General features: G+C 43.8%; 45 protein-coding genes. 15 read left to right on the forward strand and 30 right to left on the reverse strand.

What is annotated here, in order from left to right; all coding sequences use genetic code 11:
* Together AB5903_RS10440 and AB5903_RS10445 are read right to left on the reverse strand one after the other, a co-directional pair.
* Positions 1 to 617: DUF4373 domain-containing protein (locus AB5903_RS10440; protein WP_368117833.1), on the reverse strand; the 617-nt coding region annotated here is incomplete at its 3' end.
* A 37-nt stretch (positions 618 to 654) separates the two neighbouring features.
* Positions 655 to 1095: a DUF4373 domain-containing protein gene (locus AB5903_RS10445; protein ID WP_368117834.1), complete on the reverse strand. Its 441-nt coding sequence runs from the start codon at positions 1093 to 1095 to the stop codon at positions 655 to 657.
* A 187-nt stretch (positions 1096 to 1282) separates the two neighbouring features.
* Here AB5903_RS10445 and AB5903_RS10450 point away from each other — a divergent pair, with 187 nt between their 5' ends.
* The 3 genes from AB5903_RS10450 (at position 1283) to AB5903_RS10460 (ending at position 4215) form a co-directional block, all read left to right on the forward strand.
* Positions 1283 to 1507, forward strand: a complete 225-nt coding sequence (locus tag AB5903_RS10450; protein ID WP_368117835.1) for a hypothetical protein — start codon at positions 1283 to 1285, stop codon at positions 1505 to 1507.
* 892 nt (positions 1508 to 2399) lie between these two features.
* A complete protein-coding gene (hemW, locus tag AB5903_RS10455; RefSeq protein WP_217733161.1) occupies positions 2400 to 3536 on the forward strand; it encodes a radical SAM family heme chaperone HemW in 1137 nt (378 codons plus the stop codon).
* A 325-nt stretch (positions 3537 to 3861) separates the two neighbouring features.
* Entirely contained in the window at positions 3862 to 4215 is a 354-nt protein-coding gene (locus AB5903_RS10460; protein WP_005658047.1) for a hypothetical protein, read from the forward strand.
* A gap of 141 nt (positions 4216 to 4356) precedes the next feature.
* Here the strand turns inward: AB5903_RS10460 and AB5903_RS10465 are convergent, their stop codons facing one another.
* The 3 genes from AB5903_RS10465 to AB5903_RS10475 form a co-directional block, all read right to left on the reverse strand.
* Complete coding sequence (locus AB5903_RS10465; RefSeq protein WP_005658049.1) at positions 4357 to 5112, reverse strand: LytTR family DNA-binding domain-containing protein; 756 nt, start codon at positions 5110 to 5112, stop codon at positions 4357 to 4359.
* A 128-nt stretch (positions 5113 to 5240) separates the two neighbouring features.
* Positions 5241 to 7271 carry a histidine kinase gene (locus AB5903_RS10470; RefSeq protein WP_368117836.1) on the reverse strand — a complete coding sequence of 677 codons (2031 nt, stop codon included), beginning with the start codon at positions 7269 to 7271 and terminating at the stop codon, positions 5241 to 5243.
* A gap of 10 nt (positions 7272 to 7281) precedes the next feature.
* Positions 7282 to 8406, reverse strand: a complete 1125-nt coding sequence (locus AB5903_RS10475) for a DUF2027 domain-containing protein (protein ID WP_040316366.1) — start codon at positions 8404 to 8406, stop codon at positions 7282 to 7284.
* Positions 8407 to 8672: 266 nt separating this feature from the next.
* Here AB5903_RS10475 and AB5903_RS10480 point away from each other — a divergent pair, with 266 nt between their 5' ends.
* On the forward strand, positions 8673 to 9902 hold the full coding sequence (locus AB5903_RS10480) for an S-adenosylmethionine:tRNA ribosyltransferase-isomerase (RefSeq protein WP_005658054.1): 1230 nt from the start codon (positions 8673 to 8675) through the stop codon (positions 9900 to 9902).
* A 57-nt stretch (positions 9903 to 9959) separates the two neighbouring features.
* Positions 9960 to 10463 carry an NUDIX domain-containing protein gene (locus AB5903_RS10485; RefSeq protein WP_195657905.1) on the forward strand — a complete coding sequence of 168 codons (504 nt, stop codon included), beginning with the start codon at positions 9960 to 9962 and terminating at the stop codon, positions 10461 to 10463.
* A 90-nt stretch (positions 10464 to 10553) separates the two neighbouring features.
* Here AB5903_RS10485 and glmM read toward each other — a convergent pair whose 3' ends face one another.
* The 8 genes from glmM to AB5903_RS10525 form a co-directional block, all read right to left on the reverse strand.
* Positions 10554 to 11942 carry a phosphoglucosamine mutase gene (gene glmM, locus AB5903_RS10490; protein WP_117665664.1) on the reverse strand — a complete coding sequence of 463 codons (1389 nt, stop codon included), beginning with the start codon at positions 11940 to 11942 and terminating at the stop codon, positions 10554 to 10556.
* Between the two features lie 27 nt (positions 11943 to 11969).
* Positions 11970 to 12575, reverse strand: coding sequence for a DUF4827 domain-containing protein (locus AB5903_RS10495; RefSeq protein ID WP_005658057.1), 606 nt, complete (start codon positions 12573 to 12575; stop codon positions 11970 to 11972).
* A gap of 103 nt (positions 12576 to 12678) precedes the next feature.
* Entirely contained in the window at positions 12679 to 13716 is a 1038-nt protein-coding gene (locus AB5903_RS10500) for a bifunctional oligoribonuclease/PAP phosphatase NrnA (RefSeq protein ID WP_005658058.1), read from the reverse strand.
* Between the two features lie 98 nt (positions 13717 to 13814).
* Positions 13815 to 15869 (reverse strand): ComEC/Rec2 family competence protein, encoded by a 2055-nt coding sequence (locus AB5903_RS10505; protein WP_005658059.1) that lies wholly within the window; start codon positions 15867 to 15869, stop codon positions 13815 to 13817.
* A 51-nt stretch (positions 15870 to 15920) separates the two neighbouring features.
* Positions 15921 to 16571, reverse strand: a complete 651-nt coding sequence (gene rpe, locus AB5903_RS10510) for a ribulose-phosphate 3-epimerase (protein ID WP_005658060.1) — start codon at positions 16569 to 16571, stop codon at positions 15921 to 15923.
* Positions 16572 to 16641: 70 nt separating this feature from the next.
* Complete coding sequence (gene fmt / locus AB5903_RS10515) at positions 16642 to 17613, reverse strand: methionyl-tRNA formyltransferase (RefSeq protein WP_034535938.1); 972 nt, start codon at positions 17611 to 17613, stop codon at positions 16642 to 16644.
* Between the two features lie 8 nt (positions 17614 to 17621).
* On the reverse strand, positions 17622 to 19412 hold the full coding sequence (locus AB5903_RS10520) for a chloride channel protein (protein WP_005658062.1): 1791 nt from the start codon (positions 19410 to 19412) through the stop codon (positions 17622 to 17624).
* A 5-nt stretch (positions 19413 to 19417) separates the two neighbouring features.
* A complete protein-coding gene (locus AB5903_RS10525) occupies positions 19418 to 19981 on the reverse strand; it encodes an L-threonylcarbamoyladenylate synthase (RefSeq protein WP_005658065.1) in 564 nt (187 codons plus the stop codon).
* A gap of 80 nt (positions 19982 to 20061) precedes the next feature.
* On the opposite strand from AB5903_RS10525, the gene AB5903_RS10530 reads away from it, so the two are divergent.
* Both AB5903_RS10530 and AB5903_RS10535 read left to right on the forward strand, forming a co-directional pair.
* Positions 20062 to 20493 (forward strand): thioesterase family protein, encoded by a 432-nt coding sequence (locus AB5903_RS10530; protein ID WP_005658067.1) that lies wholly within the window; start codon positions 20062 to 20064, stop codon positions 20491 to 20493.
* A gap of 80 nt (positions 20494 to 20573) precedes the next feature.
* Entirely contained in the window at positions 20574 to 21788 is a 1215-nt protein-coding gene (locus AB5903_RS10535; protein ID WP_005658069.1) for a DNA-binding transcriptional regulator, read from the forward strand.
* 257 nt (positions 21789 to 22045) lie between these two features.
* Here the strand turns inward: AB5903_RS10535 and AB5903_RS10540 are convergent, their stop codons facing one another.
* The 12 genes from AB5903_RS10540 to yaaA form a co-directional block, all read right to left on the reverse strand.
* Entirely contained in the window at positions 22046 to 23494 is a 1449-nt protein-coding gene (locus AB5903_RS10540) for a metallophosphoesterase (protein WP_005658070.1), read from the reverse strand.
* A 14-nt stretch (positions 23495 to 23508) separates the two neighbouring features.
* Positions 23509 to 25833, reverse strand: a complete 2325-nt coding sequence (locus AB5903_RS10545; RefSeq protein ID WP_368117838.1) for a family 20 glycosylhydrolase — start codon at positions 25831 to 25833, stop codon at positions 23509 to 23511.
* Positions 25830 to 27281 (reverse strand): glycoside hydrolase family 125 protein, encoded by a 1452-nt coding sequence (locus AB5903_RS10550; protein WP_005658074.1) that lies wholly within the window; start codon positions 27279 to 27281, stop codon positions 25830 to 25832. The genes AB5903_RS10545 and AB5903_RS10550 overlap by 4 nt, the downstream gene beginning before the upstream one ends.
* Before the next feature lie 11 nt (positions 27282 to 27292).
* Entirely contained in the window at positions 27293 to 28897 is a 1605-nt protein-coding gene (locus AB5903_RS10555) for a trehalase family glycosidase (protein ID WP_005658076.1), read from the reverse strand.
* Between the two features lie 17 nt (positions 28898 to 28914).
* On the reverse strand, positions 28915 to 30054 hold the full coding sequence (locus AB5903_RS10560) for an alkaline phosphatase (protein ID WP_005658078.1): 1140 nt from the start codon (positions 30052 to 30054) through the stop codon (positions 28915 to 28917).
* Between the two features lie 142 nt (positions 30055 to 30196).
* Positions 30197 to 31060, reverse strand: a complete 864-nt coding sequence (locus AB5903_RS10565) for an endonuclease/exonuclease/phosphatase family protein (protein ID WP_005658080.1) — start codon at positions 31058 to 31060, stop codon at positions 30197 to 30199.
* Between the two features lie 14 nt (positions 31061 to 31074).
* Positions 31075 to 34002 (reverse strand): GH92 family glycosyl hydrolase, encoded by a 2928-nt coding sequence (locus AB5903_RS10570; RefSeq protein ID WP_117740279.1) that lies wholly within the window; start codon positions 34000 to 34002, stop codon positions 31075 to 31077.
* Between the two features lie 161 nt (positions 34003 to 34163).
* A complete protein-coding gene (locus AB5903_RS10575) occupies positions 34164 to 35840 on the reverse strand; it encodes a RagB/SusD family nutrient uptake outer membrane protein (protein ID WP_368117839.1) in 1677 nt (558 codons plus the stop codon).
* Positions 35841 to 35860: 20 nt separating this feature from the next.
* Entirely contained in the window at positions 35861 to 39007 is a 3147-nt protein-coding gene (locus AB5903_RS10580) for a TonB-dependent receptor (RefSeq protein WP_117740278.1), read from the reverse strand.
* A 124-nt stretch (positions 39008 to 39131) separates the two neighbouring features.
* Positions 39132 to 39956: an ROK family protein gene (locus tag AB5903_RS10585; RefSeq protein WP_117740277.1), complete on the reverse strand. Its 825-nt coding sequence runs from the start codon at positions 39954 to 39956 to the stop codon at positions 39132 to 39134.
* Between the two features lie 97 nt (positions 39957 to 40053).
* Positions 40054 to 40956, reverse strand: a complete 903-nt coding sequence (locus AB5903_RS10590; RefSeq protein WP_309573589.1) for a phosphatidylinositol-specific phospholipase C — start codon at positions 40954 to 40956, stop codon at positions 40054 to 40056.
* A gap of 215 nt (positions 40957 to 41171) precedes the next feature.
* Positions 41172 to 41936, reverse strand: a complete 765-nt coding sequence (gene yaaA / locus AB5903_RS10595) for a peroxide stress protein YaaA (protein ID WP_074713661.1) — start codon at positions 41934 to 41936, stop codon at positions 41172 to 41174.
* A gap of 238 nt (positions 41937 to 42174) precedes the next feature.
* On the opposite strand from yaaA, the gene recJ reads away from it, so the two are divergent.
* The 8 genes from recJ (at position 42175) to dnaG (ending at position 53710) form a co-directional block, all read left to right on the forward strand.
* A complete protein-coding gene (gene recJ, locus AB5903_RS10600; RefSeq protein ID WP_022103805.1) occupies positions 42175 to 43890 on the forward strand; it encodes a single-stranded-DNA-specific exonuclease RecJ in 1716 nt (571 codons plus the stop codon).
* Between the two features lie 162 nt (positions 43891 to 44052).
* The gene (locus AB5903_RS10605; RefSeq protein ID WP_272710452.1) at positions 44053 to 45990 is read left to right on the forward strand and encodes an ATP-dependent DNA helicase RecQ; all 1938 of its coding nucleotides are present in this window, start codon (positions 44053 to 44055) and stop codon (positions 45988 to 45990) included.
* Positions 45991 to 46068: 78 nt separating this feature from the next.
* Entirely contained in the window at positions 46069 to 47028 is a 960-nt protein-coding gene (locus AB5903_RS10610) for a lipopolysaccharide assembly protein LapB (protein ID WP_005658101.1), read from the forward strand.
* Positions 47029 to 47331: 303 nt separating this feature from the next.
* Complete coding sequence (locus AB5903_RS10615; protein WP_117857716.1) at positions 47332 to 48180, forward strand: prephenate dehydratase; 849 nt, start codon at positions 47332 to 47334, stop codon at positions 48178 to 48180.
* The gene (locus tag AB5903_RS10620) at positions 48155 to 49336 is read left to right on the forward strand and encodes a pyridoxal phosphate-dependent aminotransferase (protein ID WP_117857715.1); all 1182 of its coding nucleotides are present in this window, start codon (positions 48155 to 48157) and stop codon (positions 49334 to 49336) included. Before AB5903_RS10615 ends, AB5903_RS10620 begins: the two co-directional genes overlap by 26 nt.
* Before the next feature lie 210 nt (positions 49337 to 49546).
* Entirely contained in the window at positions 49547 to 50614 is a 1068-nt protein-coding gene (locus AB5903_RS10625; protein ID WP_016661571.1) for a bifunctional 3-deoxy-7-phosphoheptulonate synthase/chorismate mutase type II, read from the forward strand.
* Positions 50615 to 50699: 85 nt separating this feature from the next.
* Entirely contained in the window at positions 50700 to 51473 is a 774-nt protein-coding gene (locus AB5903_RS10630; RefSeq protein WP_005658111.1) for a prephenate dehydrogenase/arogenate dehydrogenase family protein, read from the forward strand.
* Positions 51474 to 51616: 143 nt separating this feature from the next.
* A complete protein-coding gene (gene dnaG, locus AB5903_RS10635) occupies positions 51617 to 53710 on the forward strand; it encodes a DNA primase (RefSeq protein WP_272710459.1) in 2094 nt (697 codons plus the stop codon).
* A 2-nt stretch (positions 53711 to 53712) separates the two neighbouring features.
* Here the strand turns inward: dnaG and folE are convergent, their stop codons facing one another.
* The 5 genes from folE to AB5903_RS10660 form a co-directional block, all read right to left on the reverse strand.
* On the reverse strand, positions 53713 to 54300 hold the full coding sequence (gene folE, locus AB5903_RS10640) for a GTP cyclohydrolase I FolE (RefSeq protein WP_005658114.1): 588 nt from the start codon (positions 54298 to 54300) through the stop codon (positions 53713 to 53715).
* Between the two features lie 33 nt (positions 54301 to 54333).
* Positions 54334 to 54792: an SPOR domain-containing protein gene (locus AB5903_RS10645; protein WP_016661573.1), complete on the reverse strand. Its 459-nt coding sequence runs from the start codon at positions 54790 to 54792 to the stop codon at positions 54334 to 54336.
* Positions 54793 to 54889: 97 nt separating this feature from the next.
* Positions 54890 to 55645 (reverse strand): triose-phosphate isomerase, encoded by a 756-nt coding sequence (gene tpiA, locus AB5903_RS10650; protein WP_005658117.1) that lies wholly within the window; start codon positions 55643 to 55645, stop codon positions 54890 to 54892.
* A 46-nt stretch (positions 55646 to 55691) separates the two neighbouring features.
* Positions 55692 to 57023 (reverse strand): BT_3928 family protein, encoded by a 1332-nt coding sequence (locus AB5903_RS10655; RefSeq protein ID WP_272710461.1) that lies wholly within the window; start codon positions 57021 to 57023, stop codon positions 55692 to 55694.
* Positions 57013 to 57555: a DUF1599 domain-containing protein gene (locus AB5903_RS10660; RefSeq protein ID WP_005658120.1), complete on the reverse strand. Its 543-nt coding sequence runs from the start codon at positions 57553 to 57555 to the stop codon at positions 57013 to 57015. The genes AB5903_RS10655 and AB5903_RS10660 overlap by 11 nt, the downstream gene beginning before the upstream one ends.
* Between the last annotated feature and the right edge of the window lie 116 nt (positions 57556 to 57671).

The raw sequence follows: 57671 nt of genomic DNA on the forward strand, positions 1-57671 counted from the left end.
GATATGTTTTCTTTGTTTTTATTTTGTGGTTTATTTTCGCGAAGTATTTCAGCTTTTTCGCGAAGAACCTCATGTGACACCCCTGAAGCCGGTAACGGACGGGGATCGGGGGATTCCGGACGGGAAGCTTTCTCTTTTTCGGGTAAGACGGATATGTTGTCTTCTATAGCGGATACCGATTCTTCCCGGACAGGATATGATGCGGGCACTGTTTCCGGCAAATTTTCCGGTGAATAAAGAAGAAGTTCCCCGGGAATGGCAGGCCTGCGGTGAATAGCTTTGCAGATACCGGTATACAGTTCCTGTATGTATTCACTGGTAAGGATTTGTTTCTCCTGCCAGAGCCTTTTGTCGAACAGCCCCAGGTCTGTACAATAATCGATGATGGCGGCAATACGGCACTCATCCATGCGGGAATAGTCCGCTATGTCGAACAGACCGTCGGCATCCATCACCATGTAGCATCCTTCCACACGAAAGATCTCATTCACGATGAAATGAAAAACACCCCAGCCTTCCATTCCGAATTTGTTCTTTAGCCGTTTGACTTTCGGATCATAAAAATGATCGGTTTCAAATCTGAAATAGGTGAAACCTTTTTTTGCTGTTTTTGGCATAAGCTTATTTATTTAAAGTGGATAATAATCTTATGAATCAACTGACCGCAAGCTCCAGTTCTTTGGAAATGTCGGGAAGCCGGGAAAGCATGCAGCAGGTCTTCAAGTAGTTCTGCTGTATGTCCTCCGAAGTAAGTACCCGATGTCTCCTGTACAGTTCGCCGTTGAACAGACCGACTTGTATGCAACCCTTCACGATCCTGATAACATCTTCCAGGGAAGCATTCCAGTAAGAGGCGGTTTCCCGGGCGGTCTCCTCACACCAGGGAAGGAAATAGTCTCCTTTATGGAGAGCCTCGTTTACAAGATACCGGTAGATGCTGTATCCTCCGAAACCGTATTTACGCGTGAGCCGTCTGATTTTCATGTCTGAAAATTGAGAAGTGCTCAGCTCATAATAGGGACGTGCACTGCGTTTCCCTTGCTGCGTCTTGGAAAGGGAATGGTTTGTTCCGTTTGTAAAGCTTTGGGTATTCATATATAATAATGTATAATATTGCTGTGTTAAAGGATAGGTACATGAAAATCCGGATTCCGCCATAAACGGCGGAACCTGCTTATCTTGTCGAAAGAATATGGTACTTCCTTCGAATGAATTGCACGTAATTATGCACAGTCTTTTCGCAGACTTTTGGAAAGACCGGATGATGTTCCTTTAAATAGTCATGGACACGACTGCTGGAAATGGAAGGGAAGCAGGTGAGAAGGGATACGACTTCCTGCTCATAGGCATGAAGTTTACACAGGCGTATGTTCCGGCATTCCTGGAAAAGTTCTTCCGAACTCAAATGCTGAAGATGCCTGACAGTATCACGAGAGATGCCAAGACGTTGCGCCGTCCTTGTTATGTTAAGACCTCGCGAACGGAGATCAAGGACATTATTCCATAATGTGTACTTTTTTGTTAAATTTGCCGCATCCATAATCTATTAGATAGACTTCGTAACTGGGACATTCCAGATTACGAATGTTTGATGCAGCTAAGTTACCGCCCTCAAAATTCTACAATTCGCAAAAAAAATTATTTCTCAGTTGTTTATCTGCAAAAACATAGTACATAATCCTATTATAAACGTACAAAAACAAAGTGAAACATCAGGGAAAACCTCGTTCCGCAATTGGGGGCTGCCGGGTTTCCAACTGGCAACCGCAGAGCCTGCAACTGGCAACCGTAGAGCCCGCAATTGGAAAACGAAGTTATATATGTAGGTTTACTACATTATACATCTATCAAAATCACAAAAACAACAAGGAATAACAACTTAAAGCAAAAAGCTTTTTTCATCATTTGCCGAAGAAAGTCGCTCTAATTTACCTATTGCATAATAGGAAAAGCGTGTACACTATACCATATTTGCGGCTATGATAAAGAAAATGCAATGTTTTAACCGATATTAACGCAATTCATTATACACTACTTTCAATATTGATTATAAGGTAATTAGCATATAAAAACGGAGAATATACCGCAAAAAACAGTGACGACAAATAGATTGTCATCACTGTCGTCACAGTTGTCATCACTCACTCTATCCCCTTTCCACAGAGGGATAGAGAGTAATCCATGCCAAGTGATGACAAAAAAGTTATCAAACAGTATTGAAACAGTAATATTGATAATGTATATATTGCTGACCTAAGCCCAAGAAGAACGGCTTCCATACGGCAGTCCTTCCGCATTTCAATATCCATTTTAATATTAAATACAAGTAAAGATGAAGAACCACTCAATCTACAAACAGAAAATATCGTATATTTGCACCCCAACCAATTTACAGGCTCATGGCAGGCATCTACATCCATATTCCCTTTTGCAAGACACGCTGCATCTATTGCGATTTCTACTCCACCACCCGCAGCGAACTGAAAAGCCGCTATATCCATGCGTTGTGCAAGGAGTTGCAGATGCGGAAAGAATATCTGAGGGGAGAGCCAGTCGAAACGATTTACTTCGGTGGTGGAACCCCCTCACAGCTTGCCGAAGAGGATTTCCGCGAAGTATTTGAAACCATCCGGAAATACTATGGAATGGAACACTGCCGGGAGATTACCCTCGAAGCTAATCCCGACGACTTGACCGAAGCCTATGCCGCCATGCTGCAAAATTTGCCTTTCAACCGCATCAGTATGGGGATACAGACTTTCGACGATTCCACTCTGAAACTGCTAAACCGCCGCCATAATGCAGCACAAGCCGTCAATGCCGTAAAGCACTGCCGCCATGCAGGCTTCAACAACATAAGCATCGACCTTATCTACGGACTGCCCGGCGAAACGGATGAACGCTGGAAACGTGATTTACAACAAGCCGTCAGCCTCAACGTAGAGCACATCTCCGCTTACCACCTGACATACGAAGAAGGCACTCGCATTTACGAGCTGCTGCAAGCGCACCGTATCCGCGAAGTAGACGAAGAAAGCAGCGTCCGATTCTTCTCCACCCTGATAGATACGCTTGGCAGTGCCGGCTACGAGCACTACGAGATATCCAATTTCTGCCGTTCGGACATGTATTCCCGCCACAATACATCTTACTGGAAAGGAATTCCTTACTTGGGCTGTGGCCCTTCGGCACATTCATTCAATACGGATACCCGCGAATGGAATGTGGCTTCCCTGGAAAAATACATACATGCCATCGAAAACAATCAACGCTTGTCCGAACAGGAGCATTTGGACCGGACCACCTGCTATAACGAATGCATCATGACTTCCATTCGTACCCGTTGGGGAGTGCCCCTGAATGATATAGAACAGAAATTCGGCAAAGAACTGTGGCAATACTGCTTCGATATGGCACGTCCGCATCTGGACTGCGGAAATCTGGAAATATACGACAACAACCGTCTCTGTCTTAGCCGTAAAGGGATTTTTGTATCGGATGGCATTATCAGCGATTTAATGTTTGTAGAAGAATGAAAGCGTTCCACTCCATTCTACAAGCATTTCTTTTTGTATACTTATAATGCATATTCTCTATCACATTAACACATAATACCCTTTAATATTACATTTGCATTACAAAACAGAACTGTTTTTGTGCATTTTCACAATCACCAATTGATATAAATCAAGAAATGAAGGTAAAACCTGCACTTTTCTTTATTTTCATTTTTGTGTTATAAAACATAATCATACATTTGCATAGGTAAAAAGAAAAGCTAGACGCTTACGACTGTTTTCAGTAGGTATTAGATTTTTATTAGATTAGTTTTTAGGTATAACAATTAAAAAAGTAGGTATTATGAAACGTTTTGGATTAACATTAGTGGCAGCCGTATGTCTGTCTGCCAGCACATTCGCAGCAGGAAACCAGCCAACAACTGCAAGTTGGGAAGGTAACATCAATGTAAGCAAGCTGAGCAAATATTTGAAATTGTCCGCTAACCAGCAAAAAGAGGTTACCAACATTTGCGAATACTTTAACGAGCAGATGTCACGTGCCACAAACTCAAAGAAAAATCAGGAAAAGTTGCTACGTAACGCTATTTACGGTAATCTGAAATTAATGAAAAGAACTTTGGATGAAAAGCAATATTCCGACTATGCAAAAGTTTTGAACGTTACACTGCAGAACAAAGGCATTGAAGTAAAGTAACATGTATTTCCGGCATAGGTACGGAAAACATATAAAACAGAAAAAGGATACCGGCAAATGTCCCCGGTATCCTTTTTTCTGTTTGTCAACATTGTTAGAGTAATGGACATTCAACTTCACATACCAATCATCAGCCTGCTTTCACAAACAGAAACGTTCTTGCAATTCCTTCTTAAATTTCTTCGAGACAAGTAACTCCGTAATTTTATCAAAAGGCGGGTATAGCACACACCTGTTATCCCGTATGAGCATCAGATAATCTATATTGATAATATACGATTGATGTATCTGCACAAAACACGGAGAGAACGATGTAATCTGTTCGGCAGTCATACCGCGGCGCAAAGCCAGAGGCAACTGGTCATTCAGCACGACCTCCCACTGTTTGCGTTCGGAACAATAACGGAAAAATCCTATCTCGGCAGGGCGCAACGCACGCATATCATTAGTTGGAGTAAAAACGATGAAAGTCTGTCCGGTATGCATGGGATTTCCTACCGGAAACGATACCCGCTGCCCGGTGGTTTCAACCTGTTGGGTAAAGCGTGTCAGAATCTCTTTCAAATCCCGTTCATCGAAAGGTTTCAGCAGATAATCGAATGCCGCTTCCCGAATAGCCTGTATCATATACTTGTCGTACGCCGTATAAAATACGACCCTCATATTCCACGATACATAATCGCGTATCTCCTGCAACAGTTCCAGCCCCGTCATGTCCGGCATCTCTACATCCAAAAACAGCAAATCGGGTTGCACTTTCATAATAAGCTTCTTCCCTTTCCTACCATTCCGTGCAGTACCTTCCAAAGAGAAGCGGGCATCTTTCCACAACTCAAAGCTCAAATTTTCAAGAGCTACGTCATCATCATCTACTATAACGACTTTGTATTTGTCCATATTCCATGTTTTGGTCTGGCGAATATAAATATTTTCTCGTTTCCATACAAAACAGCAAATAGGCATTTACGAACTATTCTTCCGCAGCCGGCTCTATCAATAAAAAAAATGCCACTAAGCGGTTACTCTTAAATTCTATAATCGTACTTGTCCGGTAATAAAAAAGTTACTTCACAGCCGGTTTCACCACTCGGCAAAGTGACATTATGTACAGATATATCAATTGCAGCCTGATTTTTCATATTCAAAATCTGGATTGTTTGCATGATGACTTTCATACCTGTACCAGTGCCTCTGTTCCGGCTCTCCGGATGGTAACCGCCGCCGTTATCCGTAATCCTGATGCAAACACCGCCTTCCCGACGATCTGCGGCAATCCACAGATTCCGCTTTCCTTCCTTGCCACGCAATGCGTGTTTCACGGAATTTTCCACCGGAATCTGTATCATCATGGAAGGTAGCCAGACCTGCTCGGGCAGTACATCTCCGGCTATTTCAATAACCGGATGGAAAGTTGCTCCGAGCGAACGGCGCTCCAAGTCGATATACGTCTTGACAAAGTCCAGTTCTTCGGTTAAGGTGACACACAACTGCTCCGCCAGCTCCAGATTTCGACGCATCAGTTTCACCAACGATACCAACTCCTGCTTTTCCTCTTCCTTGTGGTTTACCACCTCCTGATTGAGAACGTTGAATATAAAATGAGGAGACAGGCGGTTGCGGATGTTCTCAAGACGAAGTGTAGAGACCGTTCTTCGGTTTTGGGCAAGCAGCAGATCCCGCTTTTTCCTATTATAAAGAAATAGGAAAGCTGCAATCAAAAGGGCAATAACGGCAACCGCTAATGTCACGAGACGGGTCTGCCTCAATATCAGCATCTCGTTTTCCTGTTTCTGGAACAGCACTTTATGTGCCATTAAGGTAGAGTCCTGCTGATAGCGCAATGTCAAATCTGCCGTACGCATCCTTATACGCTCATTGCGAATAGAGTCGTCCAGACGTTTATTCTCTTTCAAGTAATCATACGCTTGCCTATAGTTGCCGGTTTCTTCGTAAAACTGCTGCAAATACTTGTTACGGATATGTATCATGTCTGCATCTATTTCCGGCGAAGCCTTACTCATCGCCAACAATCGCCTTGCCTCCGCAAAGTCCTTGCACTGCAACGCCAGTTCTATCTTTTGAGTATCAATATAATAAAGAGCAGTAGTAGAACCGAGTTCTTCAAAGAACGGCTGGCATAACTCCAGGTATTTGACTACCGAATCGGTTTTATTCAGTTGCAGAAAGCAGTCGCTCAGGTTCAGATAGCTCAGATTAAGCGCCCAAGACATATCGGGGTAATCTTTCACAAGCTCCACTACTTTTCTAAAATAACCGATTGCCGTGGAGTAATCTCCCCGGTAATAATAAGAGTTTCCACGATTATTCAGGTAGAAATGCTTCTCATCCGGAAACATATCCGCATAATTCTTGCCCGCAAGTTCCGAATAATAGTCGCATTGCTCGTAATCGCGCAAAGCCAGGTATCCTTGTGACAATCCGTAATAAATAGAGATTTTCTTTCTGTAAGGCATCTTCAGCGAATCGCACATCAGCAGAGCCTTTCTATACCAAAAAGCACCCATATCCGGCCTGCCCAAATGGTTGGTAGCATCAGCAAGATTTATCAGGATATCAGGAATCACCTCGAATTTTGTTCCTTTCAATCTTGCTTCATAGGCCTCCTTGAAGCAGACCGCGGCAGAATCTATATAGCCTTTTCGCGAATAGACATTACCCTTTATATTAAAACATTCGGACTGCAAATCGGCCAACCGATGCGAAAAAGACTGTCTGCCGGCAAACGCCTCAACTTGCCGGAGCAAAAGTTGTGCGGAGTCGAAGTCGGAAGTAGCCAGACAGGTTTTCAAGGCAACAGCAAGATAATTATACCGCACCATACTATCTTTGGTCCTTTCCATTCTCTGTAATGCCTGTGCTTTCATCCAGCGCGGCGCCATCACTACGGAATCGCTGTGAGTGCTGAAAAAAGAATCGAATTCCTGCATTTCAAAAACTCTGCCACTGCTGCCTTTATAAGTACAGGCACCCGGCAATGCCACTGCCAAACATAGAAAGATTAAGATAAGAATCCTGTTTTCCTTACCAACCTGCATCGCATATACCTTATTTTACCGTCACCATAGTAGCTCCAAATCCATACTCCTGAAAGGAAGCATCCTGCGTCTTACAAGTCGGATATTTCCGTTTCAGCTCATCCAGCAACGCTTTACGAAGCACACCGTCACCCTTGCCGTGAATAAAGACTATGCGTTGTTCACGCTTATTCCTATACTGTTCCATCACCTCACGAAATTTATCCAGCTGATAGTTCAATATCTCGCTGTTACTCATGCCGCGCGTATCATCCAACAGTTCACCGATATGCAGGTCTATTTCGATGATTTCATTTTTGCCGCCCCGCTTCACGATAGTCCGGGGTCTGGACGGACCGTCTGTTGCTTTCTTTTGCATCAGAGCATCCTGTAAGTCCTCAGCCGACACATAAACCTGCCTGGCGGGAGCATCATTCCTCACTACATCGTACACCAATGCTGGAGTATCAAAGAAATCGGTAGGCTGAAAAGTATGCAACTTATAGAATTTCACCGTATCGATGCGGATTTCCACATTGGCAGCAGGCTTCATAGCGAAAGAGCGGTTGTCCTTGAACGCCACCAACTGAACAGCTACACGCTCCCGGTCGTTCAATTCCGATTTTTCAAATTCCTCTAACAAGAGTTTCGTATTCGGTTCTATCAAACCATGAGAACGGGCAGTCCACGACTTGCCCTCCGCACTCGAATAGGTATAATACATGCAGTAATTGCTATCATTCACCAAATAAGCCTCAAACGGAGTAGTGCTTACCGCCTTGATATCTTCCGGAACAAAGGCAAGATACACATTCAGCACATCTCCGCCTTTCATTTCCGGCTGACGATAAACAGATACCTGAGGTTTAGCCGTACACTCTATCTGCCGTCCGGAGTCCAAAACGGAAGATACCGGCTTCGAGGCTACCGAAGCCATACGCGCAGCCGATTGCTCCTCCGCCTTCTTCTTGGCTGCTTTGGAAGCAGGAGTAGGAATATTGTAATCATCCGTTTCAATCACCACACATTCACGCACCGGCATCGGAATGTCAAACCCGTCGGCATCTTCCACCAACACTATATCTTTTCCCCGGAATCCCGTTACAACACCGCCACCTACTTCACTGAGGAAGCGCACTTTATCTCCTATTTTCATAATTTCCATTCTGTTTTTTAATCATTATCCGGAAGACACATCGGAACCATTATAAACATACGGTTCAGACATCTTCTTTTATCTCTCGCAAAGTTAGAAATTATTTGATGATTATATACAAACATACCTTTTTTGTATTGGCAAGAAATACATTGTGTATCCATGAACCGGAATGACCTTATGACTGATATGTCATTAATTGGCTGTATATAATCCAAATCTTCCCAAATATCCGTACCTTTGCAGTCCCCTAATAAAATAAAGATATGAAAGAAGATCCCAAACATATTAGAATCAGCGAATTCAATTATCCGTTACCGGATGAGCGCATTGCCAAGTTTCCATTGCCTGTGCGTGACCAATCCAAGTTATTGTTGTATCGCCACGGCGAAGTTACCGAAGACATATTCACTTCCCTGCCCGACTATCTGCCGGCAAACAGCCTGATGATTTTCAATAATACCAAAGTTATTCAGGCGCGTCTGCACTTCCATAAAGAAACGGGAGCGCTTATCGAAGTATTCTGTCTCGAACCGATCCAACCCAACGACTATGCCCTCAACTTCCAGCAAACGGAGCATGCCGCATGGCTCTGCATGATAGGCAATCTGAAGAAATGGAAAGAAGGTGCGCTCAAACGGGAAATAACCGTGAAAGGAAAGCCGCTTACCCTGACCGCCGAACGCGGGGCGTGCCATGGAACCAGCCATTGGGTGGATTTCCGCTGGAACAATCCGGAAATAACATTCGCCGATATTCTCGAAGTGTTCGGCGAACTACCCATCCCTCCTTATCTGAACCGGGAGACGCAGGAGAGTGATAAGGAGACTTACCAGACCGTTTATTCCAAGATAAAAGGTTCGGTAGCCGCACCGACAGCCGGTCTGCACTTCACTCCGAGAGTTCTGGACGCTTTGCGTGAAAAAGGGGTAGCATTGGAAGAACTGACCCTGCACGTAGGAGCCGGCACTTTCAAGCCCGTCAAAAGTGAAGAGATAGAAGGGCACGAAATGCACACGGAATACATATCCGTCAATAGGAGTACGCTGGAGAAGCTGGTAGCACATGAAGGAAAAGCCATTGCAGTAGGGACAACCTCTGTACGTACACTGGAAAGCCTCTATCACATAGGCGTTACTCTGCTGCACAATCCTAACGCTACGGAAGAAGATTTGCATGTAAAACAATGGCAACCTTATGAAACGGCGCTTGAAACAGCAGCAACACCCGCTGTAGATGCTTTGCAGGCAATCATAGCCTACCTCGACCGGCATCACATGGAAACGTTGCATTCCAGCACGCAAATCATCATTGCTCCGGGATACGAATATAGAATCGTAAAAGCCATGGTTACCAACTTCCACCAGCCGCAAAGCACATTGCTGCTGCTTGTCTCAGCGTTTCTGCATGGAGATTGGCGCAAGATTTACGATTATGCGCTTGCCCATGATTTCCGATTTTTGAGTTACGGTGATTCGTCTTTGCTGATACCGTAACTATTCTCGGAGAATGCACCATTTTCATCGATAAAACCAACAAAAAGCTCAGAATTAATGAATAGCGACAATAACCAGGAAATGTTTCCTCTTGTTGACGAGCAGGGAAACATCATAGGTGCAGCCACCCGCGGTGAGTGTCACAACGGAAGCAAACTGCTGCACCCCGTAATTCATCTGCATGTATTCAATTCCAAAGGAGAATTATACCTGCAAAAACGTCCCGAATGGAAAGACATACAACCCGGCAAGTGGGATACCTCGGTAGGCGGGCACGTAGATTTAGGCGAAAGCGTAGAAATGGCGCTGAAACGGGAAGTGCGCGAGGAATTAGGGATAACCGACTTCGCACCGGAAACTATCACCAGCTATGTTTTTGAATCCGCTCGCGAAAAGGAGCTTGTCTTTGTGCACAAAACCGTATATGACGGAGAGATACATCCCAGCGACGAACTGGATGGCGGACGCTTCTGGCGTACAGAGGAAATTAAAGAAAATATAGGGAAAGGGATATTCACTCCCAATTTTGAGCAAGAGATAGGGAGAATCATTCAACTGTAACAACATAAAAAACACAGAAACACAAAGAAACAGAGTTTAGCTGTCTACTCTCTGTATCTTTGTGTTTCTGTGTTCTAAAGAACGGTACAATTATTTTGCCAAGTCTTCAATTACTTTCATAATCTGCTGACCGATTTCTTCGGCTGCTTCCGGCGTAGCCGCTTCGCTGTAAACGCGAATAATCGGTTCCGTGTTACTCTTGCGCAGATGTACCCATTTGTCGGGAAAGTCAATCTTTACACCGTCAATATCATTGATTTCTTCGTTCTTATAGATTTCTTTTACTTTGGCAAGGATGGCATCGACATCCGTATCCGGAGTCAGGTCTACACGGTTCTTAGCCATGAAATAGGCCGGATAAGTGGCACGCAATTCGCTAACCTTCTTACCTTCGTGCGCCAGGTGACTGAGGAACAAGGCAATACCTACCAAAGCATCGCGCCCGTAGTGACTGGCAGGATAAATAACTCCACCATTGCCTTCGCCACCGATAACAGCGCCTACCTCTTTCATCTTGGTAGTTACATTCACTTCGCCTACAGCAGAAGCGGAATATTCCTGACCGTACTTACGTGTTACGTCACGCAACGCACGGGTAGAACTCAGGTTGGAAACCGTATTGCCCGGAGTGTGCTTCAACACATAGTCGGCCACGGTAACCAGCGTATATTCTTCACCGTACATCTTACCGTCCTCACAAATCATGGCCAAACGGTCTACATCCGGGTCTACCACAAAAGCAACATCTGCCTTACCGCCTTTCATAAGGTTCATGATGTCGCCCAAATTCTTTTCCAAAGGTTCCGGATTGTGCTGGAAATTACCGGTAGGCTCGCAGTAGAGTTTCTCCACATGCTTCACTCCGAGCTGTTCCAGCAGTTGCGGAAGAATGATGCCGCCTACGGAGTTTACACAATCAATGGCTACACGGAAATCGGCTTTCCTGATAGCTTCCACATCCACCAGGTCAAGCGCCAACACACTGTCGATATGCTTTTGGTTATAAGTAAGGTCTTTGCGATAAGAGCCGAGCTTGTCCACTTCGGCAAAGTTGAACTCTTCAGCTTCGGCAATACGAAGCACTTCATTGCCCTCCTCCTTGTTCAGGAACTCTCCTTTCTCATTCAGAAGTTTCAAGGCATTCCATTGCTTGGGATTGTGAGAAGCAGTCAGGATGATACCTCCGCTGGCACCTTCCATGGTAACAGCCAGTTCGGTAGTCGGAGTAGAAGCCAAATCGATGTCCACTACATCCCAGCCCATACCCATGAGCGTGCCTACCACCACATTCTTTACCATCTCGCCCGAGATGCGTGCATCACGGCCTACTACAATTTTGTTGCTTTTTACTGTACACGTTTTGCGGATAAGCGTAGCGTATGCCGAAGTAAACTTCACAATGTCGAGCGGGTTCAACCCCTCGCCTGCACCACCGCCTATTGTTCCGCGGATTCCAGAGATAGATTTGATTAGAGTCATAGGTTAATTATTTAAATAAATGGTTAGTTATTTCCAGATTTGATATTTCCGGATGTCATAAAAATAAGGGTAGACATATTGCATAGCTGTCTGATGCCCCATCTTGGAAGGAACAATCAGTTTGACATGAGCCATGTCGCGAACATAAGTCAACGGGACAAGCCAGCCTGCCGGAACTGTCGGTGAGGAATAATAAGTCATCATATATCCCTGCAGGAATGTACCTGCAATGGACGAAGAAGTCACCGCATAGCGGAATGCATCTACGGTTTCCACCGCATTCAGGTTGGACAATGTGGTATCTTTGTCAAGAATGCTATATTCCATAAAACGCACCAGCACTTCATCGTTGTTTTTCACAGTGTCGGCTGCATTTTCAGAGCCTTTATCCACTATCTGCATGTACACTCCGCTGGCAAGCTGCACATACTCATTCTCCTCGACGTTGGTAGTAGAATCCTGCGCATAAAATTCGCTTTGAGAGATGACCTTGATGCCTTCCTTTTTGATAAAGTCATTTATACCGTCTTTTTCCTCATCAAGCATTTCCGCATAGGTCTTGCCGTCATCACACGCCTGAAAACCCAAGCCGAATGCCAGTAAGGATAAAAAGAATAAAGTAAGTTTCTTCATTTCTGTTATTTAGTAATTTCGTACAAAAATATCTGATTTACCCGAAAGTTAAAAGTTGCAAGTAGAAAGTTCGTATCTTTTAACCTTTACAACCGCTGTTTTTTTATCCTTTGGCATTAAGCAGCGGTTTGAATTTTTCCAATGCAAGTTCCAGCACTTTTTTAGCCTCTTCCAATGTACCGTAAAATTCTCCGCCGGAAGCATTTAAATGCCCGCCGCCGTTAAAGAATTCTGTAGCCAGCCGGTTGCATGGGAAACTGCCTACCGAACGCAGGGATACCTTTATCATCGGCTTTTCCGTATCTTCACGCAGGAAGCAGGAGAAAACGACATTTTTAATGCTCAACGGTATGTTTACAAACCCTTCGCTATCGCCACGGATATAATTGAAATTGCCTTGTTCCTTCTTAGTCAGCGTAATCAGGGCGGCACGATGTTCCGGATAGACTTTCATCTGCGACAGCACATGCCCCATAAGACGCAGACGGCTTTCGGAATAGGTGTTGTACACTTTCCGGTAAATCTCATCCTTGTCGATACCTTTCGAAAGCAGCTCACTGATTATAAAATAAATTTCACGGTTATTGGAGTTGTACGTAAAGCCACCCGTATCGGTCATCATACCGGTATAGATACATTCAGCTCCCTCTTTGGTGATGTCACTGAAATATCCCATGCGGCAAATCAGGCGGAACACCAGCTCGGAAGTCGAGGATATTTCGGGATGGGAAATGATGATTCTGCAAAAGTCTTCAGGATTCAAATGGTGGTCTACCAATATCTTCCGCGCAGGAGAAGCCAACACGGCGTCTGCCATAGCATCGATACGGCTGATAGCGTTGAAATCGAGGCAACAGATGACATCGGCTTCCGCTATCAATTTGTCGGCAAACTCTTTATAACGGTCGTACAGAAGTATATCCTTGCTGCCGGGCATCCATTTCAGGAAATCGGGAAAAGCATTGGGAACAATGACAGTCGCATCCTTGTCCTGCGTATTAAGAAAATGCCACAACCCCAGAGAAGAGCCTACTGCATCTCCGTCGGGAGCCACATGGGCAACAATAACTATTTTATCCGCACGTTCCAGCCACTTGGCAAAGTGGTCTATTTTAGATTGATCTATTACTTTGGTCAACATATAGTTACTCGCTATTTTACAGTTTACGTTGCATATCCGGAACAACTTCGTCTCACCTGCAACAAAAGAAAGGGCAAAAGTACGAAAAAGTTTATGATTTATAATAATATGTGCACAGAACCTTTTTCGGAAAGAGGAAGATAAGGAATTCCCAACCGGATACAATCGCTGATAATCCTCTCCCGATAGTATTCGGAAAGAGATGCGTCAATCACTACCGTACCTACTTCAAACAAGGAAACGAGTTCCTGCATATCTCCCTTATAACCGTGAGAAACATACAGATAATCAATAGAAACAGGCACATCGGATATCTTGTTGCCCCAACGGTCGTCGTACAACAGACAGATGCGTTTCCCTGCATAAAAAACGGTTTTGTTACGGACTGAAATTTCAGGAAGCAAACAATCTCCCTCAATCACGTCAGGGCGTTCCAGGCGCAAACGGCTCCAGTAGGAAGAAAGCGAACGTTCCAACCGGGTGACATCGGGCAGCGTATCGGCGCAGACCAGCCATGAAGTGGAGTTATCTGCCAGACAATGCACTGCCGGACAGCCACGGACATTATAAAAAACAATGCTGCGCCGGGGAGCATCTGTGATAAACGCATACGAATGATAGGAGACGCATAGCAGCAGGGCTGACAAAGCGATATATACATTCGCTGCCGTACGCCTCATCCAAACACGGCAGAACAACAACAGGCAACAATAAAACAGGAAGACATCCCATATATCGACCCAAATCCGGTCTATGGAAGCCAAAGGGAGCTGTTCTATCCAACGGAGCAAAGCATTCTGCATCCTTAGCGGTATTTCTACCACATCGGCAAAGAGCTGTTGCAAGACAGGAAAAGGAGTCAGGACAAGCAATATAACAGCCGCATACACAATCAACGAAACCAACGGGATTACCAACAAATTAGTCAAGAGGAAGTGTGTGGAAAAGCGTGAAAAATAAAGCATTACCAACGGAGCCGTTCCTATCTGGGCGGCAACGGAAACAGTAACCAGCCCCCACGCCTTACGCAAAAGGCGGTTCTTCACCGATAACAACCCGTACAGCCCGGGTTGTAACAGTACAATAGCTGCAACAGCCGAAAAAGACAACTGAAATCCCACATCAAACAGCCAGACAGGGTTAAACAGCAGCATCAGGAAAGCCGTAACCCCCAATGTATTCAAAGTAAGCTTCCGGCAGGCAGGTATCAGCATGGAAAGTAATCCAAATGAGCACATGACAACCGCACGTACCACGGAAGAAGACAACCCTGTAAGGAAAGCAAATCCCCACAACAAGAGGATTACAGACAGAAACAAAAACGGCTTTAAAAACCGCCACCTAATCCACAAAGGAGACAGGACAAACAGCAACAGGGCGGAAATAAAGCCGATATGCAGCCCGGAAAGTGCCAGTACATGGCTGGCTCCGGCAACCGAATACGTCTCTACGATACTCTCACTCAGCTCTTCTTTATCTCCTATTGTAAGCGCAGAGAGTACCGCCAATTCATCTCCCCGAAACCCCATGTCCCGATATAAAGCAACCAGCCTGCTCCGACACTCCAAAGCCTGCTGACGAAAAGCGAGAGTGCTGTCGCAACCAATCGCACACCAATGTCCGGCACGTACGTACGCTGTTCCGCTTACCCCTTTCCGAAGAAGATAACAGGCGTAATCGAACTCATCCGGATTGCCGTTATTGGCAGGTGGAGACAAACGGGTGCACACCAACAGTTCATCCCCTCTTTTCAAGGAATATGCCGCCGAATCTTTAGGGAAATAAAACAGAAAAGTCTTTTCTGAAAAGTTATATAAAAATGTATCTTTCAGCACTTCTCCCCGCAAAGCAACGCGAAATAAAATACTGTTTTTCTTGATTTCCGGCTTTGTCGTAAGAGTAATCCGGTAAGTGGAAGATTTTTCCGTATTCGGGAATATATATTCGGCTTGCTTCAACTGCACACTCACTAAAGTCCACCCCAATACAAAACACGCCAAAAACACGACAGCCCCATATAGCTTGCAAAGAACATAATACTTACGGCCAAGAATATATGTCCCTATCAACAGTAGAATGACAGCTATCCACCAACCGACGGACAGTATATAAGGATATTTATCCCCATATACTATTCCACCAACCAACGGCATCAACAGTCGCAGGAAAGGATGCCGTTGTAAGTTGTTTGTTATCAATAAATATTACAGATTTTTCAAAGCACGGATTGCTTCTGTTGGGTCGGGAGCAGAAAATACGGCATTGCCGGCAACCAAGGCATCGGCTCCTGCATCTACCAGACGGGAGCCTGTATCCAGATTGACACCGCCGTCGACCTCTATCAGGGCTTCCGAACCGGTCACTGTTATCAATTCGCGCAACTCGCGTACCTTATCAACAGTATGTGCTATAAATTTCTGACCGCCGAATCCCGGATTCACCCCCATTATCAACACCATATAGACATCGTTGATAATATCTCTCAGCATAGATACCGGGGTAGCCGGATTGATAGTAACCGCCGGCAACATTCCCGCTTCGCGGATTTGCTGCACTACCCTATGCAAATGCGGACATGCCTCATAATGCACGTTCATTATACGTGCCCCCAACTCCTTTACTTCCGGGATGAACTTTTCCGGCTGTACAATCATCAGATGCACATCCAAAGGCTTCTCGGCAAGCTTTGCCACATACTTCAATACCGGAAAACCGAAAGATATGTTGGGAACAAACACGCCGTCCATTATATCGACGTGTACCCAGTCGGCTTCACTGCCGTTAATCATTTCAATATCATTTGCCAGGTATGCAAAGTTGGCAGACAATATGGAAGGGGATATTATAGGTTTCATAACAGTTACATTCTAATAGGTTACATGAATTTACAACAGACAAATGTACAAAAAGATTTCGGATAAACGCTTAATGCACCCGACATTCTCCGGTCAGTTTAAATCCACGCAACAACTCATCCGTTTTCAGGCGTTTCTTGCCGGGAAGCTGCAAAGCACGCACACCAATCCAGCCGTCCGTACCGGCTATGCGGATATACGTCTTGCCATCGGTCTGCAAAGTTCCGGGAGCGGATTCATGCAGATGCTCTATCTTCTCTGTTTCAAAAATTTTCAGAACCACCGCTGTTCCGTCGGACTGTACCAATTCTGTCCACGCAGCCGGATAGGGAGACAAACCACGGATAAAATCATAAATCCGCTTGACAGGCTGGTTCCAGTCGATGCGACAAGTATCCTTGAATATTTTGGGAGCCGGACGCAATTCGCCCACTACAGCCATTTCTTCCTGCGGAACGGATTTCACCGTATCTGCAAGAATGGCATCCACAGTCTCCGTAACCAGACGTCCGCCAAGCATCATCAACTTATCGTGTACAATACCTACATTGTCCGTATCCGCAATCGGCACACGAACCTGTTGGATGACCTCTCCCGTATCAATCTCATGTTTCAGGAAAAAAGTTGTGATGCCCGTTTCCGTATCACCGTTAATCACCGCCCAGTTGATAGGTGCAGCTCCACGATACTGCGGCAGCAACGAAGCATGCAGATTGAAAGTTCCCAGACGCGGCATATTCCAAACCACCTCCGGCAACATTCTGAAAGCAACCACAATCTGCAAATCGGCATTCCAGGCACGCAAAGCCTCGACAAACGCTTCATCTTTCAATCTTTCCGGCTGGAGAAGTGGCAGGTCATGCTCCAGCGCATACTGTTTCACCGGAGAGAATTGCACCTTATGTCCACGTCCAGCCGGCTTGTCGGGCATCGTGATTACCCCTACTATATTATATCCGCCTTCTACGAGGCAGCGCAAGGGCTCCACCGCAAATTCAGGAGTCCCCATATATACAATCCGTAAATCTTCTTTCTTCATAATCATCTCTTTTAATCTTCCGAGAAATGTACCAATACCTGACGGTACGAGTTAAATATCTTTGATTTGGACACGAAACCGAGATACTTGCCTTCTCCGTCCACCACCGGCAGGTTCCATGCTTTCGTATCGTCAAAAGTGCGCATCACCTGTTCCATGCTGTCCGTATCATAAAGGCGCGCCGGAGCGGAAGTCATCAGTTTGCCTACCGTAAAACGATGATACAGTTCCTGCCGGAACATGATATTGCGTATGTCGTCCAGCAGGACAATACCAATCAGCTTACCCTCATTGTCCGTCACCGGAAATATGTTGCGGTGTGAGGCGGAGATGGCTTTCACCAACTCGGCAAGATCCATTTCCGGATGTACCGCAACAAAGTCTTTCTCTACCACATTCTCCACTTTCATCAGCGTCAACACCGCTTTATCCTTATGATGTGTCAGCAACTCACCTTTCTTTGCCAGACGCATGGAGTAAATGCTGTGCGGTTCAAAAACGATAATCGTCAGATAAGAGCTGACCGCGACTATCATCAACGGCAAGAACAAGTCGTACCCTCCCGTAAGCTCGGCAATCAGGAACACTCCCGTAAGCGGAGCGTGCATAACGCCACTCATCACTCCCGCCATGCCCAGCAAGGCAAAGTTCTTTTCAGGCAGATAGGCAGTCATCTCAAAATCATTGCTGAAATGGGAAAAAACAAACCCGGCGATACACCCCAAATACAGAGAAGGCGCAAAAATACCACCGCAACCACCACCGCCATTCGTTGCGCTCGAAGCGAAAACCTTAAACAGGATTATCAATATCAAATACAGCAGCAGCAAGTGGCTGTGTCCGTAGAAGAAAGAGTTATTCATCACCGTATCCCACTCAACATTACTTGTACCGTTGAGCAGTAATTCTATCGTATCGTACCCTTCACCGTAAAGCGGCGGGAAAAGGAATATCAGAATACTCAACATAGCGCCGCCCACCAGCAGTTTCTTATAAGGCAGTTTCAGTTTACCGAACATTCCTTCCACCGAACTCATGGCACGGGTAAAGTAGAGGGAAACCAGTCCGCAGAAAATACCCAGCATGATCACATAAGGGATACGCTCCAATTCAAAAGCCTGGTCAAGGTGGAACTTAAACATGGCTTCCGTACCCGTCACGATATAAGAAACGGTTGCCGCCGTCACCGCCGAAATCAGTAACGGAAGCAGCGAAGACATTGTAAGGTCTATCATAAGCACCTCCAACGTAAAAACAAGTCCCGCTATCGGAGCTTTGAAAATACCTGCCACGGCCCCGGCAGCGCCACATCCCACCAACAGCATCAGTGTGCGGTGCTCCATTTTGAACAGGCTGCCCAAGTTGGAGCCGATGGCCGAACCGGTAAGCACAATCGGCGCCTCTGCCCCGACCGAACCGCCGAACCCGATTGTTATGGAACTGGCAATAATGGATGACCACGTGTTATGACGTTTGATACGTCCCTGCCTGCGGGATATGGCATATAGAATTTTCGTAACTCCATGACTGATATCATCCTTTACGACATAACGTACAAACAACCCGGCCAAAAAGATTCCCACCACCGGATATATCAGATACTGGTAATTAGCCTCTGTTGTGTCGAAATTCTCTGTAAGAAAATTTTGTATCCAATGTATCAACAGTTTCAATATCAATGCGGCAAATGCCGTAAAGATACCGACCAGAAAGCTAAGAACCAGGATAAACCGTTTCTCCTTGACATTCTTCTCACGCCAAATGATAAAGCGTTGCAACCAACTTCTCTCTTCTCCAGTCATTTCCTTTATTCACGGATTATTTTAATCACTCCGCCTTTATCCAACTTGATAATGCTGGACGGCTTCGGATTACTCATCTCTTCCTGCCGGTAGCCCACGATATAATCCACCGCTGACTTTACCTCCTCACTTATTTCGCTGAAGTTCTTCGGCGAAGGCTGCCCGCTGATATTGGCTGAAGTAGAAACAATCGCCTTACGGAACTGCTGGCAAAGACGCTTGGAGAAATCTTCATTTGTCACTCTGATGCCCACGCTTCCGTCTTCCGCCAGCAAATTTGCCGCCAGATTACGCGCTCCCGAATAAATAATAGTCAACGGTTTGTCTGCCAGGTCTATCAAATCCCACGCCACCTCCGGAACATCCCGGACATAGAAATCCACTTTTACGGAAGAATCCACCAACACCAGCATCGCTTTGCTGTCCTGACGCTGCTTTATTTCATATACACGGCGCACCGCATCTTCGTTGGTAGCGTCACAACCAATACCCCAAATGGTATCGGTGGGGTACAGAATCACCCCGCCTTCCCTCATTACCTGGCAGGCTTTTTTAATGTCTTCTATCATTTCTTACTCTATAAATACAGTGATTAACACGCAAAAATAGTAAATTCGCACCGATTACAAACAAAGTTTAGGAGAAAACAATGGAAGATATTAAATTTAACCACACACTACCCATACAGCTACGTTTCAATGACGTCGATAAATTCGGTCACGTCAACAACACCGTCTATTTTTCCTTTTACGATTTAGGCAAGACGGAGTATTTCGCTTCCGTATGCCCGCATGTCGACTGGCAGAAAGACGGCATCGTCGTAGTCCACATCGAAGCCAACTTCCTTGCCCAGATTTACGGCTCCGACCACATTGCCGTACAAACCGTCGTGACCCAAATAGGCACGAAGAGTTTTCATCTTGCACAACGTGTCATAGATATCGAGACGCAGGAAGTAAAATGTATATGCACTTCCGTCATGGTAGCTTACGACCTCAGCAAGCACGAATCCAAACCGCTGACAAAAGAGTGGATAGAAGCTATCTGCAAATACGAGGGGCGGGATTTACGAAAAAAATAAAGATTGGCAAAATAACTTTATCGAAAACAAAACTAATACTTTTTTTTTCTACATTTGCATAGTTAAGGAACGTATAATTTATGATTCGATTAATACTGCTAAGCGATTTCACTGAATCTTTCTCCTATAATCTACTGAAAGGAGTATTGATGTACGCAAACAGCCACGAACCGTGGGTGGTGTGCCGAATGCCGCTTTCCTATAAACAAACCTATGGCATAAAGGGAGTGCTGAAGTGGGCAAAAACGTGGCATGCAGATGCTATTATCGGCAGATTCGACAACGACGACAATGTAGAAATTTTCCGTGAAAATGGAATCATTGCCATAGCACAAGATTACAAAGCAAGATTCAGTAATATTCCAAACATCACTGGAGATTATTACAAAACTGGCAGGATGGCAGCGGAATTCTTTCTAAGAAAAGGGTATCAAAATTTTGCTTTCTATGGCTATCGAGATACGGTTTGGTCACAAGAGCGTTGCGAAGGTTTCTATAAATGTATAGCCGAACATGGTTTTGGTAATTGTTTCCAATCATATCAAGAGCAATCTCTCGATGATCTTTGGTTTTATGAAGCTCCTCCTTTACTCAAATGGTTGCAATCGCTCCCCCTGCCTACGGCACTCTTTGCTTGTGATGATAATCAAGGTAATCGCATTACTGAATTATGTAAAGTAAATAATATCAGAGTACCCGACAAGATAGCAATATTGGGTGTGGATAATGACGAAATTATATGTAACTTATCTGATCCTCCTTTATCCAGCATAAGCCACAATATTGTAAGAGGCGGATTTGAGGCAGCAGAACTCATCGTACGCCTACTGAACGAAGAGAAAGTCAACTATCAAGATGTAGTACTGCAACCCATAAATATTATAAACAGACTTTCAACCGATTTTTATTCTACTACCGATACGCATATCCAAACAGTTTTGAAATATATCAATAAGCACCTGACTGAACATATCACCGTATCAGATCTCGTAAAACAAGTCCCCTTGTCACGTAGGTTACTAGAGATTCGTTTCAAAGGAGTTACCCAACAGTCCATTCAAAAATACATATTTTCTCTAAAAATAGAAAGGTTTGCTCAACTGCTACTTACCAGCAATGCTCCTATCTCAACCGTAGCGGAATCTGTAGGAATAAACAATCTAAAAAACTTGTCACGCCAATTCAAGGCTCTAAAGAATATTTCTCCCTATGAATACAGAAAAAGGCATCAAATAATGTCCGACTGCTATTACCAAGCTAAAGACTGCAGTTCTATTCATTTTTTAGGCAATTAGCTTGTGTAATTTTCCACGAAACATACGCAAACAAGATAAATAAATGTAAATCATATAATTACATTTTTAACGTATCTATTTTTGTATTCTCATAATCTGAATGAAATAGCAGTTATAGTTGACAATACATTAAAAAAAGACGTCATGCTTTTCTTATTGTTTAATGGCATGAAAAAAGCAAAATACCGGTTCTCAAACAAATGCTCCATACCAGGATTGTACGATGAACGGCACCACCCGGTACAGAGAAAAAAATTCTAATCCGGCAAAAACAGCATCTCGGCCGGAATGGGAGTTTCGGGAATATCTCGTCCTAAAAATCCGACCTCCAGTTCCTGCCCCATATAATTTTCAAAATACAATAAATGCAATGCATGATAACCTTTCTCAAGAGCAACCTTACCTTCGGCACGACGAACACTATGTCCACCATCATTATCAACTATCAGCTTATCATCAATATAAAGTTTAGAACCATCATCCGAAATGGTATAGAAGCGATATACGCCTCTTTTGGAAATGTAAATCAAAGTACGGAATTCATAGGCAAAGTGATCAGCAATGGCAGCATCCTTTATCAAAAAGTTCTTCATAATACCTTCCTTTACTTTCAAACAAGAAGTAATGTCAGCCACTCGTTTACATTGACCTTCATAATAAGTATAAGCTACCCCTTGTTTAGGTGATGCTACATTCATTGCCGGAAAATAATTCATCACCCGTTCCTCATCTGAATTTAATCCGGAGGGATAGTAATAGATCGCCTCACGACCTGAAAGCGTAGCAATCCAAGTATCAAACTTAAATTCACCTTCATACAGTTCAATGATACGTGCACCTCTAATCAATTCTCCGTAAGCATCCGCACCAGTCACCCGACCATATCCAAGCAATATTCTTTTATTGATACCAACATAATCATTATCATGGTCGTGACCGGCGAATACCCCCATTACATCTTTCCTATCAAGAAACGAAGCAAATATACCAGAATTGACCTTTGAAGAAGCAACTCCACCTTCTCTATCATTACCAAATGTCTTACCATCACCTATCAGTTCATTATATTCTAATAAAGGTATGTGAAAGAATGCCAATGAAGGTAAAGGACGTCCATTATTACAAGAAGCAAAATGAGCACTTTGTTTACGATACCATGCTATTTGGTCGAAATGTATCCAATCGTAAACTCCATAAAGTTTGTCAGGCTGATAATCATTAGAGTCTATACAATAAAGCACTGATTCTACCTTTTTCTTTGTCATCGAATCAAAAATCGGTATCACACAATTACCACACCCCATAACATCTCCAGGCCCCTTCGTTCCAACATAGCATGGAGATTTTTGCAACAAATCATAAATGCTATCCTTAGCCATGTGCTCCGCATCATGGTTACCCATAGTTACAACAAATGGCACTTTGGCATTATTAAATATTTCTACAACCGACATCCAGCCATTAATTGCAGGGGCTTCTGTCACTATGTCTCCAGTCAATATGGCAATATCCGGATTTTCGGATTTCAGTATCGTACGAATAGTTCTTTCTGTTTCAGCACACTTCGGTGAACCTGATGTCCAATGTAAGTCTGTGAACTGAACTATTTTAAACTTTCCATTTTGAAAAGACAATTGCCGTTGTGCAAAAAGCATTGATGGGATAACTCCCCATAACACTAACAAAAGAATTAATATTTTCTTCATAAGAATCTGATTGATTAGTTTATTTCTATTTCATCTATCGCCAATCTGCTTTGTTCTCCTTCATTGAAATATCCTTTTGGACATAAGCCCCCACTCAACAAGTCCAAGCGTACAAATGTAGCTTCCACTTCAGGAAATGAAAGAGAAGCAGGAAAGCGAGTGCTTTCCGTCAACGTAAAATCATATGATAAAACTTTATTACCTACTCCAAAAAAGTTTTTCCCGTCTGCCGAAACGGAAACACTCATTGCCTTTGCCGGCCAAATCATATTCCAAGGACGCCATAAGGAAGCAAAAGCTACTTGTTTTATTCTTTGCGTACCTTTCAACTCCACCACAATCTGTACACTATCCTGATAGAAGCTTACCCATCTACGCATGTCTTGAGCATATCCACAATATCCGTCAGTCAATCCAAAGCTTTCATCCAAATGTTCCCACTCTGTTTTAGGAACACACTTATAATCACATCCAGTGGCCTTGTTAATGGCAAATTCTTTATGAGTCACCCTACCCATAGATTTGCCTTCCTTATAAACGGCTGCGTAAATAACTGCATCTTTACTCAACAATATTGGTGACTTGTACAGAGAAGAAGAAGCCGTTATCACAGAATCATTAATCGCATAGTGTATCTCCGCATCCGGACAAAAAGAAGATAAAGCCACTTCATAGGTCTCATGATTCTCATTCCACACTCCCGCATAATTCACTTCATAAAAATTGCGGCAAGAATTCACCTGACAATAGTCCAACCGTTTGAACTCCTTATCCAACCTGCGAGTAAAAAACACAAAATCTTTATATTCAGGTTGCGTCCACTGCACTTCGGACATAGCCAACAAACGAGGAAAAGCCATATATTCAAATGCTTCAGGAGTTTGAATATATTCTCCCCAAATATTCGCCTGCGTACCTATTATATAAGACTGCTCTTCGGTAGTCAATCCAGCTGGTAGTGGGTTATAAAAATATACACTATCCAACGGAAGGAAACCACCAATCGCCAGTGGAGCATATTCTGGGCTCTCTTGATAATAATCTATATAGCATCGTTTACTCGGTGTCATAATAACCTTATGCTTTTGACGGGCCGCTATAATACCACCTTCTTCACCACGCCACGACATTACAGTAGCATTAGGAGCAAGCCCGCCTTCCAATATCTCATCCCAACCGATAATATCACGCCCCCTGCTGTTAACAAATTGTTCAATCTTATGAATAAACCAACTTTGTAAAGCTTCTTCATCTGGTAGTCCCTCTTTCTTCATCAGAGTTTGACAATGAATACACTTTTTCCAAGCTTTCTTAGGACATTCATCACCTCCAATATGAATGTAATGACTAGGAAAGAGTTCCATAACTTCCACCAATACATTTTCCAAGAAATCAAACGTATGCTCCTTAGGACAATAGACTTCATCAAAAACATCAAAGTAATCGCGTACCACATAATCTTTTCTCAACCCACAAGAAAGCTCTGGATATGACGCCAATGCAGCAGAAGCATGTCCCGACATTTCTATCTCAGGAATTACTGTTATAAAACGGTCAGAAGCATACTTAACAATCTCTCTAATTTCTTCTTGTGTATAATATCCCGCTTGTTTTTTTCCGTCAAACCGCCGTGGGTAATAATAATCAGAATGTCCTACTTGAGTTTGACTACGATGCGACCCCACCTCTACCAACTTCGGATATTTTTTTATCTCAATTCTCCAACCTTGATCGTCAGTCAAATGAAAATGAAATTTATTCAACTTATAGAAAGCCATCAAATCAAAAAACTTCAGTACCTCTTCTTTGGGAAGGAAATTACGACCAACATCCATCAAAGCACCACGATAAGGAAAACGAGGAGCATCCTTAATACTGACAATTGGAATTTCAATACGTCCCTCATACCTACGATCGGAAGCATAGATTTCTGCCGGCATCAATTGCAATAAAGATTGAACACCATAAAACAGTCCTGCTGCAGTTTCGTTAGAACAAATCCGTATAGCATCGGAAGCCACCTCCAATGTATAAGCCTCATCTTTTAGAGAATTATCAATTAACAGATAAATATCGGCCTTCTCTGTTGGAGAAACAGCTCTTAATGTTACCTGTGTGTTCTTCAAAAAGTTCTCTAAATAACGAAAAACTTTCATTTCATTCTCTCCGGAAGACACAGCCACAGTTTTCTCCCCTTGCAAAAAATACTTTCCTCGGGATAGAGTTATATCATTGGGCATCGGTATGATACCATAGTTTTCTACAGATTCCTTGCTTCCGCTGCCACATGAAAAGAGAGCCAATGAGATGGCAGTAAACACCCCCCAAATATATTTCATAACGTTTGTAATAAAAGGTTAGGATATGTCTGAACTACTTTAAGGATTAGCTCGCCAAACAGCGTGTTTGCCCAAGCAAACCAAGGACGTGTGAAATCAGCTGCATTTTCCGCATTAAAAGACTCATGCATAAAACCTGTTTCACCGTCCGTATCGCGCAGTTGCTTCAAACAACTGCGTATTTCTTCCTCATCATCAGTCGTAAAAGCTTTCATTATGATACTCATTGGCCAAATATAGTTCAACCCTACATGTGGACCGCCTATTCCTTCTCCAGCTTTTCCTTTAAAAAAATAAGGATTATTATCGCTCCATATCAATTTACGAGTATTTTGGTAAACTGCATCCTTGAAAGAACAATATCCCAAATAAGGAGCAGACAACAGACTGGGAATATTAGCATCATCCATACAAAGCACATTGCCAAACCCATCCACTTCAAAAGCATAAACCCGCCCACAAATAGGATGGTTAAACGTACCATACCTGCGAATTGCGGCATCTACTTCATCAGCTAAAGCTATACATTCTTTAGCAAAATCTATATGATTATAGACTGTATGTTCTATTTCAGACAATTGCCGCAACGACACAACAGCAAACATATTGGAAGGGATGAGAAAACCAAATTGAGTAGCATCATCCGAAGGGCGAAACGAAGAAACGATCAGTCCAACTGGCTTAACTGGTGCACCCCAACCATTATTGATTTGCGAGTCTGTAGGACGATCACAATCGCGCGAGAAACTATAAGTGCCGATTCCTTGTTTACGCTGCTGTTCCTTAAAAGTACGGACTACCAATTTCATAGCCTCGTGCCAATCTGCACTAAAGATAGACGTATCTTTAGTCAATGTCCAATACTGGTAAGCCAATCGAATGGGATAACATAGAGAATCGATCTCCCACTTACGTTCATGCAACTCTTTCACCATATGCTGTGTATGATCAGTTTCCCAATAACTACCCAATGGACCATCATTGAAAGCATTAGCATAAGGGTCTATCAGTATACATTCTGTCTGCCTGTTAATAAGTCCGGCTATCAAAAACTGCAAATCCCTATCGTCTTTCATCAACGGCAAATAAGGCCACACCTGCGCGGAAGAATCACGCAACCACATAGCGTCAATGTCACCAGTTATGATAAACGTATCCGGACGGTCGTTTTTCATCTTATATCTGACAGTAGTATCAAGTGTATTGGGAAAACAATTTTCAAACATCCACCGCAGTTTTTCATCTTTTATCTTTGGCTTTACTTCTTTAATGATTACCTCTACAGCTCTTGATACAAAACGCCTTTTGTCTATTGAAGGACGCAAGGAAACGAATTTCGTTTCTGATTCCCTGAAAGCGGCAAACGACAAAGATGGACGGACGGACATAGCAGCCAAAGCTAATCCTCCCATCTTCAGGAAATGACGTCGTGACATATTCTTTTTCATAGATTATCTTTTTAATAAGTGTGTTTACCAGGAAGCACAGTAATTTTCTTCTCTTTTTCACCATAAAGTACGAACAATTCAAAGCCAATATTCGTATCTACCGTAATGTGCGGTTCATCATTGACAGAACGGCGTGCTTCCGCCTTTAAACTGATAATACCTTCTGGTCCGAAAGGATAACGTTCTATTCCATTGGCCTCTGTCAGGTTCATGTCCCAAACAATTTGCTGTTTGGAGTAATCTCCCCGAATACCTATTATAAACTCTATCAGTTCGGCAATAGGTGGAAGTCCTGACCAACCGACAAATTCCTTTCTAGCCATAAATCCAGGCTCTGCCTTCTCCGGAGAATAGTATTCCCAAAATGTACCCGTATTCTTATATACCTCAAGTACTTCATTATAATGGTTCAAAGCTATTTCACGGGCTAACTTACGATAACCTTTCTTCACAAGACCTTGTATCACCATGTAGTTGGTACCCGGCCAGATGCCACCTTGCCAATAGCGACCGTTTTCCTTATACTTAGGATGGTCTGCCGACAAAGAAGGAACACGGAACTTGCGGTTAAAAGTTTCCGGATTATCCAATTCTTTTACCATACGGTTTAGTTGTATTGTATCTAACACATTGGTAAATAGCGCCCAATAAGCACCTATACCTTTGGTTTTGCAAAGAGTGCCATCAGCATATTGGTCATACAAAAATCCAGTCTTTTCATCCCAAAGATTATCATGAATATACTTTCCCAGCATCTTAGCTTCGTCTTCAAATTCTTCTATCTCTTGCCAGCGTTCTAAATAAAATCCCATTTCAAGTAATAAATTTGCAATGAACAATTGCTGAAGATTAGTATCTAACCAAACCATATGTCCATGACTATAAATAGGGCTATATCCGTTCGGAACCCGCGGCATATTATCCATACCTGTCCCCCATCCACTCGACCAATAAGTACCATTACGCCATGTACGGTTAAGTCTCAGCCACTTATAATATGAACAAAGTACGGGAAAAACTTTATGCAGACGCTCCATATCTCCAAACTGATGGTAATAAACCATTTCACACCAAGGCATCAAATTAGGTCCAGTGCTTACCGGATCATATCGTTCGAAACAATCCGCTCCATCTGCTTTAATTTCTCGGCAGATAAAACCGTCAGGATGTTGTTTGGCATAAAAGTTATCTAACGTGCGCTGAAAAGGGAAAAAACGTGTACCATACCGTGCAAACATCAGTATGAAAGAAGAATCCCACATGAAGATATTACCATTGTAAGCAGTATCCAAATAACTTGATACAAAACCCGAACCGGACTGTGGCTTACGAATATTTCCGACTGCTATTTCCCATGCCCTCCAATACATTTCCATTTCTTTTCCATGCCCATCCCAAATCGGATTGGGAAGTATCTGCCGAGCTTCTTCAAAACTCTTCGGTTCAATAACCTCGGGTTTGGCCACACGATACTCGTTCTCGGTAACCAAAGGTTCTTTTACATATGTATTCTTATAGGGCAAATGATAAATTTCATCATTACCACAATTTTGAGCTTTCAATAAAGGAGTTACAGAAAAGGAAAGTAAACATGTAAACAAGATATGTTTCAGCATAGGAAATAATATTTTAGTTATAGATTAAGCAGTTTCTTTATCTTATCAAAAATTGCGGTATTCTCATATATACCTGTAAACTCCTGTGCACCGGGCCCAAAAGCATATACAGGTACCATTACACCACTATGACCACCTGTAGAAAATTTACAAACAATTTTACCCTCTTTCAAATCACCATCTACCAATGTAAGACCACCGGTTTCATGATCGGCGGTAACCACTACCAGCGTTTCACCATCCTTAGCCGCCCATTCGTAAATGGCACCGATAGTACGGTCGAAATCATGTGTTTCCTGCATCAAGAGATTAATATCATTAAAATGTCCATAATCATCCAATTGCGAACCTTCAATCATCATGAAGAAACCATTATCATTTTGGCTTAAAAGTTCAATACCTTTTAACGACGCACGGGCAAGAAGGTCTCCACGTTCGTCAGGCAACGGAGCATCCACTGGATAAGGCACTGCAAATACCTTGCCACTCTTAATTTTTACCAGTTCATCCCAACTACGAGGCGTTTGAAAACCTTTGTCGCGCAACTCCTTGAACAAGTCACGTCCGTCCTCACGATTCTCAAAGAGTTTAGCACCACCGCCAAAGACATAGTCTACGTTACTGTTCACATAATCCGCCACAATTTCAGCCTCAGCATCACGATCTTTGTTATGGCAACAAAAATCAGCTGGAGTGGCATCCCAAAGGCGACAAGTAACTGCAATACCCGCAGATTTATCTTTGCCTACAGCAAAGTCTACCAACGACTTCAAAGGACGGCCTTCCACATCTACGCCTACGCTATGATAATTTGTTTTCTGTCCAGTAGCAATGGCCGTCCCCCCTGCTCCAGAATCGGTAATCAGTTTATTTGCACAGTAGGTTTTCGAAAGCCCCACAGCCTGACAATTATCCAAAAAAAGTTTACCACGATTAGCCGTCCAAGCAGAATATACGTGCATAAGACTCATACCATCACCAATCATCAAAACAACATTTTTAATCTTCTTCCCTTGTAACGGTGTTATTTTGTTAACTTCATAGGGATTCTCCAACACATAAGTCTGTTCTTTATCACGACGTTCTTGTGCAAATATATTAGCAGGGAATAATACTACTAACAATACTATAACACAGCACTTCCTTATTTTTTTCATTATTATCTGGTTTTATCAGTTACATTTACAAATTATTTATTATTCATAGTACATAGGACAAGATATTCAGTTCTAAACCTAAAGATGAACCTCCTAAACCTTAAATTTATTATTTTCAACCTAAAGTTCAAAAAGTAGAAAACTACTCTACAGTAACCAGCACCGGAGCATGATCCGATAAAAACTCTGATCCTTCTGTCTCGGCAAGCACTCCGTATCTCAATACCTTAAGATCGTTGCGTACAAACACATAGTCTATCAATGGACGTTTATCATAAGGTATCTTTCCAAAATCGTGAAAACTCCATGATGGTCCATAAACAATTGGAGACATAAGCCGTGTATCTTGCAGATGCTTTGGATTCTCGGCATCGGTCATGTGCTTGATAACATCCGATTCTGGCTCTGCATTAAAATCACCTGTTACAATTACTGGTAATCCGTCACTCAATTCGTTCACTCTGTCCAATATAAGGCTCACTCCTTCACGACGAGCCACAACTCCTATATGGTCTAGATGTGTATTCAATGCAAAGTATTCCTTTCCTGAAATCTTGTCTTTCAATTTACCCCATGAAGCAATGCGTTCACAAGCACCATCCCACCCTCTAGAACCAGCAATTTCAGGTGTTTCGCTCAACCAAAAATATCCAGAAGCAAGTAACTCAAAACGCGCTTTTTTGTACCAAAGAGCACTATATTCGCCTTTTACCTTTCCATCTTCACGCCCGACACCAATCACACCATATTCTGGTAAACGCTGCTTCAGGTCTTCTAACTGATTGTGAAGCACTTCCTGTGTACCCAATATATCAACATCATAGAATCGGATAGCCGTTGCAGCACGGTCTTTTCGGTATTGCCAATTATTCATACCATCTTCTGGATTGTCATAGCGGATATTATATGACATTACATTAACACGCGCCTGTTCAGAAACTTGTTGTTTCACTTGCCCGCAGGATACTACCCCAAAAGATAGAAACAATAAAATGATTTTTTTCATAACAATATATTTAATTATTCCACATACAAAACAGAAGAAGGAATTGGTACCAACGTTTCAGCAGAAGGCAATTTCCAAGCCCAACTCAAATGTTCTCCTTCATAATCTTCAAAGTAATAGAGCTTATAGGAATGGAAACCTTTTTCTAAAGCTATGAATCCGGTAGCAGGAATTGCAGCATGTGAACCGTCATTGTTCACTACCAGTTCATTATCAATGTATAATACACTGCCATCATCTGAACTAGTTTGGAAAGTATATACTCCATTTTCAGGCACTTTTATCAGTCCGGAAAAAATGTAACCAAAATGGTCTGTCCTGCTTGCACCTTGTATAGAAGGTTTAGACAAAACTCCAGTCCTCAACAAAGGTGTTTTTTCTATGTCAGTTACTTTCTGGTAATTACCTTCAAAGTACTTATAGGTCACACCATTCTGTACAGGATGTACAGAAAGAGCATCCTTCAATTCCGCTTTGAGAGCTATAATAGACAAGACTCTACTTGGATGATAACCTTCCTTAAATCCTCTCGCTTTCACTTGAGTCGTCTTATTCAAACTGAAAGGATGTTTATAAAGGAATGACTCCTCGGTCGGTTCGCTTCCGTCCAGTGTATACCTTATTTTCGCACCTTGAGTGGTTGTGGCCAGTTCTACAACTACACTTCCTTGGAATAAATTCAAATCCTTATCGACGTAAGGGATAGATACAACTTTATCTCGAGTATAGGAGTAAGGCGCAGTTTGTTCAGCAGTACCTCTGCTCTTATTTGGCTTGTCAGACAAGGTAAAACGCAACTCTCCTCCTCCCATCAGACAGTCATAGGTAATAAAGTTTGTATCTATCTGTTTCCCATTTAGTTCCACCTTTGTAATATAAATATTTTTCTGCGGATCATTGGCAAGTATCGTCAAGGTTCTTCCATTAGCCAAATGCACTACAACTTTCTCGAACAAGGGAGTAGTAAGAACATATTCGTTGCTACCAGGACAAACCGAATAAAGTCCCATACTTGAAAGAATATACCATGCCGACATCTGCCCGCAGTCTTCATTGCCAATAATACCTTCCGGAGTGGGATGATACATCTCGTTCAGCAAGCGTCGCGACATTTTCTGTGTTTTCCAAGGCTCACCCACATAATTGTACAAATAAGCGATGTGATGACTAGGCTCATTCCCGTGGACATACTGCCCTATTAAACCTGTGATATCTACAAGATTGCCATGTATCTCTGCATCCGTATTGAAAATATCATCAAGAGCAGCAACAAATTCTTCTTTACCGCCAAAAAGTTGTATCATCCCATTCACATCATGGGGTACAAAGAAGCGATATTGCCAAGCTGTAGCCTCTGTATAGGCACGTCCCACTGCAAGCGGATTAAAAGGTGATTCCCAATTGCCATCCATACGCTTTCCGCGAAAGAATCTCGTAGCACCATCAAACACATTGATGTAGTTTTGCGAACGTTCAATGTATTTTTTATAAATATCTTCTTTTCCCATTTCTTGGGCCATACGTGCAATACACCAGTCATCGTACGCATATTCAAGCAGACAAGATACAGATTCTCTTTTAATATTAGAAGGAATAAAACCATATTTTACGTAAAAGTCCGAGCCTTTTTTGTTTTTATCGGAGGATATCATCATAGCCTCCAAAGCCTTCTCTGCGTCGAAAGACCTAATTCCCTTCAAATAGGCATCAGCTATAACTGATACTGAATGATAACCAATCATCGTGCCTGTTTCTCCAGCAGAAAGCGGCCAAATAGGAAGTTCCCCTGAAGCATCATAGATGTCGAGAAAGGAGTTTATCATGTGATTGACCAAGTCAGTATCTATCAACGTCATCAGCGGATTCCATGCACGGAAAGTATCCCAAAGGGAGAAAGTGGAGTATTGGATCCTTCCTATTGGCAACTTACCTATCTGCATGTCGTGGCGACGATATTCACCATTAACATCGTTCACGATATTGGGTACAACCATAGCGTGATACATAGCAGTATAAAAGTTCTCCTTGTCGGCTTCACTACCACCCTCCACAGTAATAGTAGATAGTTGTTGTTCCCAAGCACTTCGAGTAGCTGTATGTACTGCATCAAAATCGAAATCCTTCACTTCGGCCTCCATGTTTTGACGCGCGTTCTGCACACTCACCAATGACAATCCCACTTTAGCAATAATAGGCTCACCGTTCGTGTTATCAAATGTGAGGATAGCCTGTAAATCCGTACCGGTCAACTTGGTATTGATAGGCACTTTCTTCTTATTTTTCACAAACTCTACAGTCTGAAAGGATTTGGAAAAACGAGCTACGAAATAAATATATTGATTATCTGTCCATCCCCTGGTTCGGCGCATACCCGTAATTTCGTTGTCTGCAGTTTTCTCTAATTCAGCTTCATAAATATATTCATTATCAAGCGAATGTGCCATATCTACAATTACAGCAGCAAGATTTCCTGTAAGGTAAGTGTAACGATGCATACCTACATGAGGGGTCGCCGTCAATTCAGCCTTTATACCTTCATCTTTCAACAGCACCGAGTAATAGCCAGCCGATGCCATTTCGTCTTGATGGGAAAAGTTAGCAGGACTGTAGAAGAACTCATTTGTAAAGCTTGGTTCTTGGGTGGTAGGACGAAATAATATATCACCCAAATCTATGCATCCAGTTCCACTCAGATGGGTATGTGAAAACCCCCTCAAGGTAGTATCATTATAGTGATATCCAGCACAGGCATCCCAATTGCCTACACGTGTATCAGGACTTAACTGCACTGCACCAAAAGGAGCGGTGGCTCCAGGATAGGTATGACCGTGAAACCCTGTACCGATAAAAGGATCCACGTAATCAACGGAAAATTTCTCCTCAGAGTTACAAGCACTACATATAAAAAGATACAACAAGATATGTAAAATATTCAATTTCATCAAAGCATGTATTTGAAAATTATTCGGTTAACAACCACACTTCATTCGACAAATCTAATAAAAATCTGCAAGAACCAGCATACAAAGAAGACACCAATCCTTGCAGACAAGACCAATGGCAATGATCTACTTTTTAATCGTAAACTTCCAAAAGAGAAAGATTACTCATAGATATTTTGTTTCAACTGCCCGTTTGAGTTTATAATCTGATTAGACGGATAGGGAAAAACAATGAAGCAATCCTTATAAGAAGTTTTGTCTGTATAATCCGTGTAAAACTCAACTTTATGTGTATAATCAATAGCATCGGGTTTTCCATCTCCATTTGTATCGACCATACCACGGTTTTTGTAATGACGAACGAGAGGACGAGCATTTAACTCTTTCTCCGCCAATGCCTTGATTTCTGCATTAGAAGAATGGTGCCAACGTTTCAAGTCGAAAAGATGATCGGTAAATTCAAATGCTAATTCACAACGACGTTCATGATACAACTGTTCCATTGTAGCTGGTGATGGTAAAGAAAGCCCACAAGCGCGTACATGAATTCTGTTCAAATCTTTCCAAGCCTTATCCGGTTGGTTCTTCATCAAATAAGCTTCTGCCCGAAAAAGCATCATTTCAGCAAAACGGATTATCGGGAAGTTAACTCGTGCAGTAGGCCAGTCACCATTAGCATTTACATATCCTTCGGTTGTAGCATTAGCATAACCAAAAGGTTCCATATACTTATTAAATTGAAAACCTGATTCAATGTCGGACGCTGAATAAAACTCGCGTTCCTCTCCAAAAAATAGGAATTTTTGTCCGTATTCTAAAATAGAACGTTTCAATCGGTCATTTTCTTTACCATCACCATCTTTTAGCATTTCTGCATAAATGTCATATGTCGGTTTAATTTGTCCCCAACCATTGTAGATGCCCCAACCTTTATTTTCAAGTATAACACCCGGAAATTCAGAACCTCCTCCAGTAGAACCACCCGTACCTGGAATAGTCCATAAATATTCCTTTCCCCAATATTTTGAGAAGTCAGAAGAGAACAATTCATCGAAAGTGTCTGCCAAACCACGATTATACGTCGTTTCCAGCTCATCTACCAATTTAATAACCTCATCCCATTTCGTTTCATCCCACATGGCCCAGTAGGCATATACCTTTACCTGAAATGCTATAGCTGCTGCCTGATGCGCGCGCCCTAAGTCCTTATCATCATAATCTTCGAAACGTGGCAAACGTTTCTTAGCATTTTCCATATCTTCAATAATCAATTTATAGTTATCAATAACTGAAGCCTGCTGGGGTGGAATAGAGTTATCATATCCATTTACAAAATCTTCATAACGTACAAAAGGAACTCCTTGTTTATCTGTACCATAGCGATAAGCCATCAGAAAATGTGCCCATCCTCGAGTAAAATAGGCTTCACCAAGACTCCTGTTTTCTATTTCTGTCAATGCAGTAGTCTTTTCCTTATCTACTAATTGATCAATCACCCAATTAGAACGGGAAATCACTTTATACATGGTTTCGAACACAGTACGTAATGGAGACTCATCACCTGTATATTTAAACGTCGCAAGTGTCGGGAAATCACGTGTTTTTCCCCAAACTATATCATTAGCAGCACCCTGCTCCCAAAATAATTCTCGACCATACATGGCTTCCTGATGAAAACGTTCGTATAATCCGTCCACAGCGTCAATTGCCTGCTGATCATTTAAGAAATAAGCATTGTCTCTGGCATCTCCTTCGGGTTGTACATCAAGGAAATCACTACAAGAAGTGGCAGTAAGTAGTGCAACGCATACTACTCCAAATAATATATTCTTTTTCATAATCTTCATTCAATTTATAATTAGTAAGTCAGTTTTACTCCTAAAGAGAATACACGAGATACCGGATACTTCAAAGCATCCCACCCCCCGCATTCAGGGTCCATACCAGAATATCTGGTGATAGTTGCCAAATTTTCTCCACTCAAAAATACAGATAGGCGGCTGTTGCGGTCATTCAAGTGTGACCACTTACAAAATACGTCACTCAAATCATAAGAAAGCGTTACATTCTTCAAGCGCAGGTATGAAGCATCTTCCAGATACCAATCTGAAGCTGTGCTAAAGTTTCCATTGTTGTCATTCTTTGACAGAATAGGAATGTTAGATCCTCTGTTATCGGGCGACCAAGCGTTCAAGATCTCACGAGAACGGTTAAAGTTACCTTCTACATCACTTAAAAGCATATATTTGGAAACATTCATTGCTTGTGCTCCACCTACTCCTTGAAACATTGCACTGAATGACAATTTCTTCCAAGTAAATCCAAGTGTCCATGCAAAGGTAGTTTTAGGAGTAGCACTACCCATATATTGACGGTCACCAAAACCAATTGTACCATCACCGTCATAATCTACAAACTTCAAATCTCCTTTTTTAGCATCAGGTTGAATTCTCTTACCATTCTTATCCACATATGCCGCTGCTTCCTCATCACTTTGGAATATTCCAGCTGTCTGTATCAAATGAAAAGAATTCAAAGGTTCACCTTCTGTGGTCTGATAAATATCTTTCACACTACGGAAACTCTTATCATCTGTCCACACTCCCGGAGTTCCATCCTCATTCTTCACCCCAATGTCAGAAACCCAATTCTTCAGATAAGAAAAGTTACCTGTTACAAAGTAAGAAAAGTTTTTATTTATTCTATCATTCCAACCTATAGACAATTCAAAACCGCGATTTCGGACCTCTCCAAGATTTACCAACATAGCATCCAACCCCATAGTAGAAGGCCAGTTCATCGGTTGTGGCTGTATCAAATTGAAAGTACGTTTATCAAAATAATCCATTGACAAAGAAAGACGGTTATTGAACATTTCCATATCTAAGCCCAAGTCGTACTGTTCAGAAGTCTCCCATGTCAAATTTGGATTTAAAGCAGTACTATAATAAGCAAAGTTATTCCATAATTGATTAGAAGTTACACCGTATTGTGCTTGTTCTGAATAAGTATTTTTCGATAATAGTGGTGATTTATAATTATAATCAATAGACCCCAAATTACCGACACGTCCCCAAGAAGCACGTAATTTCAAAAGGTTTACGATATCGTTCTTCTTAAAAAACTTCTCATTAGAAATTTTCCATCCTAATGTTACAGCGGGAAAATCGCCAAAGTTATGTTCCTTAGGCAGGCGTCCTGCATAGTCACGGCGCCATGAAGCGGTTACGAAATAACGGTCGTCATAAGAATATGCCAAACGAGCAATCATTGAAACATTCGCATCTGGTCCCGTTAAATAATCAAGCACTTCAGTTGAATTGGCATAAGCCATGTATTGCAGATAGGCTGCTTCACTAGACAAGTCCTTTCCAATCGCTTCCAACCCCCGTTTCGAATAATGGTCAGCCGTAGTAGAGAACAAAGCACCTACGGTATGTTTACCAAATGTGTTATCATACGTTAATGTATTCTCTGTCTTCCAAGCGTCCATACGATAAGATTGCTCCTGAACATTATTTGATAGGTTCGGTTTACCAACTTCGTCACGGATAGGATTGAATTTTTTATAATAATAGTTCTGCAAATTGTAAGTAAAACGACTTACAAACTTTAAACCAGGCAACACATTACCTATTTCCAAACTAGTAGTACTCCACACATCACTTGTCTTATTGTAGAGATTTTCTGCCTCAAGCAAACGTACAGGGTTCACAGCATCACCATGAGCATCGGCAAAGTTTGAGCCATACTTTTCAATGTAAGCAGGGTCTTCTGTTGTTGTACCACCATAAGAGCCATCCAAGGGATTATAAATAGTAGCACTAGCCGGCATATATACAGCTGATAATATAGGACCAGTGTATGCATCATTATCCGTTTCTTTAGAACGACTTGTTGTATTCTTCCACACCAAATCTTCGCTGATTGTAATCCACTTGTTCAATTGCATCTTACCATTATAACGCAAAGCAAGATTTTTCTTATAAGTATTAATCAAAGTACCCTGATCGTTATCAAAAGACAATGAGAGGCGGCTGGAAGACTTATCTGTACCTACATTTAAAGCAATATTGTGGCGCTGATAAAAAGCTGTACGGAAAATAGCATCCATCCAATCAGTACGTGTAGTACCTACCCACGGATTTTTTGTTACATTCCAGCCATCAGGTAATGCCTGGCCTGCATTTTCATACGACCTTCTACGCATTTCCACTTGTTCTTCTGCATTGAGTGGTTCAATTAAATTAGTAGCCTGACGAAAGCCGAAAGTTCCGTCATACGTCAAAGTAGGAGCACCTTCTTTTGCCTTTTTGGTAGTAACAAGCACTACACCACCTGCTCCTGACTGCGCACCATAAATAGCGGCAGAAGCAGCATCTTTCAATACAACAATACTTTCAATATCGTTCATGGAAGTAATAGGAGCCCCCGGAACACCGTCTACCACCCATAATACGTTATCGCCGTTCTGCGAACCCTGACCGCGAATCACGATATTAGGAGTTGAAGTAGGATCACCACCATCAGCCTGAATAGTTACACCAGGCAACTGCCCTTGTAACATACTTTCCGTAGAAGTAACAGGTCGTGCAGCCAACTCATCTGTATTACTAATTATACCTACAGAAGCTGACAAGTCTTGCTTACGTGTATTGGCACCATATCCCAAAACAACTACCTCGTCCAGCAATTCTGTGTCTTCTTTCAACACAATTGTCATTTGCTTCTCACTTACAGGTATTTCTTGAGTAGTATAACCCACAAAGCTAACAACCAATACATCACTTTTAGAAGCGGAAAGAATAAACTCACCATTAACGTTTGTAATTACTCCATTAGTAGTGCCTCTCACTAGTACATTAGCACCTATTACAGGCTCTCCAATTTGGTCTTTCACAATTCCTTTTACTGAAATTTGCTGTGAGTACGCAATCACAGAAGTAAACAATCCCAATAATAGAAACAAAACCATTCGATAAAATCCAAGATTTACTTGTTTCATACATTAAAAATTTAAAGTTTATAATATAAATTTATAATTCCATCACAAAGGTTTAAAAACAGAATTACAATATTATTAAAAATAAAAAAAATATTACTATTTTCCAGAAAATGGTAATACCTGTCTATCCCAAAAGTGCTGAAGCTCCTAATAGACCAGCATCCTGTAATTGTGAAGACACGATTTTCACATCAGCCACAACTCGTGGATAAGGAAAATCTTTTAAAGTCTCATACATCGCTTCTTTAAAAAGCGGGAAAGCTGTTGCTATTCCACCTCCTAGTACTATTAACTGTGGAGAATAAGCAAATAATACAGCCTTTACCAATTGTCCTATATGCCCACCGAACTCCTGCCACAACAATAGAGCATCATTATCTCCTTTCAATGCTTTTTCCGACTCAGCAGCACCAGTGGTATTCCTACGTTTAAAAAATCCGCTACTACAATAATATTCGTAATCAGCCTCTAAATAGGGTAATGCTCCCAATTCACCTGCACCGGCATATCCCCCTCCGTACAAACTATGATGAATAATGATTCCCAGCCCTATTCCGGTACCGATAGTAATACCCACCATATTTTCATAAAGTCGCCCGCTTCCAAAAAGACTTTCTCCCAAAGCAAAACAATTAGAATCATTATTGACAGCCACTGGTAAGCCAAACTTCTCCTCCAGCAGCTCCTTTAAATGCACTTCTTTCCACGAAGCAATATTCATCGCATCATACACTATACCATGAACTGTATCAACGATTGACGGTACACCAATACCAATCCCCTCAACAGTCTCACCTATCATAGGTTCAATAAGTTCAAAAAGCTGCGTCAAGATCACATCAACATCTTGTGTAGCCAAACAAGCAACCGAATTCCGTTTCAAACACTTTCCTTCCGCCACTTGTGCTATCCTTATATTAGTACCACCTAAATCAATGGCTAACCTCATAATTTCTCTATTCTAAATATTTTTATATTGCAAATATAAATACACATAAGTCAACAAAGTAAACAATTTGCGTATTTGAATCCTCTTTTTACGCAAACTAATTATTTCCTCTTATGAGACAATCTAACAACTCAAGCCCTTCAGGACGCTGTACAAAATCCATAAAAACAATACCACACATCTGGCTTCTTCTTTGTTTTAGATACTCTGACACAAACTTATTCACTTGTTTAGCAAAAACTTCAGGTGTGCCTAGCGGAAGTCCAGTAGCACTAACGAAAGAAATCGCCCATCGATATGAAGAACTAGGTTCTGCTGCTACATTATGCAAATTACGCATACAAGCTTCTATTTTTAATCCAACTTCCTCATCTGAAGCATACTGATATTCATCTTGAAGTAAGACTTGTGCTTCCGCACCATTACTGCCTCGAAGCGTCATCAAACATGTGGCATCATCCTTCCAACCCTCACAAGCAGTTCCGGGATATTTGTTCATGGCTACATCTCGGTGTAAAAACAGAATTTTTCCACGACAATCACCCAATGCTAAATCCTGACAAAAATTCCAAACAAAGAAAGGCTTTGCATCAATAGCCGACAAGGAGGTTTCTACCAAAGAAGCGTAAGCCTCAGAACTTCCGCCCTCTCTCTTTAAAGACACAATCAACATCTCAGAAGGATGTTCTTTCAGAAATTTTATAAAAGTAGGTAATACATCCGTTTCCCAATACATATTCTGAAAAGCATGACTATGAAACACTCCCAGCTTTCCGTCTTTCTCAGCTAAACGAATATCAAAAGCACGAATGCCCAATTCTAATTGCGAGAAAATACCTGCATCTTGAGTTTTCAACATACAACCACCATAAATAGCACCACTGTCATGAGTACCAGGGATAGAAAGTTTGCATACAGGCAATGTATCAGAAAGAAGTTTCATCCAATCGCCTTTGCTGCCTGCGAAAGCCGGTTTTGCACAAAGGAACCAGCTCAGCATAAATACAACAGAAAACATGTGTACAGATGTTATATTCATAGTTTCAAATATTAGATATTACAAAAGTACACAAACGCCAAATGACTTACAGCCGCAATTTGCGAATATAAATCCTCTTTTTGCGTAAACAGAAAATGCATCTAACTGTTTACCGCCGCAAACTGTTTCGATATATAATTAAGTAGGAATATATTCTTAAAATATCCGTCTAATTTTTACTCCAATACAAACTGCAAATGATTATCCGTACTGAGTCCCTCGTCAAAAGTAAAACCTTCCCACGAAAAACCTCTCAAATCTTCGGGGCATCCAATGCGATTTTTGATGATGTGACGCACCATCTCCCCTCTGCACATCTTCGCATAAATGACAACGGTCTTTAACTTTCCGCCTTTCCACACTTGAAAATCTGGAGTAACCACACGCACCTCTGACTCCACCCGTTTCCAGTCGAATAAATCCTTCATCTCACCACTTGCCAAGTTGACCAGTATACCGCCCCGTTTCTTGATTTCTTCTATGAAACAGTCCGTCAGCAGAGGTTTCCAATAATCAAACATGGTGATACCGCCTTTCTCCGGCAGGCGCACATCTCCCTCCAGACGATAAGGTCTGATACCGTCCAGCGGACGGAGCAATCCATAAAGAAAAGAGGTGATACGGAGATGTTCCTGTGCATAACGGAAGTCATCAGCCGTAAAATCCTTTGGCAGGATGCGTTTGAAAACAGCTCCCGTATATGCACCGATTGCCGGCATAGGGCGATTGTCTTCCGAACAAAAGTCATGAAAACGTGCCCTGTTTTCCGCAGCAATTTTAGCATTCACCTTCAAGAGTTTTTCCAGTTCTGCGGCAGAAACCTGTGACATTTCCAACGCATTCCGTACAGCTTCCGCTTCAAAATACGGAACGGTAACTTCGGGCACTTTCAAAGAACAGTGCGACGCCATGGTCTTGGCACAAGAGATAAAAGTGAGCATAGGCATATTCCTTATATTTGAAGAAAGTCCAAACGAACTCTTAGACGCCACAAAAATAAAAGGATTTCAGGAGAGAAAGCGCATCATTAAGAATATTTTCCATAGAATTCACATCGGTTTCAAGAGTTTTTCATACCTTTACAGCTTGTTGGAGAAATAGCGCACAGCAATCGGATAACACTAAGTTCCCCTTATTCTCCGGCACTTGGCGATAGAAAAAGAAAAAATAATATATAAAATGACTCACAAATGGAATTATTTACCCATTACATCCGATCAGGCAGAAGCAAGCCAACGACTGGCCCAGGAATTAGGGATTAGCCCTGTACTTGGGAGATTGCTGGTGGAGCGGGGAATAACGACAGCGACAGCTGCCAAGAAGTTTTTCCGCCCGCAACTACCGGATTTGTACGACCCGTTCCTCATGAAAGATATGGACGTGGCCGTAGAACGCCTGAACAAGGCAATGGGAAAGAAAGAGCGCATTCTGATTTATGGAGATTACGATGTAGACGGAACCACCGCCGTGGCCCTGGTCTATAAGTTTATTCAACAGTTCTATTCGAACATAGATTATTACATACCCGACCGTTACAACGAGGGATATGGCGTTTCGACACAAGGTGTGGACTATGCCTCCGAAACCGGTGTGGGACTGATTATCGTGCTGGACTGCGGCATCAAGGCCGTAGATGAAATTGCATACGCCAAGGAAAAAGGCATCGACTTCATCATCTGCGACCACCACGTACCCGATGAAGTGTTGCCCCCTGCCGTAGCTATACTGAACGCCAAGCGCGAAGACAACACCTATCCTTACGAACATCTTTCGGGCTGCGGAGTAGGTTTTAAATTCATGCAGGCATTCGCTATCAGCAACGGCATCGAATTCCACCATCTGATTCCGCTGTTGGACTTGGTGGCAGTCAGCATCGCCTCGGACATCGTACCGATTATGGGAGAGAACCGCATACTTGCCTATCACGGTTTGAAACAGCTCAACAGTAATCCGAGCGTAGGGCTGAAGGCCATTATCGATGTATGCGGACTGTCGGAAAAAGAAATCACCGTCAGCGATATAGTATTCAAGATAGGTCCGCGTATCAACGCCTCCGGACGTATCCAGAACGGCAAGGAAGCGGTAGATCTGCTGACGGAAAAGGACTTCTCGGTTGCTCTGGAAAAGGCCGGACAAATCAACCAGTATAACGAAACCCGCAAAGACCTTGACAAGACCATGACCGAAGAGGCCAATCAAATCGTAGCCGGTCTGGAAGGACTCGCAGACCGCCGCTCCATCGTGTTGTACAATGAGGATTGGCATAAAGGAGTAATCGGAATCGTCGCTTCCCGCCTGACGGAAGTATATTACCGCCCCGCCGTAGTGCTGACACGCACGGATGATATGGCAACCGGATCGGCACGTTCCGTTTCCGGTTTCGATGTATACAAAGCCATCGAGTACTGCCGGGATTTACTGGAAAACTTCGGCGGACACACCTATGCTGCCGGTCTGTCCATGAAAGTGGAAAACGTACCCGCTTTCACTGAACGTTTCGAAGAATTCGTATCCCGGCATATTCTGCCGGAACAGACCAGCGCCGTAATCGACATCAATGCCGAAATCGACTTCCGGGATATCACTCCCAAATTCTGCAATGATTTGAAGAAGTTCAACCCCTTCGGTCCCGACAATACCAAGCCCGTATTCTGTACCCACAACGTGTACGACTACGGAACCAGTAAAGTCGTAGGACGCGACCAGGAGCATATCAAGCTGGAACTGGTGGACAACAAATCAAACAATGTAATGAACGGAATTGCTTTCGGGCAGAGTTCTCACGTGCGCTACATCAAGACCAAGCGTTCGTTCGACATCTGTTACACCATTGAGGAAAACACCCACAAACGGGGAGAAGTACAGTTGCAAATTGAAGATATAAAGCCGAATTAAGCCGAAGAAGACGGGAGAAGATTCTCTTTGTGTTTTTCCTTTAGGCACGGATTATACGGATTTTACTGTTTTTTTAGTCTACAAAGTCCGTGTAATCCGTACCTGAAATACCATCATTATATATAGTATCACACACTCTTTTTATCTTTCAACTTTACAACCATGTCCTCGCAGCCCGACGCCTCCCAACTTTCAACTCTCAACTCCCGAATCCTAAAGCAGTATTGGGGATATGACCGTTTTCGGGGTATCCAGGAAGATATCATCGACAGCATCAGCAAGAATAAGGATACCTTGGGACTAATGCCTACGGGTGGCGGCAAGTCCATTACTTTCCAAGTCCCGGCACTTGCCAAAGAAGGAATGTGCCTGGTGATTACCCCCCTGATAGCCCTGATGAAAGACCAGGTACAGAATTTGAAAAAGCGGGGTATCAAGGCACTTGCCATCTACTCCGGCATGAGCCGGCAGGACATCATCATCACCCTTGAAAACTGTATATTCGGCAACTATAAGTTCCTCTATATCTCACCCGAACGTCTGGATACGGAAATATTCCGCACCAAATTGCGGAAAATGCACATCAGCATGATTACGGTAGACGAAAGCCACTGCATCTCGCAATGGGGGTATGACTTCCGTCCCGCCTATCTGAAAATCGCAGAGATACGCGAACTGCTGCCGGATGTCCCCGTTCTGGCACTGACCGCCACTGCAACCCCCGAAGTGGTAAAGGATATCCAAGCCCGTCTGCATTTCCGTCACAAGAATGTATTCCGCATGAGCTTCGAGCGGAACAACCTCGCTTATATTGTTCGCAAAACAGAGAACAAGACTGCCGAACTGTTGCATATACTGCGCAGCATGCCCGGCAGTGCCATTGTATACGTACGCAACCGCCGCCGCACCAAGGAAATTACCGAACTGCTGAACAACGAGTACATCACAGCCGATTTCTACCATGCCGGACTGGACGATGCCACCAAAGACATCCGCCAGCACCGCTGGCAATCCGGCGAGAGCCGTGTCATGGTGGCAACCAATGCTTTCGGCATGGGCATAGACAAACCGGACGTGCGCATCGTTATCCACATGGACCTGCCCGACTCCATAGAAGCCTACTTCCAGGAAGCCGGAAGAGCCGGACGTGACGGGCAGAAGGCGTATGCCGTCATCCTATATGCCAAGTCGGACAAGACTACACTGCACAAACGCATCCCCGACACCTTTCCGGAGAAAGAATATATCAGAGACGTTTACGAACATCTCCAATACTATTATCAAATGGCAATGGGTGACGGACTGGATTGCGTACGCGAATTCAACATCGAAGATTTCTGCCGCAAATTCAAATACTTCCCCGTACCGGTGGACAGCGCTTTGCGAATCCTGACCCAGGCGGGCTATCTGGAGTACACTGCCGAACAGGACAGCACCTCACGCATCCTCTTCACCATACGCAGGGATGAACTCTACCGGCTGCGCGAAATGGGCGAAGACATGGACAGGCTCATACAAGCCGTGCTTCGTTCCTATACCGGAGTATTCACAGACTATACCTATATCAACGAAGATTCGCTTGCCATACGCACAGGACTTACCCGCCGGCAAATCTACGAAATGCTGGTTCACCTTGCCAAACTGCGCATCGTAAGCTATATTCCCCATAAAAAGACACCTTATATAATATACACGCGCGAACGCGTGGAAGCACAACGCATCCATATCTCCCCGGAAGTATACGAACACCGGAAAGCACGCTATGAAACGCGCATCAATGCCATGCTCGATTACGTGACCAACGACACCGTATGCCGCAGCCGTATGCTGCTGGACTACTTCGGGGAGAGAAACGAACATAACTGCGGACAATGCGATACCTGTATCAGCCTGCGCAGCAAATCAAAAGTTTCTGAACAACCGGACCGGGAAGCGCTTTGTACAAAAGTATGCGGGATATTGTCCCGTGAATCCCTGACTCCCGCCGGCCTGCTCAAACAACTTCCAATGGACAAAGAGCTTCTGACCGAAATATTGCACCGGTTATCGGACGAAGGAAAAATTATTGCCGTCGACGGAATACTGCAAATCAGAAAATAAATCATTACTTTTGTACAGTGCATCAGCACACCAATCCAGTCAACCTATTAAAAACATAACTAAAACAACATCATAATCATGGGATTCTTTAAATCGTTCTTCTCCGGCAAGCCGGCAAATCCGGAAGAGGAAAAACAGAAAAACAATCAGAAGAACTTCGAGATATTCAAGTACGACGGTATGCGTGCCCAACGTATGGGACGTGCCGACTATGCCATCAAATGTTTCACCGAAGCCCTTGCGCTACAAGAAGATTTCGAGACAATGGGCTACCTGGCACAAGTATATATCCAGTCCAACGAACTGGATGAAGCCCGCAAGCTTTTGGAAAGAATGATCCGAACAGAACCGGAGCATACCTCTACTTTACTCACCCTTGCCAACGTCTGCTACATGCAGGAGGACTATGCCGCCATGGCGGAAGCCGCCCAAAAAGCCATTGCCGTTGAAGAAGGCAATGCCATGGCGCACTATCTGCTGGGAAAAGCCGACAACGGCCAGAACGACGGCATCATGTGCATCGCCCACCTCACAAAAGCCATCGTACTCAAGGACGACTTCACCGAAGCCCGTCTGCTGCGTGCCGAGGCTCTGACAAAGATGCAGCAGTACAAAGAGGCCATGGAAGACATCGACGCCATACTCGCCCAAGACCCGGACGATGAAAACGCCATACTGCTCCGCGGAAAGATAAAGGAAGCGACCGGTGCAGAAGCCGAAGCAGAAGCCGACTATCTTCATATAACGGAACTGAATCCGTTCAACGAACAGGCATTCCTCTACTTGGGACAGTTGTACATCGTCCAGAAAAAGCTGACCGAAGCCATCGCTTTGTTTGATGAAGCTATCGAGCTGAATCCCGACTTTGCCCAAGCATACCACGAACGCGGCCGCGCCAAACTGCTGAACGGCGACAAGGAAGGCTCCATGGAAGACATGAAACGCGGATTGGAGCTTAACCCGAAAGAGTTGCAGGATTTCAACGGACAATACGGCAATCTGCCGGGCAACAATACGACAAATGTATTAGGATTATAAAACATTATCTATAAAATGATGCAATTATCAAAAAAAACATTGGTTTTTATTTGCATCTAAAAGAAAAGTGTTACATTTGCCACATAATTCAAAACGAAAAGCAAGAATGAAATCATTTACTTATGCATATTACTTCTTTTTTTACTTTTACTTTAGCCGGAAAGTAGAGCGGGAGTTTGTATGTATCAAGTGACAGTGATGCTTAAGAACAGAATAGAGAACTAAGTAATATATAAAGTCCCGCTCCAGTGTATGGAAGCGGGATTTTTTTTGTAGCATAAATCAAGAAAAAGAGAGTCAGGAATGAAGAAGGTAGCCATTCAAGGAACATTAGGTTCGTATCACGACATTGCCGCACATAAATACTTCGAAGGAGAAGAAATACAGCTTATCTGCTGCGCCAGCTTCGAGGAGGTATTTACTGCTGTCAAACAGGACAGTCAGACCATAGGCATGCTGGCAATAGAAAATACGATTGCAGGAAGCTTGCTGCACAACAATGAACTCCTGCGCCAAAGCGGCACACAGATTGTAGGCGAATACAAATTGCGCATCTCGCATAGCTTTGTTTGCCTGCCCGACGAGGATTGGGACGACATCACGGAAGTAAACTCCCACCCCATCGCCCTGATGCAGTGCCGTGAGTTCCTCGGACAGCATCCCCGCATCAAGGTAGTGGAAGGCGAGGACACCGCTCTCAGTGCGGAAATCATCAGGAAAGAAAACCTGAGAGGACATGCTGCCATTTGTTCCAAAGCCGCCGCCGAACGTTACGGCATGAAGGTGTTGCAGGAAGGTATCGAAACCAACAAACACAACTTCACCCGCTTTCTGGTTGTGGCAGACCCCTGGCAAGTGGACGAGCTGAGCCGCCACCGCAACAAGGAAGTGAACAAGGCAAGCATGGTATTCACGTTGCCGCATACCGAGGGAAGCCTTTCGCAAGTATTGTCCATCCTGTCTTTCTACCGCATCAACCTGACAAAGATACAGTCACTGCCCATCATCGGGCGCGAATGGGAATATCAATTCTATGTAGACGTAGTTTTCGACAATGTGCTGAAGTATAAACAATCTATCGTGGCTATCACCCCACTGACCAAAGAACTTAAAATATTGGGAGAATATGAAGACGGAAAATCAACTATCTAAAATAAAGCCGGCCGACCGGCTGGCAAGCGTAAGCGAATACTATTTCTCTAAAAAGCTGAAAGAAGTGGCACAGATGAACGCCGAAGGCAAGGATGTAATCAGCCTGGGCATCGGCAGTCCCGACATGCCCCCTTCGGAGAGTACCATACAGACGCTTTGCGATGCGGCCCGCAACCCCGACGGACATGGCTACCAGCCCTATGTGGGTATTCCCGAACTGCGCCGCAGCTTTGCCGGCTGGTATAAGAAATGGTACGGCGTAGAGCTGGACCCGAATACAGAAATACAGCCGCTTATCGGCTCCAAGGAAGGTATCCTGCACGTTACGCTGGCTTTCGTCAACCCGGGCGAACAGGTGTTGGTTCCCAATCCCGGCTATCCCACCTATACTTCATTGAGCAGGATACTGGGTGCAGAGGTCGTAAACTATAACCTGAAAGAGGAGAACGGCTGGATGCCCGACTTCGACGAACTGGAGAAGATGGATATGAGCCGCGTAAAACTGATGTGGACCAACTACCCCAATATGCCGACAGGAGCGAACGCCACACCGGAACTGTACCGAAAACTGGTGGACTTTGCACGCCGCAAGGACATTGTCATCGTCAACGACAACCCGTACAGCTTTATTCTGAACGAACACCCTATCAGTATTCTCAGCATTCCGGGTGCGAAAGAGTGCTGCATCGAATTCAACTCCATGAGCAAGAGCCACAACATGCCGGGCTGGCGCATCGGTATGCTCGCCTCTAATGCAGACTTTGTACAATGGATACTGAAAGTGAAGAGCAACATAGACAGCGGTATGTTCCGTGCCATGCAACTTGCCGCAGCCAATGCCCTGGAAGCCGGTGAGGAATGGTACGAAGGCAATAACAAGAACTACCGCAACCGCCGCCAACTGGCAGGAGAGATTATGCGTGAGCTGGGATGTACTTACGACGAGAACCAGGTAGGCATGTTCCTTTGGGGAAAGATACCCGACAGTTGCGCCGATGTAGAGGAACTGACCGAACGGGTATTGTACGAAGCGCACGTATTCATCACTCCGGGATTCATCTTCGGCAGCAACGGAAAGAGATATATCCGCATCTCGCTTTGCTGCAAGGACGACAAACTGGCGGAAGCGTTGAAACGCATCAAAGGAATGAGATAAATCATTACAGAAAAACAGCTTATTAATAAAACCGATTCATCTGCTTAATAAATCTCTTCAAGATTTTACTATAATTCTTGAAAAATTATAGTAAAATTCTACTCGAATTTATTAATAGCCTGAAAACCCGCTATAGGAAAGGGATGCAGAAGCGAGAGTAACGGTTTGGAAATATTTATACAACCGAATATAATTAAACAAATAAAGAATATGGAACTTGAATTAGAATCAATCTTGTTGCCGGGTATCGAGGAGAAGCGTCCTCTGGTTATTGCCGGTCCATGCAGTGCAGAGACGGAAGAACAAGTTATGGACACCGCCAGGCAATTGGCTGCCAAAGGTATGAAGATATTCCGCGCAGGCATCTGGAAACCCCGTACCAAACCGGGCGGTTTCGAGGGTGTAGGCGTAGAAGGGCTTGCCTGGCTTAAAGAGGTGAAGAAAGAAACAGGTATGTATGTATCCACCGAAGTAGCCACAGCCAAGCATGTGTACGAATGCCTGAAAGCCGGAATAGATATACTCTGGGTAGGTGCCCGCACTACCGCCAATCCTTTTGCCGTACAGGAAATAGCAGATGCCCTGAAAGGCGTGGATATCCCGGTCTTGGTAAAGAACCCCGTAAATCCGGATCTGGAATTATGGATAGGCGCCATGGAGCGCATCAATAATGCCGGATTGAAACGCCTGGGAGCCATTCACCGCGGTTTCAGCAGCTACGACAAGAAGCTATACCGCAACCTGCCGCAATGGCATATTCCCATCGAACTGCGTCGCCGCATTCCAAACCTGCCCATCATCTGCGACCCCAGTCATATCGGCGGAAAACGCGAGTTGGTTGCCCCGCTTTGCCAGCAGGCTATGGACCTGGGCTTCAATGGTCTGATTGTGGAAAGCCATTGCAACCCGGACTGCGCATGGAGCGATGCCGCCCAACAGGTTACGCCGGATGTATTGGACTACATTCTCAACCTGCTCGTTATCCGCAAGGAGACACAAAGCACCGAAAACCTCAGCGAATTACGCAAGCAGATTGACGAATGCGACAATAACCTTATCCAGGAACTGGCCAAAAGGATGCGCATAGCCCGTGAAATCGGCACCTACAAGAAGGAACATGATATGACGATTCTGCAAACGGGACGCTATAACGAGATTCTCGAAAAACGCGGCTCGCAGGGTTCGCTCTGCGGCATGGATTCCGAGTTTATCAAGAAAGTGTTTGAAGCGATACACGAGGAGAGTGTGAGACAACAAATGGAAATAATCAATAAGTGATAATTTCGTAGATTGAGGGTAGAAGCAAATAGTAAGTGGATTGTAGTTTTGACATACCTTCGGTTTTTATAACAGTCAGAAAATTATGCGAATATTAATACTCGGAGCCGGCAAAATGGGCTCCTTCTTCACAGATATTTTAAGTTTTCAACACGAGACGGCCGTGTTCGACGTCAATCCGCACCAACTGCGTTTCGTCTATAACACCTACCGTTTCACCACGCTGGAAGAAATCAAGGAATTTGAACCGGAACTGGTAATCAATGCCGCTACGGTAAAATATACTCTGGAAGCTTTCCGGCAGGTGTTGCCTGTGCTTCCCAAAGACTGCATCATCAGCGACATCGCTTCGGTAAAGACCGGACTGAAAAAATTCTACGAAGAAAGCGGTTTCCGTTATGTGTCGACACATCCTATGTTCGGCCCTACTTTTGCCAGTCTGAGCAACTTGAATACAGAAAATGCCATCATCATCAGCGAGGGTGACCATTTGGGCAAAATCTTCTTTAAAGATTTATACCAGACCATGAAGCTCAATATCTTTGAGTACACCTTCGACGAGCATGATGAAACGGTGGCCTACTCCTTGTCCATTCCGTTTGTTTCGACTTTCGTGTTTGCAGCAGTCATGAAACATCAGGAAGCTCCGGGAACTACATTCAAGAAACACATGGCCATTGCCAAAGGCCTGTTGAGCGAGGACGATTATCTGTTACAGGAGATTCTGTTCAATCCCCGCACCCCCTCACAAGTAGAGAATATACGTCTGGAACTGAAACAACTACTGGAGATTATCACCAACAAAGATGCGGAAGGAATGAAGAAGTATCTGACGAAGATCAGAGAAAAAATTAAGTAATTAGTGATTAGGGGTTAGTGATTAGTGATTAGTACCATGCGGCATAATAGCGCAGCCTGCTAATCACTAACCCCTAATCGCTAATCACTAACCCCTATTTTTTTTGCAGAGGCTGATTTTATGTGTAACTTTGTGCTCGAATCATGATAGACCAACCCACCATAGACAGAATTCTGGATGCGGCACAAATCGTTGATGTCGTGTCAGACTTCGTCACGCTGCGGAAACGCGGAGTGAACTATGTAGGTCTGTGCCCGTTCCACGACGATAAGACCCCGTCGTTCTACGTATCGCCAGCCAAGGGACTGTGCAAATGCTTTGCCTGTGGCAAGGGCGGCAATGTAGTGCACTTCATCATGGAGCACGAACAGATGTCCTACCCTGAGGCACTGAAATACCTTGCCAAGAAATACGGCATCGAGGTCAAGGAACGGGAGCTGTCCAATGAAGAAAAGCTCGTTCAGAGCGAACGCGAAAGCCTTTTCATCGTCAATCAGTTTGCCCGCGACTATTTCCAGAATATCCTGCATAACCATGTAGACGGACGCAGCATCGGTATGGCTTATTTCCGTAACCGCGGATTCCGGGATGACATCATCGAAAAATTCCAGTTGGGATACTGTACCGAAAGCCATAATGCCATGGCGGAAGAAGCCTTGAAGAAAGGATATAAGAAAGAATTTCTCGTCAAGACCGGACTCTGCTACGAAACGGACGACCACCAACTGCGCGACCGTTTTTGGGGACGCGTAATCTTTCCCGTACATACCTTATCGGGTAAAGTGGTGGCTTTCGGCGGCCGTGTACTTGCCAGTGCCACAAAAGGAGTCAAGGTGAAGTATGTCAACTCTCCCGAATCGGCAATCTATCATAAAAGCAACGAACTGTACGGTATCTATTTCGCCAAGCAGGCTATTGTGAAGCAAGACCGTTGCTTCCTGGTGGAAGGCTATACGGACGTCATATCCATGCACCAGTCCGGTATAGAAAATGTGGTGGCCTCTTCGGGCACTGCGCTGACACCGGGGCAAATCCGTCTGATTCACCGCTTCACCAACAACATGACCGTATTGTACGACGGGGATGCAGCCGGTATCAAGGCTTCTATCCGGGGTATCGACATGCTGCTGGAAGAAGGCATGAACATTAAAGTGTGTCTCCTGCCCGACGGAGACGACCCGGACTCTTTTGCCCGCAAACATAACTCGACCGAGTTCCAGCAATTCATACAGGAGCATGAAACAGACTTTATCCGTTTCAAAACCAACCTGCTGCTGGAAGATGCAGGCAAAGACCCGATTAAACGTGCCGAACTAATCGGTAATCTTGTACAAAGCATCTCGGTCATCCCCGAAGCGATTGTGCGCGATGTGTACATCAAAGAATGCGCCCAGATATTGCGGGTGGAAGACAAACTGTTGGTTTCCGAAGTTGCCAAACGGCGTGAGATGCAGGCTGAAAAGCGTGCCGAACAGGCAGAACGGGAACGTAGAAACGCCGGCAGACAGGCAGAAAGCACACAGAATGTAACAGGTGCCGAAAGTTCGACTCCCGCTGCCCCGACAACGGCAGACGCAACCCCAACTGCCGTCGGAGAAGCTCCCGGGCACAATGCGGATGCACCGTTCCCGCCGGAAGACAGCTATATATCCTTTATTCCGCAAGAAGGAAAAGAAGGGCAGGAATTCTATAAATACGAACGGCTGATTCTTCAAATGATTGTGCGCTATGGCGAAAAAGTGATGTGCAATGTAACCAATGAAGAAGGGCAGGAAATACCGGTGAGCGTAATTGAATATGTCGTCAGCGACCTGAAGCAAGATGAGTTGTCATTCCACAACCCGCTGCACCGCCAAATACTGACCGAAGCCGCCGCGCATATCCATGACGCCGGATTTACAGCCGAACGTTATTTTCTGGCTTATCCGGACCCTGCCATCAGCAAACTGAGCGTGGAACTTATCAGCAACCGTTACCAGCTGAGCAAATACCATTCAAAAAGCCAGAAGATAGTAACCGATGAAGAACGTCTTTACGAGCTGGTTCCGGCATTAATGATAAACTTCAAGTATGCCATTGTCAGCGAAGAGCTAAAGCACATGATGTCTGCCCTGCAAGACCCTGCCATCGCCAACGACGAAGAGAAATGCAACGCCATCATGAAACGCTACAGCGAAATGCGCGAAGTGCAGAGTATTATGGCAAAACGGTTGGGAGACCGGGTGGTGCTCCCCTGACATTAAGAAGTGTGGCGGATGAGGTTCATAAACTCTTCACGCGTCTTGGCCTGATTGAAAGCCCCCGTAAAGTCGGAAGTGGTGGTTATTGAATTCTGCTTCTCCACGCCACGCATCTGCATGCACATGTGTTTCGCCTCTACCACGACCATCACGCCCAAAGGATTCAACGTTTCCTGAATACACTCCTTTATTTGGAGCGTCATACGTTCCTGTACTTGCAAGCGATGAGAGAAGATATCCACCACACGGGCAATCTTGCTCAAACCTGTAATGTAGCCGTTCGGAATATAAGCCACGTGCGCCTTGCCGTAGAAAGGCAGCATATGGTGTTCACAGAGAGAAAAGAAATCAATGTCTTTCACAATCACCATCTGATTATAATCTTCCTTGAACTTGGCAGAGCGGAGTACTTCGTGCGGGTCCATAGAGTACCCCTTAGTCAGTGCCAGCATGGCTTTGGCTACCCGTTCCGGTGTTTTCAGCAACCCTTCACGCTCAGGGTCTTCACCTAACAAAGTCAATATATGATGATAATGTTCTTTCAGTTCGTCCAATGAAGGAGATACGATTTCTTCTTTTCCTAACATGAGAAAGTGAGGGGGATAATTATGAGTTATGAATTAAAGGGGGATATTTATCTGATCTTTCACGATAGACACTTCCTTGAAAGCACCGGTGGCACGCAGTTGGCGCATCATGGCATCCGCTTCCTCGATGCTGCGGAAGTCGCCTGCACGGCACAACCAGCGGGGCGGGTTGAAAGATGTATAAACGGGAAGGTCAGGAAAACGCTCTTTTATATTGGAAGCCACCGAATAGGCTTCATTCTTGGCCTGACGGGTGTTATTTCCGGCATATACCTGTACGCGATAGCCCGAACTTTTAATCACTTTCCGGTCGTCCGAACCGGTAGGGATATACTCCGAACCTATCAGTGCCCCGATACGGGCATCCTGATGAATGGACACTTTACCCTGCCCCGGCACATTACGTTCCAGACTCTTTACGATGTTATTCTGCGCCACAGATATAGCGGCAAAGGCAAAACATGCAATTAAAAGCAAACCGAGTTTCTTCATAAAAGAGTGTTTTATACAGTTTTAAAAACAAGCTTTAAACATGAAGAGTCGGAAGTTGGCCTTCCTTTGGATACGGGCAACTTCCGGCTCTCTGTTATTAATTAAAAGCGTCGATGATACCCTTGAAGTCAGCAACCTTCAAAGCAGCACCACCAATCAGACCACCGTCTACATCAGGATTTGCAAACAGTTCCTTTGCATTGGAAGGCTTGCAGCTACCACCGTAAAGGATAGAGCAGTTTTCAGCAATTTCCTTGCCATACTTCTCGGCAACGGCAGAACGGATGAAAGCATGGATTTCCTGTGCCTGTGCCGGAGTAGCAGTCTTACCTGTACCGATGGCCCAAACCGGTTCGTAAGCCAGGATAATCTTGGAGAAATCTTCGGCAGACAGAGAGAATACAGATGCCAACTGAGCGGCAACCACTTCATTCTGCTTGTTAGCTTCACGTTCTTCCAGCACTTCACCGATACAGAAAATCGGAGTCAGACCGTTGGCCAAAGCCAATTTTACTTTTTCTTCCAGGATTTCCACTGTTTCACCGTAGTAAGCACGACGTTCCGAGTGACCGAGGATTACATACTTGGCACCGGTAGAAGCAACCATAGCGGCTGATACCTCACCTGTATATGCACCAGATTCCTTATCTGCACAGTTTTCTGCACCTACACCGATTTTGGCAGCATCTACCAGCGGAGTAACAGATGCCAGGTGAATAAACGGAGTACAGATGATTACATCACAATTAGGCTTTTCGTTAGCCAACGCTTCATTCAGTTCTTTTGCAAGAGCAATACCCTCCTGAAGGGTTTTGTTCATTTTCCAGTTTCCTGCAACAATGTTTTTTCTCATTTTGTTTTAATTATTAAAAGGGTTAATATATCTGCTATTCAAAGATTTACAATTTGTCATTCTCCCGATTATCCGAGGATTGGGCGGCTTGCCGCTCCCTGCTTTTTCTTTCTCTCCGCTTGATTATCAGAATATCAATGCCGACAACCAGCGTCAAAGGTACGATAAACCACAATAATACGTAACCAATGGTGTGCAATTTATTTTCCTGTTTCTGCTTTCCCAACTCTAATTTATCCAGACTATCGTTCAGTACATATTCATCGGGAAGTTGGTTATCGCTCCATTTATTCAGGATTGTACCGTCTTTTATCAGCAGCAGGCCGGGATTGGAACGGATAATCGTTTTCAGGGTAATATCATCCATCTGGCAGAACGGGTATTCCGCACCGGTTCTTTCACGCCACATCTCAATTTCTTCATCCGGCGAGGAAGTCAGCGCATAAAAACCGTAGCCGTGCTCCACACTGTAATCATAGATTTCATTGATAAGGTCGATATTGCTATCGTCCGCTTCCTCTATCCGGTGGGCTACCAATAAAAAGGTATATCCTTTGTCGGTCAGTACACTGTCGGTTATATCTTCACCCGTGCCCAGGCTTATCATGGAGAAATCATGAATGGGTGGTTCATAGCCTTTTTCTTTCAAAACGGTACGCGTTTCGACAAAAGTCCATGTGCTGTCCGGATAATTATCCAATGTAAACTCCTGTTGCCTGCCGTCTTTCTCCAATACAAAGCGGCTCTCGAATACACTCGGTTTCGCACCTTCGGGAATCTCCATGCCCGCCTTTATATCCGCTCCGATCTTATAAGGGCGGAAGTCCAGTACCGGCAGATATTCCAAGCAATAAAAAGAAAGTGCAAAGACAAACAAAAGCGTGTATAAGGATACCATCCATTCTATTTTCAGCGTAACGAAGCGGAACATGAGTTTCCGCTCCCGGAATACCGCTATCGCCGCAATCAGCAATACGATGTTCTTCCCGAATGTCTGCCAGTTCGTCAACACCCAGGCATCGCCAAAGCATCCGCAATCGGATACGGGATTTGCCAAAGCAAGATACAAGGTCAACGGAGTCATTACGCTCATCAGGAGAAGCGCCAAGGTCGACGCAATCTTCCGGCGTACACCGAAAAAGAGGAAAACTCCTACACAGAACTCTGCAGATGACAGAATGATGGCAAAAAGTAACGGCAGGTATGTAGGAAACCATGAAATTATGCCGAATGCCGCCAGATAATCCTGAATCTTATAAAATGAACCGAGCGGATCGACAGCCTTCACAAATCCGGAGAAGATAAACAACGTTGCCAGCAAAAAGCGGCAGGTATTTACCCAGACGAGCTTTATAATATGTTTTTTCTCAGTCTCCAAACTCTATCTTAATCAAACCAAATACGGAATAATTAATCATGTCCATATAGTTGGCATCGACACCTTCCGAAACCAGTGTTTGGCCGGACAGACTTTCAATTTGCTTTGTACGGTATATCTTCATCAATATCAAGTCCGTATACGAACTGATACGCATACTGCGCCAAGCCTCATCGTAATCGTGGTTCTTGGCAAGCATCAATTCCAGCGATTCTTTCGCATATTTGTCATACAGAACCATTGCCTCTTCGTTCGTCATATCCGCAGATTCGGCATATCCCAACTCCAGTTGTATCAAACCGATAATACCGTAGTTGACAATCGCAATGAACTCCGAACGGATACCTTCGTCCACCAAAGTCACGCCTTTAGTCTCAATGCTCCGAATACGATTGGCCTTAATGAATATCTGGTCGGTTACGGAAGCCGGACGAAGAATACGCCATGCAGGACCGTAATCATGAAGTTTCTTGGAGAACAGGTCACGGCAAATGGCGATGACATGCTCAAATTGTTGCTTGGTATCTTTCATATCCTTACAAATAGGCTGCAAATTTAGGAATAATTAAAGAGAAAAGAAAAGAGGGCACTCTAAATTATATTAAAGTGCCCTCTCCTATAGAGATTGTTTACGTTTAGAGAGTATTT

Source organism: Bacteroides sp. 2201st1_D9_2201SCRN_220225 (assembly GCF_040928965.1).
Taxonomy (GTDB): Bacteria; Bacteroidota; Bacteroidia; order Bacteroidales; family Bacteroidaceae; genus Bacteroides; species Bacteroides stercoris.

Excerpts from the sequence above, each read along its gene's own strand:
- AB5903_RS10445 (WP_368117834.1), bottom strand. The coding sequence starts at position 1,095 with ATGAATACCCAAAGCTTTACAAACGGAACAAACCATTCCCTTTCCAAG.
- AB5903_RS10450 (WP_368117835.1), top strand. The coding sequence starts at position 1,283 with ATGGACACGACTGCTGGAAATGGAAGGGAAGCAGGTGAGAAGGGATAC.
- hemW (WP_217733161.1), top strand. The coding sequence starts at position 2,400 with ATGGCAGGCATCTACATCCATATTCCCTTTTGCAAGACACGCTGCATC.
- AB5903_RS10460 (WP_005658047.1), top strand. The coding sequence starts at position 3,862 with ATGAAACGTTTTGGATTAACATTAGTGGCAGCCGTATGTCTGTCTGCC.
- AB5903_RS10465 (WP_005658049.1), bottom strand. The coding sequence starts at position 5,112 with ATGGACAAATACAAAGTCGTTATAGTAGATGATGATGACGTAGCTCTT.
- AB5903_RS10470 (WP_368117836.1), bottom strand. The coding sequence starts at position 7,271 with ATGCAGGTTGGTAAGGAAAACAGGATTCTTATCTTAATCTTTCTATGT.
- AB5903_RS10475 (WP_040316366.1), bottom strand. The coding sequence starts at position 8,406 with ATGAAAATAGGAGATAAAGTGCGCTTCCTCAGTGAAGTAGGTGGCGGT.
- AB5903_RS10480 (WP_005658054.1), top strand. The coding sequence starts at position 8,673 with ATGAAAGAAGATCCCAAACATATTAGAATCAGCGAATTCAATTATCCG.
- AB5903_RS10485 (WP_195657905.1), top strand. The coding sequence starts at position 9,960 with ATGAATAGCGACAATAACCAGGAAATGTTTCCTCTTGTTGACGAGCAG.
- glmM (WP_117665664.1), bottom strand. The coding sequence starts at position 11,942 with ATGACTCTAATCAAATCTATCTCTGGAATCCGCGGAACAATAGGCGGT.
- AB5903_RS10495 (WP_005658057.1), bottom strand. The coding sequence starts at position 12,575 with ATGAAGAAACTTACTTTATTCTTTTTATCCTTACTGGCATTCGGCTTG.
- AB5903_RS10500 (WP_005658058.1), bottom strand. The coding sequence starts at position 13,716 with ATGTTGACCAAAGTAATAGATCAATCTAAAATAGACCACTTTGCCAAG.
- AB5903_RS10505 (WP_005658059.1), bottom strand. The coding sequence starts at position 15,869 with ATGCCGTTGGTTGGTGGAATAGTATATGGGGATAAATATCCTTATATA.
- rpe (WP_005658060.1), bottom strand. The coding sequence starts at position 16,571 with ATGAAACCTATAATATCCCCTTCCATATTGTCTGCCAACTTTGCATAC.
- AB5903_RS10520 (WP_005658062.1), bottom strand. The coding sequence starts at position 19,412 with ATGACTGGAGAAGAGAGAAGTTGGTTGCAACGCTTTATCATTTGGCGT.
- AB5903_RS10525 (WP_005658065.1), bottom strand. The coding sequence starts at position 19,981 with ATGATAGAAGACATTAAAAAAGCCTGCCAGGTAATGAGGGAAGGCGGG.
- AB5903_RS10530 (WP_005658067.1), top strand. The coding sequence starts at position 20,062 with ATGGAAGATATTAAATTTAACCACACACTACCCATACAGCTACGTTTC.
- AB5903_RS10535 (WP_005658069.1), top strand. The coding sequence starts at position 20,574 with ATGATTCGATTAATACTGCTAAGCGATTTCACTGAATCTTTCTCCTAT.
- AB5903_RS10540 (WP_005658070.1), bottom strand. The coding sequence starts at position 23,494 with ATGAAGAAAATATTAATTCTTTTGTTAGTGTTATGGGGAGTTATCCCA.
- AB5903_RS10545 (WP_368117838.1), bottom strand. The coding sequence starts at position 25,833 with ATGAAATATATTTGGGGGGTGTTTACTGCCATCTCATTGGCTCTCTTT.
- AB5903_RS10550 (WP_005658074.1), bottom strand. The coding sequence starts at position 27,281 with ATGAAAAAGAATATGTCACGACGTCATTTCCTGAAGATGGGAGGATTA.
- AB5903_RS10555 (WP_005658076.1), bottom strand. The coding sequence starts at position 28,897 with ATGCTGAAACATATCTTGTTTACATGTTTACTTTCCTTTTCTGTAACT.
- AB5903_RS10560 (WP_005658078.1), bottom strand. The coding sequence starts at position 30,054 with ATGAAAAAAATAAGGAAGTGCTGTGTTATAGTATTGTTAGTAGTATTA.
- AB5903_RS10565 (WP_005658080.1), bottom strand. The coding sequence starts at position 31,060 with ATGAAAAAAATCATTTTATTGTTTCTATCTTTTGGGGTAGTATCCTGC.
- AB5903_RS10570 (WP_117740279.1), bottom strand. The coding sequence starts at position 34,002 with ATGAAATTGAATATTTTACATATCTTGTTGTATCTTTTTATATGTAGT.
- AB5903_RS10575 (WP_368117839.1), bottom strand. The coding sequence starts at position 35,840 with ATGAAAAAGAATATATTATTTGGAGTAGTATGCGTTGCACTACTTACT.
- AB5903_RS10580 (WP_117740278.1), bottom strand. The coding sequence starts at position 39,007 with ATGAAACAAGTAAATCTTGGATTTTATCGAATGGTTTTGTTTCTATTA.
- AB5903_RS10585 (WP_117740277.1), bottom strand. The coding sequence starts at position 39,956 with ATGAGGTTAGCCATTGATTTAGGTGGTACTAATATAAGGATAGCACAA.
- AB5903_RS10590 (WP_309573589.1), bottom strand. The coding sequence starts at position 40,956 with ATGCTGAGCTGGTTCCTTTGTGCAAAACCGGCTTTCGCAGGCAGCAAA.
- yaaA (WP_074713661.1), bottom strand. The coding sequence starts at position 41,936 with ATGCTCACTTTTATCTCTTGTGCCAAGACCATGGCGTCGCACTGTTCT.
- recJ (WP_022103805.1), top strand. The coding sequence starts at position 42,175 with ATGACTCACAAATGGAATTATTTACCCATTACATCCGATCAGGCAGAA.
- AB5903_RS10605 (WP_272710452.1), top strand. The coding sequence starts at position 44,053 with ATGTCCTCGCAGCCCGACGCCTCCCAACTTTCAACTCTCAACTCCCGA.
- AB5903_RS10610 (WP_005658101.1), top strand. The coding sequence starts at position 46,069 with ATGGGATTCTTTAAATCGTTCTTCTCCGGCAAGCCGGCAAATCCGGAA.
- AB5903_RS10615 (WP_117857716.1), top strand. The coding sequence starts at position 47,332 with ATGAAGAAGGTAGCCATTCAAGGAACATTAGGTTCGTATCACGACATT.
- AB5903_RS10620 (WP_117857715.1), top strand. The coding sequence starts at position 48,155 with ATGAAGACGGAAAATCAACTATCTAAAATAAAGCCGGCCGACCGGCTG.
- AB5903_RS10625 (WP_016661571.1), top strand. The coding sequence starts at position 49,547 with ATGGAACTTGAATTAGAATCAATCTTGTTGCCGGGTATCGAGGAGAAG.
- AB5903_RS10630 (WP_005658111.1), top strand. The coding sequence starts at position 50,700 with ATGCGAATATTAATACTCGGAGCCGGCAAAATGGGCTCCTTCTTCACA.
- dnaG (WP_272710459.1), top strand. The coding sequence starts at position 51,617 with ATGATAGACCAACCCACCATAGACAGAATTCTGGATGCGGCACAAATC.
- folE (WP_005658114.1), bottom strand. The coding sequence starts at position 54,300 with ATGTTAGGAAAAGAAGAAATCGTATCTCCTTCATTGGACGAACTGAAA.
- AB5903_RS10645 (WP_016661573.1), bottom strand. The coding sequence starts at position 54,792 with ATGAAGAAACTCGGTTTGCTTTTAATTGCATGTTTTGCCTTTGCCGCT.
- tpiA (WP_005658117.1), bottom strand. The coding sequence starts at position 55,645 with ATGAGAAAAAACATTGTTGCAGGAAACTGGAAAATGAACAAAACCCTT.
- AB5903_RS10660 (WP_005658120.1), bottom strand. The coding sequence starts at position 57,555 with ATGAAAGATACCAAGCAACAATTTGAGCATGTCATCGCCATTTGCCGT.